Source organism: Ravibacter arvi (assembly GCF_039540405.1).
GTDB lineage: Bacteria > Bacteroidota > Bacteroidia > Cytophagales > Spirosomataceae > Ravibacter > Ravibacter arvi.
In genome coordinates this window covers 346,028-403,698 of record NZ_BAABEY010000001.1, presented here as the reverse complement: position 1 = coordinate 403,698, position 57,671 = coordinate 346,028, and the positions used below count along the sequence as shown (strand labels likewise).

The window sequence follows — 57,671 nt, the reverse complement described above, 5'->3', positions numbered from 1 at the left end:
TTTCCGGGGGTCTGACAAAAGAGGCGGAGCCAACGGCGCCCGCATCCGTTTTGAACCGCAAAGGAGCTGGGCGGTCAACCAGCCGGCACAGCTCGAGAAAGTTCTTGACAGGCTTGAGGGGATTCGCGAGACTTTCAACGCTTCGCAGTCGGGCGGCAAAAAAATATCACTTGCCGACTTCATTGTCCTGGCCGGATCTGCAGCCGTAGAAAAAGCAGTCAAAGACGCGGGCCAGGAAGTGACTGTGCCCTTCACCCCAGGTCGTACCGATGCCTCAATGGAGCAAACTGATATTGAATCCTTCCAAGTGCTCGAACCAATCGCCGACGGGTTCAGGAACTATCTGAAAACCAAATACACCGTTGCCACGGAAGCGCTTTTGATCGACAAAGCCCAGCTGCTTACCCTCACGGTCCCCGAAATGACCGTACTGGTAGGTGGCATGCGCGCTTTGAATACCAATTTTGACGGCACTTCGCACGGCGTATTCACGCAGCGCCCCGGCGTGCTTACCAACGATTTCTTCACCAACCTGTTGGATATGAGAACTGTTTGGAAAGCAATTGACGACACCCAGGAGTTATTCCAGGGAACAGACCGCACCACCGGTGAAAACAAGTGGACAGCAACCCGGGTTGATCTGATCTTCGGCTCTAACTCGGAGCTCCGCGCACTTGCCGAGGTTTACGGAAGCGCCGATGCCAAACAGAAGTTCGCGGCTGACTTTGCAAAAGCCTGGACAAAAGTGATGAACCTCGACAGGTTCGACCTGGCATAGCTAAGAAAGTATCCCGGAGGTTTCGCCTGCGAAAGAAGGCGGGCCTCCCTTCATCAAAGTCAACTGAAAACCAAGCTATGGTGCCTGAACGTCTGTGATTTTCAGGCATCGTTGTTTTTGGGTTATGCGACGCTAATGTGCCCTTTGGAATGAGAGCCGCTATACGACAGTTATACTGGCCGGCAGGCGTCCTGTAGTCTTGCAAACATAGTCAACTCACTTAAACATGTACAAAACCAATAGGATAATCGGAAAATTTCCGATTATCCTATTGGTTTTGTACTAAATCAACCCAACTCATACGCAGGAAAAAAATAACACGCCGGCGGGGTGTACCATTTCACACGAATGCCTCGCTGAAAAATTAAAAACCGGCTCACACCGGTAATTCGCTTTCCTATTTGAAGTACAAATCCGCGAAGCGGACAAACTGCTCCCAGTCATAGTAAGTCATATCATGCTTTCCTGTGCGGTTGTGATACCCAAGGGGCTTCGCGATATAGGGCTGGTCAGGTTCGGGTTGCCTGGCAGGTAGCCTCGATTGCTCCGGATAGAGGTTGAACACCGGCTGCGCCAGTTGAAGCGCGAGATAGGTACCCTTGGGGTCAGCCCACAGGTCCTTGGTTGCATTGGTGACATACAGCGGGCGCGGGGCAATGGCAGCCAGCAACAGGTGCTGGTCAACCGGCAAATCGCTTTCCCGACCGTTATAAGCCTGATAATTGTCGGCAAACCAATGCGGAAAACTTGTATTGATGCGCTGCACGGTTTCTCCGAAATTACGTCGCGACAGCTTCGCACCGGTATTGCCGGAATTGTTGCTGATACACATCGCGAACCGGGGGTCAAGTGCCGCAGCCCACAATGAAGTTTTTCCGCCACGGGAATGCCCGACTACAATTACCTGCTTCCCATTCACTTCGTTGTCTTTTTCGAGGTAGTCCAGCACCCTGCCGGCCGTCCAGGCCCATGCCCCGATGGCTTTCATGCCGTCGGGGGCGGAAGCTGTTTCCGGGAAAAGCCTCAGCACCCCTTCACGGTAGTGCTCCTTGTTATCCGGCGCCGCATCAGCCACCTGGAATGCCGCTATTCCGTAACCGGCCGCCAAGACCTGTTCAGCCGGCCAGAAACCGCTCAGCGTATCCCGTTCCGGCGCAGTATTCCGTGCAGAACGATTGTTAATGAGTAAAAACAGGGGTACCTTTTTCTTTGCAAAAGCCGGTGTAAACATCACTACGTTGATTTTCGCCTCTTCAACCCCGTTCCCTACCGAAATTTCCACTTCTTTCAAGTGGGCCTTTCCCGCCATCGCCTGTTTGTCTTCCCGCAGCAAACGAAAAGCAAAATGAGTCGGAGGACCCGGCATCCGGCCATAAACGTGCTTTTCAAAAAGTGCTACTACTTCCGGGCGTCGTTTCGCTTCCCAGTCTTTTGCTCCTTTTACTTTTTTGCCGTTTTCAAGAACAAGCGCCTCGGGTACAGTGTATACGCCTGCCTTTGATTCGTCGTAATTCTGGGCGTTTAAAAAAAGGCTTATCGCCAAAAGAAAGCAGGTAGAAATAATCCTTATGGGAATGCGCTTCATTTGTTTTTTGTTTCAGGGCTTTGGCTTTCGGATAAAGTCACCGGAAATGAAAAGCCCGTTTAGTCGGGCGCATACTCTTTCTTCTGGTTTAGTATTATTCTTATCCTCGTTCCCTGCCCAAAGAAACTATCAACCTATGTAAAACGGCCCCGGTCAAGGCACGACCGGGGCCGCAGTAAAAAAAGTGTATACCAGGCCGATTACCTTCGCCGCCTAAATCCCTTCGGTAATGGCGCTCATTTTCTCGTATTCATAGTCGCCTGTTACCTTTCTCAGCTCGGTCAGAAAAGCACTTTTAACAGCCGAAGGCATCAGGATTTTATTCGGGAAGTAGCCGCCAAACAACCAGACACCACCACCGGGCAAAAAGGTATCAAATATCACCGCCGATTCCTTCCTCAAAAATGTGACCGTTTTGAGCGATTTTGCACCGGCCATCGTGTACTTCCCGACATAGCGCAACGAAGGCGGGAAAGTAATCGTTTCAAGTGCCGGGGTAACAAAAACAGCTTCGTTGCTGTCATTTCCGGCGAGCCTTTCCAGTTGGCTGTCCTTGGCGAAGTAAACCTGTTGCAGGCGATCACAACCTTCAAAAGTAACCGGTACAAGCTGTCTTACTTTCGCGGGAATAACGATACGCGTAATAGCTGAATACTTAAATGAGCCGTATCCCAGTTTCTCCAGCGATCCGGGCAATATAAATTCCCGGATATCGGCCCCTCCGGGGAATCCCGGTTTCCCGGGTTCATTCAGCCCGTTGGCCAGCACAAACCAATCCGGGATTTCCCTGATGCCCTCCGGCAAAACCACCACCGAAGTCCCGGCGGCGGGTGTACACTTTTCAAGCACGCCACTGGCATTTACGGAGAACCAGGATGCCGGGGAATATTTCTCAAAACGCCCATACAGGGTCAGATCACTGCTAACTGCATCAGCTTCAGTAAACATGCTCCTGAAATCCTTGTCCTTGTACCAACCGGCGAAAGCATGTCCCTCCAATAGCGGTTCCGGCAACAGCGGCTCCTTCCCGACTCTTACCTCCAGGTCCGGTAAGGCGGGACCAGCGTTCATTTCAAAGGTGATTTTGAAACTTTCATAGTGCCATTTGGCATAAAGAACCAGGTCTGCATTGACGGGACCGGCAAAATCAAATTCCTGCGTCAGGCTTTCGTCTGTAAACCAGCCGAGGAAATCTCCCCCGTCACTTACGATCGGGTCCGGGTATATTTTCCTGGTATCCAGCGTTTCTCCATGCTTTACCCTTACCGGCGCCAGGTTCGTCCCGCCATTGGAAACGAAGCTGACCTCATGTGTTTCGGTCACCCGGTCTTCCGTACATGCGCCTACCGCCAGCAAGAGGCAAAAAGCCATCGCCAGCTGTTTCAATTGTTGAATTTTTGGTATGAAAATGATCATCTTCTGCGTCTTTTAAGGCTGTTCTCATTTTGCCGGTTTCTGCCGGTATAATAGACTTCAATTTTTTCCCAAATCCGATCGGCTATAGCCGCCATCCCCTTATCGGACGGGTGGTTGGCCACGCCGGTATGCTTGAAGAGTCCCTTGGCAGTCATAAGTGAATCCCGGCTCAGATCGTGCAATTGTACAAACGGGAATTTGCGCTCGTCGGCAATTGCCCTGACTACGTCATTAACAGGCGATGCCCAGAAGCCGTCCGCCAGCACAATTTTCCGGGGCTTCCCGGCTGTCAGATTATCCAATATCCGCAGATAGTGCTTTTTAAAGTCCTGCTTTTCAATAAGCCCGGCATCTACATTCTCCGAAAATTTGAGAATCAGTAAGTCCGCATCGCGAAACGGATCAAGCTCTGCCGTATTAAAATTCACGTAGTCGCGCTCGAACGTATAGAGGTTTCCCCCAATCACTTTCGAATGGGGTTTCGCGCTCCGTATCTTTCTTTCGAGAACATGAACAAAATCCAGCGATTCGGCGGATGCCGCCATTCCCCAGTCTCCATACCAACCCAGGGCCTCGCTCGGGCCGTGACGTACAATGCTGTTCCCCAGAATAACAACCGTTTCGGGCGCCTTGACTTTTGCTGCCCGGTGCATGCTGCACCCATCGAGCAGGAGCATTATCACTACTCCCGCCACAATTTTTACCAGATCCTGCATCATTTTTCTGCGTTTTCTTCCTTGATCACCTTTTTTATCGCCTTCAGGCGCGCATCTCCCGTCTCACTGTCCGGGGTCAGCCACGCTCCTTCCCCATTTTCGTTCCAGGCATAGAGAATTACGCTTCTGCCCAGCGCTTTTCCCGGGTTCGACTTTACCCATTGCATGCCCGCGCGAAGATGGCGCCCTATTTCAAGTGCAGAAGGGTTGGCATACCAGTAATCCGAAGCAGGGAGCGTTGGGTGATCTTTCGCCCAGGGGCGCATGTCATACCCCGCACCTACCACCGGGAGAAACGGTACATCGGAATGGGCACTGATTTCATTCCACGATTTCCTGTCGCCTTCCTGAAGGAAACCAAATGCGTTTTCGCCGGCTTTAACACGACCGTCGTCCGCATTGTTGTAAGTGGTTAAGAAATCAAATCCGCAAGCCAGGTACTTCTGTTGAAAGCCGGGATCATTGGCCCTGGGAAAAGTCCGGGCTCCGATCAGCACTTCTCCGAACCCCTTGCTTTTGGCGGTTTCCCTGTACCGGCTCAGCGCCTCCTTTACCCCGGCTTCACCTCCCAGCCCCCGGAGCATTTCGTCTGCATTGAAAAAGGCAATTACGGGTTTATTATCAACGCGATAATAATTTGGCTCTTTAAAATAGCGTATCGTCTCATCGCAGACTTTTTGCCAGTTTGCCGGGGAAACAGGGAAACAGGACAGCAGGAAAAAGTCAAGCCGGGTCCTGTTTTCCGCCTTCAGAAATAAATCCAGTGCAATGTTGAGCTGGTCCATCGTTTCCTTGCTGTCCGGGTTGAGCGAGTTTTCATACCAGCAAAATCCCCAGAAAGACAAGCCATTATCTGCAGCAGCATCTATTTGTCGCTCCATTACGCCGGGAGCGTCTTCCCGCCAGCCCCAGACCGGACGCCGGAAATCATAGTCTTTCACGAGCGTAGGGCTGATGTGAAAAGTATGTCCCTCCGGGTCGGGCTTGAAACTCCAGCCCCCAAAATACCAGGCTCCCACTTTAACCGGATTTTTGCTCACAGCTACCGGCTTTTCCTGGCTCATGGCACATCCGCCCGCGCCTAAAACGGCGAGCAGCAACATCAGGTAAGTTTTCATTCTCAGAACAATTTTAGCGCCGGTTTTTCAGTACCCGGGATTGTTGGGTAGTAGATTTGCGTTGATGATCTCATCCTCTTCCGGTATGGGCATCCAGATCTGGTGGGGCGTCAGGTTGTTTTTAAGCTGCCCTGCGGCCAGTCCGTTCCAAACGCCAACTGTTGTGGAAAGCGATTTGATCGTCGACAGGTACCGGTTAAAGCGTACCAGGTCGAATTTGCGTTGCTGCTCGTACCCCAGCTCCCTCGAACGCTCGTCCAGCAACTCTTCTATAAAATCCGTTTTCCGGTACCGGGCCTGAATTTTCGCCAGGTTCTCTGCGCTCCCGGTACGCAGCGCCCTGCTGCGAACGGTTTTCAGGATTTCGCGGCCGGCTTCGGCTCCCTGCGAGTTCGCTCTGGCTTCGGCCCATAACAGGTATATGTCAGCAAGCCTCAACAACGGATAATACCCCAGGTAGACATCCGTGCTGCGTACAGCCGACGAAATCATTCTGAATTTGGTGATGTTGTAGTCCCCGTCATAGGGAACGCCGTTAGCGAGTTTCAATTCCGTCGGACGGGTATAGTTCTTCCCCTCGATCGTTAATACGGTGGCTTCAGTACCCATTCCGCCGAGCACCCATTTTGCCCTGGCATCGAGTAAAGTGTCGTACCGGGCAAAAGCTTCATACGTAGGCCGGCATGTGCCCCAGCCATTCCCGTAATACCCTACCGGAAGCAGGTAATAATTCAATCCGAAACCGACGCGCATCTGATCCGACGGCAAAAAAGTAAAGAGCAACTCTTCTCTTTGCTGCTCTCTGGCTCCCTCCAGAAAAAGCGTCCGGTAATCCCTGGTCAATTTGAGCCCGCTTTTCGTCACGATTTCTTCGAGGAGGATCTCCGCCTTTTGGTAGAACTCCTGCTCCGGCACCCACTCATAGGAATTCAGTTCAAATTGCAGATCCCGGCCCGTTCCGGAAATTTTTGAGCTGGCCAGGTAGCAGTAAAGTTTGGCCAGATACCCGGCGGCCGCCCACTTGGTCGCCATACCGGGCGTAGATACCGTCTCATCGGGAAGCCGGTCATAGGCAAGCCGGAGATCGGCAATCGCCTGGTTCATGACCTCTTCCAGGGAACTCCGTGCCTGCTCCGGGTGATGAGGAACAGCGGTATAGAGCGGCACTCCGCCAAACATCATACCCATATAGAAGTAATGCCATCCGCGCAGGAACGACGCTTCGGCTTCAATACGTTTTCGCTGGCCTTCTTCCATGGTTATACCCGGTAGCTGGCCCAGAAGATTATTGATGGCGTAAATTGAATTATACATAGCCGACCAGGTATCGCGCATGTTGATATTACTCTTTACCACGCGGCCAAAAATAAACTGATCCATATTGCTGCCCGCGTCCGGGGTGGAATACGGGTTCCCGATCAGTTCGTCGGTACCGATGTCGGCAACATAAAAAATCCCACCGCGACCGCCTACTGAATAACTGTTCAGCACCCGGCTGTAGCAGCCACGGAGCGCGGTTTCTGCGTCGGATGCGCTTTTGTAAAAATTATCGACCGCAGTAAAAGAAAGCGGTTCCGTCTCCAGAAAACCCTGGCATGACATAGTAAGGCCGCAGGATACTGCCCAAAAGAATATTCGTATGAACCTGTTCATTTGCTTGAAAGTTAGGAGATTTGAGTGGCTGCAGACCCTGATTCAGCAATCAAGGCGCCAGCCCTGCCACCCGTTAGGTATGTCTTGAGAAGCGCCGCCTGTTGAAAAATCAGAAAGTCAGCGTCACCCCAACAGAATGCGACGAAGCCCTCGGATAGCCGATGGTATCGAAGCCTGACAAAAGGGCATTTCCCGAATCCACTTCAGGGGTAAAACCAGAGTAACCGGTAAGCGTGTACAGGTTGTTGCCCGAGTAATACAGCTTCCCTGTTTTCAGGCCCAGCCGGTTCAACAGCCCTGCAGGCAGACGATACCCCAACGATATGGTCTGAAGGCGGAGGTAAGAGGCATCCTCTACGTAATAACTGTTGGGCAACGCCGCCAGCGAATTGTAATAATTGGCGTCACTGTACGCAGGATACGTATTGGTGGGATTTTCCAAGGTCCATCGGTTCTCCCAGAAATCGCGGGTAATGTTAAAATACTCGCCGGGATATGCGCCCTCCAGCTCGAAGCGGGTGGAATTGAACACCTTGTTTCCCACGGAAAAGCTCAGGAAAACAGATGCTTCCAAAGGCCCGTAGGTAAAGTTATTACCCAAACCGCCAAAGAATTTCGGCTGGCTATTCCCCAGGATTACCTTATCCGATTCCGTAATCCGGTTGTCCGCCGAACCATCTGCATTTCTGAATTTGAAAGTACCGGGTCTGATTCTACCCAGAGAAGAGGCATCGGTAACCCCGTCTTTGATCACCCAGTTACGGTTTTGCCAGGCTATACCGGGATCGTTGTCCGGAAGGATCCCCGAAGCATCTTTCCAGCCTGCAAAATCATCCATTTGATAGATACCGGCAAGATCGTACCCGTACATGACGCCAATAGGCTGGCCCACCATAATCCGACCTACCACATTCTGCTTGATATAGGATGTGGTATAGGCGCCCGCTCCGATGGACACTTCGGAAAGCCCGTCGCCGATTACCAGTACCTTGTTCCGGTTGGCGGTAAAAGTGAGCGAGCTCGACCAGCTGAATTTTCCGCGTTCCATATTCCGCGTATTTAGCGCCAGCTCTGCACCTTTGTTACTTATTTTACCCAGATTCTGCCACTGCGTTTTGAAACCCGACTGTGCCGGGACAATAGCGTTGTACAGCATGTCCGACGTTTGTTTGGAGTAGAGGTCAAAGGTCAGCGCCAGCCGGTTCCCCAGCAATTGCAGATCAAAGCCGGCATTGTACTGAGTAGTGGTTTCCCACTTCAGCGACGGGTTCGGCAAGGAAGAAGGCGCCAGACCGAGCTGATCATCATAATACTGGTTGCTCATCCTGGCCATGTAGCGAAACTCCGGTATGTTGGAATTCCCGGTTGCGCCATAGCTCAACCTGATTTTCAGGTCATTTACGAGCGAATTCTCTTTCAGGAAATCTTCCTCCGTAACCTTCCAGGCCAAAGCTGCCGAAGGGAAAATACCAAAGCGGTTATCTGCGCCGAAACGATCCGAGCCGTCCGCACGCAAGCTTCCCGTCACCAGGTATTTGTTTTTGTAATCGTAATTGAAACGGGTCAAATACGACAGGCGGTGCGTAATACCCGCACTTGATTCTGCCGCCTGCAGAATTACGCCTTTGCTGATGTCGTAAATACCGGTTGTTTCATCGGCGAAGCTGCTTTTGATCAGGTAGCTGTTTTCATAGCGGCTCCCGCTCACTTCAAATACACCGAGCGCGCTTATACGCGACTGGTTTTCGAATGCCTTTTCATAACTCAGCGTGGAATAGTTGACCCAACCGAACCAGGAAGTATTGTTGATTGCCCCGCGCCCGCCAAGGTAGAACCCCCAGGGCGTGTTTTTACTGTAAAACTCGTTTACCTTCGAGGTGACGAGCGTGCCGCTGGCGGTATTGCCGATGTACAGACCTTCCAGCAACTTAAAATTCAGCACCATATTGGCCGACAGGTTAGGCGATTCAATTCCCCGGTCTACGTATTTCAGGTTGTCGGTCGGCATTTTCCAACCGCCCTGGGTACTTTCGGCGAGAGGATTGGAGAAGACCAGTGGTCTCGAAACCACCGCCGCCTGGGTCACCCCTACATTGGCATAACCGTCGCCGGATTGAACCGCTCCGTTGAACCTGGAAAAAGTTCCGTTCAGGCCGAGCGAAAGCGAAAGCCTGTTCTTGTGGTGATCTACACGCAGCCGGGTATTAAAACGCGAATAGTTGTTGTTGATAAAAAGCCCTTGCTCCCGGTTGTAGCCTACGCTGGCGAAAAATTTGGTAGCCTGCGCACCACCGCTGACCGACAGGTTGTGGGCGCTTCCGAATGCTGCGTCCCTATACATTTCTCGTTGCCAGTCGTAGTGCGGAAGGGCGTATACATCGCGCGGCTCCTTCAAAGAAGGCTCTGTCTCGGAGGGGTTCTTAAAGAATAGCCAGTCGGAAAAATAACCGTATACCAAATTGGAGCGATCGGGCAACAGGGCCCAATCCTTCCGGTAGTCGATCCAATCTTCCCCGTTGAGCATCGTCAGCCGCCTCGCGGTATGGGAAACGCTGACGCGCCCGTCGTAGGTCACAACCGCTTCGCCGGCCTTTCCCTGCCTGGTGGTTACCAGAATAACACCATTTGCTCCCCTGGAGCCATATATAGCGGTCGAGGAGGCGTCTTTCAACACCTCGATTGATACAATGTCTGCCGGGTTAATGGAACTGAGCGGATCCCGCGACGCATTGGCGCCGAAGCGGGAGTTTGCCACCGGCGCCTCGCTTTCATTGACCGGCACGCCGTCTATCACAAACAACGGCCGGCTGTCTCCATAAAGGCTGTTTGCGCCGCGAATCAAAATTTTTGAACCTGAACCCGGCTCGCCTGATCCCGAAGTGATCTGCAAACCCGCAACCCTTCCCTGGATGCTGTTGATAAAAGAACTCTGACGCGCCTCGTCGAAAACGTCCGCCTTCACCGTCGATACGGCCCCCGTCAGGTCGCCGCGTTTACTGGTCCCGTAGCCGATCACCACCACTTCGTCAAGCGTTTTGAGATTGGGCTGCAAACGGATTTCCAGCACTTCCTTGTTTCCAACGCTAACCTCCTGCGTGGTATAGCCTATAAAAGAGAAAATCAGCGTACCGGTAGCGGCAGGCATCGCTATTTCAAATGCGCCTTTACTGTCAGTTGAAGCGCCTTGCGAAGTTCCTTTCACCAGGATATTTACTCCCGGCAGCGGAAGTCCCGCTTCATCAACCACGGTACCGCGGACGAGTTTCTTACTAAGCACCTGGTACTGAAGGGGTAGCTGCCGGAGGAGCAGGTCTTCCTGTCCGGTCCCGTTGCCCGGACCGGCTACTGCAGCCGGCGGCATTGCCAGACCCTGGGCCGGGCTCCTCTCCGACGCCTTTACCACCACGATGGTTTTATCGATAAATGAATAACTGAGCCCCATGTCTTTAAAAAGAAGCGACAATGCCTCTTCCAGCGACCGGCCTTTCAGGTCAAGCGTAACCCGCTTGCTTTGCTTAAGCAAGTCGGTTTGAATCCAGAAGGAATAGCCGGTTTGCTGCTCGATCTTGTCGAGAACCTTGCTCAATGGCGCCTGCCGGACAGAAATTTGTAATTTCTGGGCGTTCCCATCCGCAAATACCTGCATACAGGTCATCAGCATGACCGCCGAAAACAGGTTAAGCCTCATAATGATTCTTCGGGTAACGTATTTTGGAACAAAGAAACCGATCGGCCTATTGCTCAACGGGTTAAACACACCACGTTTTCCCCGTCTCCGCAATAGGGAAATAATGGAAATATCCATACATTTGTTTGGTTTGGATGATTAATAAAAAGTCACGCAATGTCTTTTTAAGACTCCGGCTACGAACGGGAGTGGTACGAACACTTCCGTTTTTTTTGAGTCCTGACAGAGACCCCTGCCTCGGGGATGCCTGTCAACTGATGATTATCTTTCTTCCCTCTATTCTAAAGTTTATTCCGCTGGTTTTAAGTATTTCGAACAACTGAGACACCGGCACCTGCCGGGATATTTTCCCTCTGAAACGTACATCCGGTACTTCACCCTGGTAAACCACTTCCACGTCGTACCACCTGGCTACCTGGCGCATGATGGTTGCCAAATCCGTATCTTTAAACTGGAAATTTCCTTCTTTCCACGCGACAAACTCGTCGGTCTCCACGCGTTCCACGCGGACTGGCAGGGAACTGCCCGTCGAAACAGTCGCCTGCTGCCCGGGCGCAAGGACCACCCCCTGCTTTTTGCCGGAACTGGTTTGGGCCACCTGCACACTTCCTTCGATGAGCGTAGTGGTCACTTTCCCCTCATCGGCGTAACCGTTCACATTGAAATGTGTTCCCAAAACCCGCACCTGCTGTTCTCCGGTGCGGACAATAAACGGTTTCTTTCCCCTCGAAGAAAGCGCTGGATTTACTTCAAAAAAAGCTTCTCCGTCAAGCTCAACCACTCTTTCACTTTCATTGAAAGCCGCAGGGAAGCGAAGCGAAGAAGCTGCATTCAGCCAGACACGCGTTCCGTCCGGCAATTCAAGCCGGTATTGCCCGCCACGAGGCGTCTCTACCTTGTGAAAATAATCAGCGGTACCCTGAGCCCGCCGTACCGCAGCAACGGGAGATTGGTAAACGAGCCGCCCGTCGGCGGTTTTAAGAATCTGTTGCCGGCCTTCGGTAGCGACCACACCTGACTCCGCTGCGGAGAGATCAATCTTTCTCCCATCGGATAATGTTAGGATTGCGCTGTTTCCACCGGGCAACACGTCGGTTTCACGGGTATTGACCAGCGCTGTTGAAACCACTGTCTTTTCCGTTTCACCCGCCCACCAAAACGCTCCCAAGGCACCAAGCATCACCACTGATGCCGCCGCAGCCAGCCTTACAACGATCCGTTTTTTTGTGAAAGACGCCTGCTTATCAACACGGTCCAATATACGTCGGAGCGAAGCATCCCGATCCGGGACTTCAAATCCTTTCAAAGCCTCCAAAAGCGTTTCTTCCTCGGTCAGCTTTCTGAACAGCGCCTCGTGCCGGTCATCCAGTTTTCGCCAGGCGTCGAGTTCCCTCCTTTCTTCATTGGAAAGTGTTCCGCGCAGGTAGCGTATAATCAGCCCGGCTTTATCGAAATAACCCTCATCCATATTCATTATCCTCCTTTTTCTCTACCAAGACACCCCAGCTGAAAAACCGGATAACGAAAACAGGATTTATTTTAAAAAAAATGGGCAGACCCCTGAAATGGGGACGGACAGACCGGAATGCCACCCGGCAAAAGACCGGCTCTAAAACGCATCTTTACCGAAGCATCCATACCACAAAACCGGCAAAAAACTCCGGGGTAAGGCGTAGCCGGAGGAGCTCCACGGCTTTCTGCTTTTGTTTTTTGACGGTATTGACCGAAATCCCCAGTTCGTCGGCTACTTCCTGGTTTTTCAAACCCTCTACAAAACACTTGATGCCGATAGTCTGATAAGGTTCATGCAGCGCTTTCAGCGACTGATGAATATGCCCTACCACTTCCGCAGCGATGATTCCCTCCATTGCTGAAACTTCTTCCGCTCTTTCCGCAACAGCGCCAGCTTCATGCAATTGTACAATTTTTTGGTGCCGGATATAATTCAGGCTCGCGTTTTTTACCGAGGTGTACAAGAATCTTCTGACAACCGACGGGTGACCTTCAACTTTTTCCTTTTGCTGCCAATACCCGGCAAATGCATCTTGCACGATGTCACGCGCACTTTCGGCATCGCCGATCATCTGAAAGCTAAAGTACACCAATCGATCGAAGTACGCGTCAAATAAAGTAGTAATGAGCTTATCCCGCTCTGCCCCTTCCTTCTTCGCAAACAACACCTCCCGGAATATTCCCATTGATCGACAAACCCTCGTTTAAGTTAAAACACAAAAATTTGAAGAAAAAATAGCAATATCAATATTCTGCCGGTAATAAAGTTTCTGCCGGGCCTAAAGGTGCATCACCGGCGATACAGGCCTTTAATTCTGCGCAGAAGCTTTTGCCCGTTCTATTGAGCTCTTCAAAGCGGTGGATGAAACCCCACCCGAAGCATAGTACAGCCGGGTGCTGTCTTTCAAAGTAAGGAGCAGCATCGGCTTCTCCTCGGTATCAATCAGCAGCATAACGCGCTCGCCGGTCTTCGTCTTGAAATATCCTTTCCGCGTTTTTCCTACAGCAAAGCCGTTTGATTTCATTTTAATAGACGGGAGTTCGTCAGACAAACCGACACGCACCACATCCGACATCTTAATCGTTTCACCGTACATCCCCCCGATCTTGATTTCCGAGTTCCCAACAGTCATTTCATTCTTCCGGAATCCCAGAAAAAACAACCCTACTACCAAAGCCAGTGAGGCTGCCATGATGACTACCGCCCATTTGGATGAATTGTTTTTTATCCTTTCCGAATACTTCCTCGCTTTTACCACGAACCAGAGATAGGCTGCTATGGGATAAATTCCTATAAAAATCCCGGCTACGGTTTCGGAAGCCAGGAAATAGAGCAATAACCCGATACCAACCAGTGATATCGCAAGATTCTGATGAAACTTCCTGAAAAAGGGCAGATATCCCTGGAGATCAAACTTTTCCTGGTCCTCCCGTTTCATGGTATTATAGCCGGATAACAAATAACCGGCATTTTCGGCCGTAAGGAGAAAGCTGATCCCGTAAAAAATCAATCCTAAAAAAAGCAGTACGTATATCATAAAAATTTAGCGCTATTTCCTGGCTCTGCCCGCGTTAAAACACTTGCGGCACCTTGCTTCATAGGTAGACGTCTCGCCCAGCAGCACCTGGTCGTCAGTCGGTGTCAGACGGAAAGAATAGGACGCCACGTCGCCACATACCATACAAATGGCGTGGACCTTGGTTACATATTCGGCAATACTCAGCAATTCGGGGATGTAGCCGAAAGGCTCACCTTTGAAATCCATGTCGAGGCCCGCCACAATCACACGTTTACCCCGGTCGGCCAGGGTGTTGCAAACCTCCACGATGTCCTGCTCGAAAAATTGTGCTTCATCTATTCCCACCACGTCGCAGTCACCGGCTAGGGCAAGAATGTCGCCGGCAGCCGCAACCGCGACAGAAGCTATGGTATTGTCGTTATGCGAGACAATGTGCTGCTGGTGGTACCGGGTGTCGATGGACGGCTTGAAAATAGTGACCTTGAGCTTTGCGATCAGGGCGCGGTTCAGCCTGCGGATCAGCTCTTCGGTTTTTCCGGAAAACATTGATCCGCAAATTACTTCGATCCAGCCGGCCGGCGCCGACTTATCTCTCGTCTTCTGCAAAGGCTCAATAAACATAGGCAACAATATTGGAAGCTGTTCTTCCGTTCAATTTTCTAGTATATTTACGCGCTACTCCCGGACCGGCGCACGCCTGCCCGGCAAACCCAATACAATATTACGCGATGTCCGAAAAAGTAACCCCCGAAACTATAAAAAAATACGCGACGGAATTTTGTGCCATCACGCTTGCTACCGCATACAACGGGAAAGAGACGCTCAATGGCCATGAACTGCTGAAACTTACGCCGGTTAAGAAAATTAACCAGCATATCGTTGCCCGGCTTTCTACCTACTGGAACAACCAAATCCAGTCTTTCAACAGTCCTTATTTCGATTTTGAGGCCGATGAGGTCAAGGCCGCGCTTGAACATTTCTCCAACGTAGTGTCGCAGCATATTTCACTACGGCGCGAACATTTGCAGCCCTGGCTGCTCGACATCGTTGAAAAAACGCTTGCTCCCATCACCGCGGCTACCGTATTAACGGAAGCAGAAGAAACGCTGATTCAACAGTTTTCAACTGTGCACCCGCTGGTCGTGAGCCGGCCGCAGCCTGAGCCGCCGCGCGTTGCAAAATCAGTTTCTTTTTTTGACAGCATAGAAACCGCGCCGGATGAAAAACCCGCGCCGGATCAGGCGCCTGTAGTGCAGGCTGCGCCTATGGAAACCCCGCGCCCCGCGGCCGCGGTGGTAGCTGACGCAACTCCCGCTCAGCCCCTACTCCACAACCGCCCGGAATCCATCAATTCCAGGTACAAGGCGGATCTGCCCGCTCATTCGCACGACGTAAACTACGGAAGCGTAAAAATCAAGCTGGAGAATATAGGGCAAAACATCTCGCTGGCACAACGGTTTATGTTTGTCGGCCAGCTTTTCGGCGGCGACTTCGAAGCTTTCAGCCAGTCGATCAGAACACTGGATGAATCCGGCGACCTGGAAGCGGCTCAAAACTTTATTACCGGGACCCTGGCTGACCGGTACAACTGGGACCTTAAAAATGAAGCCGTAACCGAATTGATTGCGCTGACCAAGAGGAGATTCGGATAGGGCTTCGACTGAGCTCAGCCGCCGGCCGACAGGTTAATTCCCGCCGGTTACTGACTCCAGCATACTTATATATTGTCCAATCCCCTGCTCTATTTCCGAAAGGTAAATAAATTCGTCTGCTGTATGGGATCGTTGTGAATGGCCCGGACCCATTTTAAGTGACGGGCAGCTTAAGAGCGCCTGGTCCGACGTAGTGGGCGATCCATACGCCTCACGTCCCAAAGCCAGGCCGGCCAGTACGATGGGGTGGTCCATGGGAATACTGGACGGTTTCAAGCGGATCGACCTCGGTCTGATTTCCGACTTCAGGTTCAGCTCCAGCACCTCAATGATTTCTTCCAGCGCATACTGATCGGTCACCCGGATGTCAAGCGTGAAGGTGCAGGAGTCGGGCACTACATTGTGCTGTGTTCCTGCGTTGATGATCGTTGCCGAAATTTTCACGGGTCCCAGTGTAGGCGATACCTTTTCAAAGCGATGGCTGCGGACCCATTGGATGTCGTCAATGGCTTTGTACAATGCGTTTTCCCCCTCTTCCCGCGCGGCATGGCCTGCTTTTCCGTGGGCAATGCAATCGACTACCAACAGGCCTTTCTCGGCAACTGCCAGGTGCATCTCGGTAGGCTCGCCAACAATCGCAAAGCTGATCGGCGGCAGTTCCGGGACCACAATCTCTATGCCTTCCTTGCCCGATATTTCCTCCTCGGCTGAGGCGACAATCACGAAATTATAAGTCAGATCCTGCCGGTTATAAAAATGCAGGAAAGTTGCCAGCAGCGACACCAGGCAGCCGCCGGCATCGTTGCTCCCGAGCCCGAACAGCTTTCCTTCAGCCTCTGCCGGCCTGAAGGGGTCCAGAGTCCAGGAAGCATTGGGCTTAACCGTATCGTGATGGGAATTCAGAAGAATGGTAGGTTTTTCCGGGTCAAAGTACCGGTTATACGCCCACAGGTTATTTTTTTTCCTTTGAAACGGGATCCTGTGGCTTTCGAAAAACGAGCCGATCTCCAACGCGGTCCCTTCTTCCTGGCGGCTAAATGATTCAATGGCTATCAAGCGTTTCAGCAGCGCAACTGCCTCTTTCACCAACATCGGGCCGGTGGGAATCTCGTGATCAAAAATCATAAAAAGCGATCAATCTGAAAGGCGAAGTTAACCCCCAAAAAGTGATTATTCAGAAAAAAGCGCCACAAAGTTTGAGCCGTCATCTCTTGCCCTGCTTTTCGGCTACTCCGTTTCATGGCACTGCCACCCTACCGAAAAGTGCTCCACGTACGGAAGAAGAAGCGCCGGAAGATCTTAGTATCAGAAGATTGAAATCAAAAACGGACATTTAAGAATAAAATTTAATTGCATCGATAGTACTAATTCGCGCCGGACATGTATTAAACGTGCTTGACGACTGGTAGTTAACCCCCGATAATAATCTTACATTATAGACTATCAGCAGGTTAGAAAAAAACAAAAACGCTTCCATTCAGATTATTAATACTTGGACCATTCAACAGTTAACTTTTCCGTACAGGCCTATCGAAACAGCAACAATCGATCAACCACCACAGGTTTTACTGATATGACTCCCACGGGGGCTTACTTAGAGTAAATCAAAAACAATAAAGAGCAAAAAAGTTTACCCAATCCCAATTTTATCTAAATGAAAATCTCTACCACAAGTACCGGAAAGAAAGCGACCTTTCTTTTTTGCGTATGGCTTTCATGGGCCGGCGGATCGCACGACGCCCTTGGGAACGCGCACTGGGGAAGCCCCGGCAAAAACTTAACCGAAACAATCGGTTCGAAAGCAAAAGCCAGGAAGCAAGCGGCCGACCGCACCATTACGGGGCGGGTTACATCTGCCGCAGACGGCACCGGACTGCCCGGGGTTAATATTTTAGTGAAAGGATCCCACACGGGAAGCACCACCGATTCGAACGGTAACTATTCCATTGTGATTGGTGACGGAGGAAACGAAGTCCTGGTTTTCTCTTTCATCGGTTATGCAAGCAAGGAAGTTGCCGTGGGCAACAGTTCTGTTGTGAACGTAAGCCTGGACGAGAGCACTGAAACACTGAACGAAGTCGTTGTGACGTCGCTTGGTTTGAAAAAGGAAAAACGGGCGCTGGGGTATAACATTTCTTCGGTCAATGCCGAGCAACTCAATGCCGCCGGAACGTCCAACCCTTTGAAATCGATGGAAGGTAAAGTTACCGGGGTTCAGATCAACAGCCTGACCTCCTCGCCTACCTCTTCGGTAATGTTCAACATCCGCGGCGCATCGTCGCTCGCCGGTATCATGAAGGGAAAGAACGGAAACATCAACAACACAACCCAACCGTTGATTGTTCTTAACGGTGTTCCCCTGATGTCGAACAGTGCCGCTACCTCGAGCAGAGACGGTAACAACCCAACTGGGATTGACGTAGGTAACTTCATGTCCTCGCTTAACCCCGACGACATCGAAAGTATCTCCGTACTGAAGGGCGCCAGTGCCGCCGCTCTGTATGGTTCCCAGGCAGGTAACGGGGTTATTCTTGTTACAACCAAAACCGGAGCGAATGCAAAAAGAGGAATCGGTATTTCCGTCAGCAGCTCGCTTTCTTTTGACAAAGGATACAGTTCTCCTCCCGTACAGAGAAGCTTCTTCCAGGGTGGAGAGGAAGGAGAGCCGATGACAGACGACAAGAAAGGCCTTGGCTGGAACGTCAACGACCGGACCAACAACAATGAGCCGGTGTGGAGATGGAATCTTGGTTCACAAAAGTGGGAGGAATCTATCCTCGAAGCACGCGGCGACAAAGATCCGCTGCAGGCATTCCTGCGTACCGGGGTGATGACCGACAACAATATTGCGGTAACCGGCAATTACGACAAAGGGAACTATCGCATTAATTTCAACAATATGGTGCACAATGCGGTTGTGCCGAACAACAAAACCAACCGTACCAGTGTTTCATTTGACTCCCAGTACAAGATCACGAAGAACCTTTCGGTTTCTTCGATGGCGTCTTATTCGCGGACTTTCGTCCCCAACCAGTCAAATGTCTACGGTAAACGCGAAGACAACCCGTTGGCTCACGCTATGTCAATGCCGGTCAATATGCCCAAAATGTCCGAATGGCGCAGTGCATCCCGCTGGCTTGACGGCTGGGAAGGCCGCTACCAGAACACTCCTTACCTGAAAGGTGCCGGTGAAGACAGGCTGAGCAGAGTAGATGCCTTCGGCGCTGATAAAGCGGTTGGCAAAAACAACCCTTATTTCGTAACCGATAATATCATCAGGACGTATTCCAAAGACATCTTTTTTGGAAAAGCCCAACTGGACTGGAAACTGGCAGGCCCGCTGCTGTTGACCCTGCGCTCCGGGTTGAGCCACGAAAACTTCGCTTACGAGCGTAAAACGCCCTGGGGTGCAGAAAGGGTGGAAAGAGGAGCTTATGAGCAAATACACTCCAACAACCTGAATATCAGAACGGACGCTTTGCTTGCTTACAATGATTATTTCCTTGCAGACAAGCTCTCGGTTGACGCCGTGGGAGGTTTTTCCTACAATTTCAGCGAAGCCAATAACTCGAATTTCGGAGGCAACATCCTGGCCACTCCAAATGCTTTCAGCTATTCCGCTTTGCCTCCTACCGACCGGCAGGCGGCAGTTTTCAACCGGGGTTTTTCCTCGAGAGGCTACGGCGCTTATGCAACCGCGACTGTGGGCTGGCAGAATATGCTGTACCTGGAATTGACAGGACGTAATGACTGGGTTGGTATCCTCAGTCATGAAAAAGACAATCACTTCTACCCGGGAGCTTCTCTGAGCTGGATTGTTTCAGAAACTTTCAACATGGGAAATGCCTTTAATTTCCTGAAACTGAGAGGAGGTTATGCCGAAACCGGTTACGGTATCGGTAAGCCGGTGAACCTCAACGCCTACGGGATTCGGGGCAACACCTGGAATGGCATTTCTATGGGAGCTGTTGGCGGTGACCTGGTAGATGCCAACATTCTTCCGGAACTCAACATCACGAAAGAAATCGGTTTGGATTTCAGAACGCTCAACAACCGGGTTTCCGGTGAGTTCACAGCTTACTCCAAAAACCACATCAACCAGATCCAGAACCTGCCGGTAGTTACTTCATCCGGTTTCGCATCTGTTCTTACCAACATGGGCGCAGTGAAATCTACCGGTATAGAAGCTTCCCTTACCGTGACGCCAGTACGTACCAAAGACTGGGAAGTAAACCTGACCGGAAATGTGACTACATTCAAATCGGTTATCGACGATCTTGATTCGCGTTTCGCAGAGAAGCTTTATCCCTACCAGGGATCAGCCAGCTTGTCGCTGTTCAAAGGCTCCAGAGTGGGTGACCTGTATGCAGATTCTCCGATCGGGTACATCCAGACCGGGAAATATAAAGGCATGATGCTCACCGGCCCCGAGGGAATTATCGGCGAAGCCGTTGAGAACACCGACTATGTCCGGAGAAACGGGTACCTGGGTAACATGAACCCGAAGGCCATCTACGGATTCAGCCTGGATACCAAGTACAAGAATTTCCGCCTCAATGTCGTATCAAGCCTCAGAGTAGGTGGCGTATTTATCTCCGAGACTCAGAAAATCATGGTTGACGACGGTATGGCCGACATCAAAGCGATCTACGGCGATAAATACGATCAGTACTGGACAGGCGGACGTTTTGCAGGCGGTCTGGCGAGCATGCCGAACCCGGACGAGATGTTTAAAGGCGATGGTTATGAGAACTATCGTGAACTCATGCAGGGTAAAATGGCTCTGTATAACGGAGATCCGCGTTACTTCGGCTACTGGAATGCTGTCTTCATTGACCCGAACTATGATATGTCCGGCAAAACTCCTGAAGAAAAGCTAAGCCTGGAAGACAATGCCTACATCAGAAACGGCGACGATCCTACCAAGACCATGTATCTGAACCCGTACGCAATGGAAGGTAACGAACTTTGGTCCGGAGCCCAGTTCAGAACTCATGACGCAACTTCGTTCAAGATTAAGGAAATCAACCTTACCTACACTTTTGATCGGGCTATCGCGGAGAAAATCCACTGCCAGAGCATTTATGTTACCGCCTTTGCGAAAAACGTAATGTTCTGGGCCAAGAACAGGATGAATGAAGACCCGGAAACTGCGTTCTACGACGGTCTCACCGGTATGGGTGTTTCTCAGTTCGGTCTTCCACCGATCCGCACTATGGGTGTAAAACTTGGATTTACCTTCTAATCGAAAGTAACGGGACTTTTTTTAACGTTAAGATAATGATTACGAAATCAATAAAATATTTTGCTTTAGGGGCGCTGTTCGTGTCGGCTACGGCCTGTAACGACCAGTTGCGGATCGACGAAAGGCAAACTGCCTTTGACGTCAACTACTTTACCTATTCGCGCTACCAGCTGACGACGGGCATCGTAGATGTGGCCAAGAATTATGGCAAAGCGGTTGTGGATGCGCCGAAAGGACAGGCCGCACTTTACTTCATGGATTGCTACAGCGCCGACCAGATCACCGGTTTTTATACGAAAACCGATCCGGAATGGCGTTTCCAGGACGATAATGCTTATACCAAGCAGCTTCGGACATTGGCAGCCATCAACACCCTGGCCACCAACGAAGGAAACCTGGCCAATGTTGCGGCATCAGATATCCTGAAGTGCGTGGTGGGGGCATCTCTGACCGAAAAATACGGCGATATCCCCTTCACCGAGGCGGTCCAGGGCAGAACAGGTAACCTGTTCCCCAAATTCGACTCCCAGAAGGAAGTTTACGAAATCATGTTCTCCATGCTGGACAAAGCTATCGCCGTCCTGGCCGATCCTTCCAGCAAAGGGCTGCCGTCTGACCACGATGTGTTGTTCAAAGGTGACCGGACCAAATGGCTGAAGTTTGCCAACTCGCTGAAGTTCCGCCTGATGGTGCACTCGTATGAGGCCTTCAAAAAAGCGGGGAAAGACCTGAGCGGGGAAATGCAGGCCATTGCGAGCGGCACGAACTACATGTCGTCCGTAGCGGACAATGCTGCGTTGGATTTCTCCGGTATCGAGCAGGATCAGTCGTGGTACCTGCAGAGAACCTGGGGAACCGGAAACGAATTTACAGAGCAGAAGCCTACGAAATACCTGATTGATCAGATGGTGGCTCTGGATGATCCCCGGATGTATGTAATCTTCGCACCGGCTTTCGCTCCCATTTCCAACAAGGCAACCCAGGTAACCGAGAACGTAAAGATCAATGGGTATACGTATCCGATCACTTACTATCCGAAGTCGCTTTACGAACCATCTGCAATGGAGGCAGCCGGACGCGATCTGAGTGGTAAAGTTATCTCTGTCCCTTATCCTTTCGATGCGATGTGGGTAGGTACGCCTAACCCGTTGAACGTTCATCTCCAATATGCTGGCTCAGGCTTGCCTGGAAGCAACAGCTTCTATGACAACCGCCGTATCACCGGCTTCTCGCAGCTGATTTCCCAGACCAAAAGCCCGGCATTGAGAGCAGTAATGATGGAGTCGAGTGAGATGATGTTCCTCCTGGCGGAAGCGCGCCAGAAGGGATGGATATCTGCCGGAACTGTTAAAGATTACTACGAAAACGGTATCAGGCTTTCTTTTGAAAGGTGGCAGATCCAGAACGGAGAAAAACCTGCGACCCATATCGGCTCCGACAAGATTATAGACAACTTCGCAGCTTATTATAAGAAACCGGCCGTAGCGCTGGATGGTACCGCTGCCGATCTTGACAAAATAGGTTTGCAGAAATGGCTTTCGCTGCTGGTTACCAACCAGACAGAAGCTTACACCGATTTCAGAAGGACAGGGAAGCCTGCCTTTGTGGGCAATATTACCACGACTTTCTCGGTGTACGAGTTCCCGCAGCGTTACGTTTATCCGCAGGATGAGCGAAGCAATAACAGGGAAAATTACGACGCGGCGGTTTCAGCGCTTGGCGGCAAGGACCTCCCATCCGCTAAAATGTGGATACTGAAATAAGCTGCGTTTACGGGACCGGAGTTCCGTCCCGTAAGCTGTTATAGATTTAGTTAAGTAAGTTTGTATCGTAAATGAAGCCAGCCGGCGGGAGATTCCTGCCGGCTGCTTGTTTTCCGGGGTGGCACCCGTATTACCTCAGGCATTCTCAAAAAAGTGAGAAAATTTTTTATTAAAAAAATACTATTACAGCTTTCGCAACGCCGATGACCGGGCGCGGGTACCTCCTGCCTGTACCTGATCGCTTGCTATACGTTAGATAGCTCACCACTACCTGTTTGTCGTAAAAAAAGGACGTATATACACACAAAATTCCTGAAGTATAACTGTCCCGGCGACAATCCCGCTTTATTTCAAAAACCCGGCAACTTATCGTCCTGACCCGACGGCGATATGATTCAAACAAAATAGTACAATATCACCAGAAAAATGTACTTAACCCGACATACTTCATACGATAGCTCTTTGCATTTCCATAAGTACCTAAACATTTATAAACCAACTCAACTATGAAACAACTCTTATTGCAACCCTGTCGCCTGGCCCGGATCTGGACCGTCAGCGTGATGTGCCTGCTTCTACCGGCATTTTCCGCCATGACACAGGCGGCGAAAATCTCCCGGACCAACGCAGGTACTGACCGCGAAATCTCAGGTCGGGTGCTCTCGGGCGTAGACGGAACTCCGCTCCCCGGTGTGAGCATTCTCGTCAAAGGCTCCTCCACGGGCACCACTACCACAGTTGACGGCAACTTCAGGCTTACCGTTCCGGGTAATAATGCGATCCTGGTTTTCTCCTTTATCGGCTTTGAGTCCCGGGAAATTCCAGTCGGCAATCAAAGCCGTATTGAAATAAGACTTACTGAAAGTATTGAGGTACTGGATGAGGCCGTAGTTACTGCCCTGGGTATCAAGCGGGAAGTCAAGTCCCTGAGCTACTCCATTGGGAAGGTAAAGGGTGAAGACCTGGTCAATGTTGCCCAGGAAAACGTGGTAAATGCCCTCGCCGGGCGGGTTGCCGGATTAACACTTAACCAGACCAGCGGTATAGGTTCGTCAGTAAACGTTGTGATCCGCGGAGCCACTTCGCTGAGCGGCGATAACCAGCCGCTCTTCGTTGTCGACGGGGTGCCGATGATCAACAACCTGAACAACGTAAAAGAGCGGAACGGCGACCGCAACAACGTTGACTACGGCAACATCATCTCGGACCTTAATCCGGAAGACATCGCCAATGTGTCGGTACTGAAAGGCCCCAGCGCCGCTGCGCTGTACGGCTCCCGGGCCGGGAAGGGCGTGATACTGATCACCACCAAATCCGGGAAGAAAGGCCAGGGCCTGGGCGTCACGCTTTCGACGAGCAACGTCTTTGAAATGCCGTACCGCTTCCTGGACCTGCACTACAAATACGCCGGTGGCGACCGCAATAACCGTCTGGATGAAGGTTCCTCTTACTGGGGCGGCCCGGAGCTGGATAAGGGAATTCTCGCGCCCCAATGGAACAGTCCCCTGGACGAGAACGGTGAAAAAATTCCGACACCATTGAAGTCCTACAAGAACAACATGAAGAATTTCCTGCAAACAGGGATTACCTCTACAACCAATCTGTCGATTTCAGGGTCGAAAGACAAATTCACCTACCGGGTCTCCTATGATTACATGAAAAACCAGGGGCTTATCCCGAATTCGGATCTGAAACGTCATTCACTGGCTACCTCGGCACAATACGAAATGAACCGGAAAGTAAGGCTCAGCACTAACCTGTCGTTTGTCAACTCTTCGTCCGGCAACCTGCCCTCAACTACTAACCGCGGGTCCAACCCGCTGGAGGCTGCTTACAACTGGTCAAGTGTTGATATACGTGAGCTCAAACAATATTGGGTGTCCGGAGGTGAAAACATCCGCCAACGTACCGTACACAAAAACCAGGACAATCCCTATTTCCTGGCCTATGGGATCAATAACTCCTTTGACCGGGACCATGCCTACGGCAATGTGCGCATCGACTGGGACATTTTCCCCGCCCTGAAAGCCTACGGACGCATTACGCACGACATTTCCACAGAAAGCCGGGAAACCAAAATCCCCTGGAGTTATACCAGGGCAAGCCAGGGGGCTTATCACCTGGTCGGGCTTGGGCACCAGGAAACCAATATGGACTTCATGCTGACCTACCAGCGGAAACTCTCCGGGCTTGACGTCCTGGTTTCTGCCGGGGCCAACGATATGGTCCGTCGGTGGCATGACAGTTATATGGGGGGGAGCCCTATATCGGTGCCGGGCCTTTACCGGATCAGCAATGTACCCACAGGAGCGCGCTCTAACTCCAACAACACTTACATCAAGCGGATTCAAAGCGTGTTCGGGACCGCTAACATCGGCTATAAAGAACAGCTTTACCTCGACCTCACCGCACGCAACGACTGGTCCAGCACGCTCCATCCTGACAACCGTTCTTATTTTTATCCTTCGGCAGGGCTTAGCTGGCTGCCCAACCATACTTTCAGATTACCGGAGAGCATCAACCTGCTCAAGCTTCGTGCCACCTGGGCACAGGTTGGAAATGACACCAGCCCTTATCAACTCTACAATGCACTCGGTATTGGCGCCTGGGGCGATCTGGTTACCACCCAAATACCCGAGGTTCTGCTGAGCCCTCAGCTAAAACCCGAAATAGCCACGTCACGTGAGTTTGGGGTAGAAATGAACCTGTTCAAAAATGCACTTCGGTTCGAAGGCTCCTACTTTTACACGGAAAACAAAAACCAGATCCTGAACCTGGAGGCGGCCGGGTCTTCCGGGTATAGAGCTGCCAAAATCAATGCCGGACAACTTTCAAGCCGCGGCTGGGAACTGACACTCGGGGCTACGCCAGTGCGGGAAAAGAATGGGTGGACCGTAGACGTGAACGCCAATTTCACCCATACCCGCACCAGGATTGACAAGCTCTCGGGAGATATGCAATACTACTCGCTATGGGAAACCAACGGCGGTGGCGCCGCCACCTGGCTGGGGGAAGACATCGGGAACCTGTACAGCCGCGGTTATAAAAAAGTCACCGATCCGGCCAGCCCCTACTACTTGTGGCCGCTGCTGGATAAAAACGGCGAATGGCAGCGCGACGACAATTTTACAGCCCGTGAAAAGGTGGGGAACTTCAATCCCCGCTTCCTGTTTGGCGGACAGGTCAGCATCCGATACAAGCGGTTCAGCCTGGCGGCCAGCTTCGACTGGCGGCAGGGCGGCAACTTCTTTTCTCATACTTATCGTTACGGTGAATCCGACTGGAAATCCCAACGACAGCTGGACAACCTTATCCCGGGAGGACTCTATAGTCCCGACGAGCTGGAGCGGTTGCTGGAGTCGGATCCTGCCCGATACATCATCCCGCAAAACGGTAATTTCCCGCGTGTGGGCGGTCATACCAAAGAAGCGGGCGGGATGCCTTTTGACGGGGCATTTGACGGCGGGTTTATACCCGGCGTGATCGAGGACGGAGAGGGGGGCTACATCAAAAACCTCGGAGGCGAAGGAACCAAAATCGGGCCGATCACCGATATGTTCCCATGGCGGTTCGACAAGCAGATCACATTTGATGCGTCATTCGTAAAGCTCAGGGAAATTGCATTGGGGTATACCATCCCGAAAGCCGGCCGTTTCTCCAACCTCAATTTTTCGGTCTACTCCCGGAACATCATGTTGTGGACTGCTGCCAAAATCGGCATTGATCCCGAACGCGCTTTCCAGAACAATGACGGAAAATTTAACCAGGGGATCGAACAACAAAATGTCTATCCCTGGACCATGCCCGTGGGCTTTAAAATCGGTGTAAGTTTCTGAATAGCTGTGAGCCTTGAGGGGTGAGGGGTGAGGTTTTAGCCCTCATAACAAAAAAACACCCCTCACAGCTCACCGCTCACTGCTCATGTCTTTTACAAAAAACAGCTTGAGTTGTAAGGGTTTGCCTTAGAAAAGCCGCTCACAACTCACCGCTCAAACCTCATTACCTATGAAACACTTAAAAACTCTATATCAGCTCCTCTCTGCGCTTTTGCTGACGGGGCTGTCGTCGTGCACCAACCTGCTGAATGAAGCCAATATCAGTCCGAACGTAGTGGACCCTGCGGTATCCAATCCGAATATGATCATGCCCAATATCATGGTCCCGATGGCCAATAAGTACCTCGATTGGGGATGGGGCAATATCAGCGGTACTATGCAGCACATCCAGCATGATGGCTGGTACGGAGGAGTCAACCATTATGAATGGGCGCCGGAGGATTGGAATATCTACTACGACGCGCTCCGTAACAATGAATTCCTTCTCAAAAGCTCCGGCAAGTTCCACCAGGGAATAGCGCTTACGATGAAAGCCTTTATATTCGGCAACATCACCGACTTCTGGGGAGACGCGCCTTATACGGAAAGCCTGAAAGGCGACAAAGGGCTGTTCGAGCCGCAATACGACAGCCAGGAAGTGATTTATAAAGGGGTTATCGAAGACCTGAAACAGGCTGCGGCCATTTTTGCCACCGGGGACAATTCAGGGTACCTGAGCGGCTATGATACCTTCTATGGGGGTGACGTGGTAAAATGGCATAAATTCGCCAACAGCCTGCTGCTTCGCTATTACCTGCGGGTGTCAGAAAAGCTGCCGGATCTCGCCAAAGCGGGTGTTGAAGCGGTTTACAACTCCGGGGTGTATCTTACCTCATCCCCGGAAGATGCTACGATTAGTTTCGTAGGCTCTTCGGCGTCCAATATGTGGCCGTACATATTTAAGCTGGACCAGGTGGGACAGTCTAATTTCCGTCGTATAAAACCTGCCCAGACCTTGTTGTCTCAATTAATGAAAACACAGGATCCGCGCCTGCAGGTATGGTTTGCGCCGGTCCATGTACAGTGGGTTGCTGATAAAAGCCTGCCCAAACCCGTGGATGATTATATTCGCAAAGACGGTGTTCCCACCAACATGGCCTACGCAGACGATGTTACCCTGAAAGCGTTAATAACCGACGGCCATAAGCTGACCAAGCGGTTTAACCCCGATACCTACACGGGAGCTCCGCTGGACACCAACCTGTTTGTCGGGGTACCGGCCGGTATGAGATGGCCTGACACCTACAACGGCAATCCTACCCCCGGACAAACCGTTGAAAACCAGCACGTATCCCAGCTTTCGGATCTCTACCGGTATTCAAACGACAACCGTTTCCTGAAAGGCAAGCTGATTTCGGCGTCCGAAGTGGCCTTTATACTTGCCGAAGCTGCTCTCAAAGGTTACCAAACCGGCAATGCCAAAACACACTATGAAAACGGGATCCGGCTCTCGCTACAGGCATGGGGGGTAGAAGAACAATATGACCGGTTTATCGGCCGGCCGGAGGTTGCCTACCAGGGGAACCTCGAACAGTTGATCACGCAAAAATGGATCTCCAGCTGGACGATGAGCGCAGAAGCCTGGATGGATTTCAGAAGAACCGGATTGCCCCGTCTCGAAGCAGGCGCCGGCTCTGCTCAACCGGTGTTGCCCGTACGTTTTATATACGGCGACAAAGAGTTGTCCCTCAATCGGCACAACGCGAATGAGGCCATTAAAAAACTTGAAAAAACGCAGTACGCGATCCAGCCCAACAACCAGTGGTCCAAGCCCTGGGTGATCCAGGGAACCGGCAAGCCCTGGTAGACGCTTGTTTTCAAAAAACTTCCGGGTATTTCACCAATTAGCTGGTGGAATACCCGGGAATTTTAAAATTGTGGTGTTTAAAAGTAGCTTAAAACAATGTTTTCAAAATCACGCATTAACGTATATTTATTTGCATCTCTCGTTCTTCTGTCGGGTTGTTCCAAACCACAAGCGAGTCCTCCGCTTAAGCACTATCATTTTACAGCTTGCGCCGGTGCTTTTTCGTCACTTATATTCTCCATCCCCGGTGATCCCGAGAAAGTTGGAAGCTGGACAAGCGTTACAGTTCGGCGTGATTTTGGCAATCCTACCACCTTATTGCTCCGGAATAAAATGCTTCCGGACCGTACCATAGAAATAGGTAAGGGCAACATTGATACGACTTTCCGGATTGCCGACAATGGCAAAATGACCTCCTTTTTCTTTTTAACACCTAAATCCCGTCTATCCTCTGAACAAAGAAGATTACTGGTAAAAAAAATAAAAATCATCTCCTTACCGCATATTGACAAAGAACCTTTCGAGGCTCTCGGCGCCATTGAAATGATCGTCAGACGTTAAAGACTATACACGAATTCGTATGGGAACATTGGTGAAAATATTTAAGATTATTGGAAAAATAATCGGTGGTATCCTGGCAGCTGTCGTCATAATTACTATTGCCGTTTCGGTTTTTCTCTTCGGCTTGTTTAAGATACGGAACATTTCGTATACACATGTTCTGGAAGTAACCGAAGAAGATCGCTTTGTTCAGGGCATGTATATTCCTTTCGAAGATATGCAGAGTATCAGAGGATTTAAAATAAGTGCAAGTGGGGAAGCCTACCAGGACTGTATGCTGATCGTTACCTATTCAAACGGCAGGAGTTCACAATACAATTCTTCCAGTCCTACCTACCGCTTTTTTCTGCCAAAAGGCAGGATGCGGATTGATGAATACTCCATAAATTTTTACAATGAACAAAATGTCAGCGTAGTTGTCAGAGGCATTGATAACGACAAAGAAGCAATGGGAAACTTCCGTGTTAAGATCAGATAATCCTATATCGAAACAGCTACCTTTCTGGTTTTGACAAAATTTTCGGCTTAGCCGCAGAAACGAGAAAATCCATCACCGCAGCTCCCGGCCTTTCCATACATAGCGGCTTTTCTGCCCGGCCAGCCCGAAATACACCACGTAGAAAGGGTAGAGTACCTGGACAAGCGGTATGCAGGCAATAGACCGCTGCTTTCCCAGAAAACGGAGCACAGAACTAATGAAAAGCCATTCCGGCAATATCTTGAACCCGATAAGTGCCAGCCAGGTATAGCCGGAAAGCTGTCCGAACGCATACCAGAGCCCGGCAACCAGCAGCATCAGGTTGCTCAGAAAAATAAAAACCGCCAGTACCTTCGGCGCCGGGCTGCGGTAGAATTTCCATTTGCTGGCCCATCGCTGGCGCTGGTTTCTGAATCCCTTCCAGTCGGTATGCGGAGCAGTCCGGACGATGGCTTCGGGAGACTTCAGAAAGACAATCCCCTCCGGGTATCGCTGCGCAATTTTTTGCAGGAGCAGCTCATCATCCCCGGAAGCGATCTGGTCTACTCCTTCAAAACCACCCACTTCAAAGAAAACCGACTTTTCATAAGCAAAATTAGCCCCGTTGCACATATTGGGCCGCCCTGCCGCGATGGCACAGGCCCCGCTCCCAACCAGGCTCGAGAACTCAACAGTCTGAAGATGATCGGTCAGCTTTGATTCGGGTGTAAAGGTCACCGGGCCGCTCACGCATCTGGCTCCCGACTCCCGGAAGCAGGCAACCAGTGTTTCCAGCCAGGCCGGCCCCACCCGACAGTCTCCGTCGGTAGTCACGACGTACTTTCCAGTCGCTTTCTGAAGGGCCGAACTGATGGCCCGCTTTTTGGGTGAAGCAGACCGGTTGTCAGACAGTTCAAGCAAATGAAGGCGCATCGAAGTTTTTTCCGCAAACGCCCTTACCAAGGCCGCCGTGGCGTCCGTTGACGCATCGTCGGCTATCCAGATTTCATACAATTGCTTTCCCAACGACTGTCGCTCCAGGTCAGCAAGCAGGGCCCCGATACGGACCGCTTCATTCCGGACCGGGACAATCACCGAAATGAGCGTTTCCGTTCCGGCGCCATTCATTGTTCCGGCGGGTTGAAAAACACGGATACGCGACCAGGTCCGCCAGAGCCACAAGGTAAACACCGCGTAACCCGCTGCCAGCAGCCAGAAAAATATTTCCACAAAAATCAGGCTCGCTTCCATACCCAAAACCAACCAAACACTGCGGGGAACAGGATATTGGTTGCCCAAATTAAAAAAGTTACTGCCAGCACATCGTCGGGCGCTATCCCGAATATACCAAAGATAAGCACGGCGCTTACACCTCTCAAACCCAGATCCCCCAAAAGGTTCAGCGCCGGTAGAACGGTTTTTACCATCAGAACCAACGATACGCATGCCGCCATTTCCGGGACACTCATCGGGAACCCGAACAGCAGCAAGCCTGCGACGAACTGTCCTGCATAAGTCAGATACCTTAAAAGCCCTATAGCAAACGCAGTCAGTAGCTCGGCATTATCGTATAGCGCAATTACGGCCAGCGACGACTTTACCCGTCCCCAAATTCCATTTCCCGGCAATTTCAGGACCAGGTATTTCCGGAACGCGAACGCGAGAACCCCGGCTAAAACGATTACTCCCAGGGCAGCCGCCACCATTTTTTTGGCCGGTCCTGTTGCCGGTAAAACTTCCCATAACTCAAAAGCGCCCCAAATTCCTGTAAAAACTGCAGCATAAAACTGAATACCGCCGGAAATGAGCGCTGCACCGATTGCGCTCGACCGCGAGGCTACTTTTAACGCCGCGACCCGTCCTACCACATCCCCGATCTGTGCAGGCAAAGCCAGCCCCGAAAGCAGACCGGCAAGGGTGCTTCCCACCGCTTCGGAAAACGTAATCCGCTGTACCTTACCCACAAGAAGCTGCCATTTCCTGCTCTCGAGCGCCCAGTTAACCGGTACGAGAACCAGCAATACCAACAGCCAGACGCCCTCGCCTCGGGTAACGTGAAAGCCCACAGATTGCCATACATCACTCAAGTTTTTTCCATCCCTGCCCAGTGCCTTCCACAGAACAAAAAGCAGTCCTGCCGTAGCCACAATCCGCCAGACAAATGTCCAGCGAAGTGTCAGCCGCTGCCCGTTCTCTGCAAAGAGTTTTCTAAATTGCGCCATGAGTATTCAGGAAAAGCAGTCTGACAAGATTATCATGGGCGTAGACCCGGGCACACAGGTCATGGGATACGGGGTGATTGCAGTGAGTGGCCAGGAGATGCGTTTGCTTCAATATGGAGTGATAAAACTGAACAAATATAGTACCCATGAGCTGAAACTGAAGAAAATTTTCGAACGGATGATCCAGCTCATAGAAGAGTACCTTCCGGATGAAATGGCTATTGAGGACCCTTTTTTCGGCAAGAACCCGCAATCCATGCTCAAGCTGGGGCGAGCGCAGGGCGTAACCATGGCTGCGGCGCTTTCCCGGAACATACCCATCGTGGAATATTCCCCCAGGAAGGTAAAACAGTCGGTTACCGGCAACGGCAGCGCCACCAAAGAACAGGTCGCCTATATATTGGAAAAGATCCTTCAACAGCCGCTCAACAAGGAATTCCTGGACGCCACCGACGGCATCGCCATTGCAATCTGCCATCATTTTCACGCCAACTCCCCTGCTACTACGGTCTCAAAAGGAAAAGTAAAAAAAGGCGGCTGGGCTGCTTTTGTAGAGGAGAACCCGGGGCGGATGAAGTAGGGAGAGGGGATGTCAGAAATCGGAAATCGGATGTCGGATGTTGGAAATCGGAAATCGGAAATCAAAAATCAGAAACCAGAAATCAGATGGAAACAGCAACTTAACAAACTAAAAAGGGCTGATTTCCGACATCCGATTTCTGACAACCATAACCTTTATGACCTCCCCATTCCTTCGCTTAGGCCTTCGGGCTTTCTTTGTGCTCACAGGTTTGCTGCTCTTGTCCGGTTCTCCGAGAAAGGTGGTATGGACAGCCCTGGGCGATTCCATCACCTATCTCAATGACCACCCGGAGCAAACCGGTAACCGGATCACCAAAGGCTATCTTTCGCTGATCACCGAAAAACATCCGGAGATCAGCTATATCAACAAAGGCTTCAACGGCTGGAGCGCAGTTCGGATTGCCGAGAAAATTGAAACCCTCGGACTGGAACCTTCGGACGTGTACACGATATTCCTGGGCACCAACGACTGGTGGCAGGGGCAGCCGTTGGGAACCTTTTCCGATTACCTGGACAATACCGGGCCGGGCACGGTCAGCGGCGCTTTTCGAATTATCCTCGACAAATTTCGCCGGCTCAACCCCCAGGCCAAAATCATCCTGATCACACCTTTGCAACGAGGCGATTTCGTGCATATCTCGAATTTTAAAAACAATGCCTACGGCTCGTACAAAGCCAAAAACGGCCAGGAACTTGCCGACTTCGCCAAAATGATCGTCAGGATCGGCCGGCACGAAAAAATTCCTACCGTAGACCTGTTCCGGAAAAGCGGTATTACCTCCAACAATATGGTCAGATTCAAACGACTGCGTGAGCCCGGAAAAGCATCCTATAAAAATTTCGGGTACCCGGAATACTCAGAGATTCCTTTTGACCCGGAAAAAGACGAATACCCCTACCCCGCCGAGGCCATTTACATGACCTATGACGGCCTGCATCCGTCGGACGAAGGCTATCGGCTCATCGCCGGAAAAATTCTAAAAAAATGGAAGCCCGGAAAAGGCAACCGGTGAAAATTTCCGCCTGTAATTTTAGCAGGCTCCTGAAGCATCAAAACCGGCTTTCCAGTATACCTCCACAGGAATGTACAGGATAGTAAAAAGCGCATAAGAATGAATTTTTGAGTTAAAGAATAGGGATTTTTCAAGTTCAAAAACTTCGTATAGTGCAATTATTACCGAAATAAAATTAACGCGCTGATTGTATTTTTCGAATTCACGAATCCATAAACAAACACCTTTTCTGGTGTTTTTAACACAATATCAAACTGAATACAAAATTGACCTTTCCGATTTTGTACAATTAAAACCAAAAAACTACAGTCAATCTGATGAACAAAATAGGTTTCAATGTTCTGGCCTGGACAGCGGGTATTTCGGAAAGCCTTTATCCGATCATAGAGCGCCTGAAAACAATAGGTTATGACGGCGTAGAACTGTTTATCAGCAATCAGGACGTTGAAGTTTTCCGGCAGGCCGGCGATTTCATCAGGAGCACCGGCCTGGAGGCCACGTCGGTTTTTGTGCTTGGAAAAGACGAAAACCCGATTGATCCTTCGCCGGCTGTCCGGGCCCGCGCCCTGGATGCGATCAAGCGTAAGATCGACCGCGCCCAGGCATTGAATGCCTCGCTCATTGTCGGGCCTTTTCACTCAGCCCATACCGTGTTTGCCAACCATGCGCCGGAGGAGGACGAATACAAGCTTGCGGCCGAAGTGCTTCATGCCGCAGGAGCGTACGCCGCCCAGGCCGATATTACGCTTTGCCCCGAAGCACTCAACCGTTTTGAGTGCTACCTCTGCAACACCATGGAACAATTGCTGAAGCTCGTCAGGTTGGCTGACCATCCGAACGTGCAGGGTATGTTCGACTCGCATCACGCGAATGTCGAGGAAAAGAGCTTTGCCGGAGCGATCGAAACCATATCGCCGGTGCTGCGCCACGTGCACATCAGCGAGAACGACCGCGGTACCCCCGGCGAAGGACATGTCAATTTTGATGAAATATTTGCCTCGCTCGCGCAGCAGCAGTACAAAGGCTGGCTGACCATCGAGGCATTTTCCAGGAACGACCCGGATTTTGCAAATGCAATCGGCGTCTGGCGGGAGTTCTCAAAACCCTGGGACATTGCAGAGAAAGGCTATGCCTTCATCCAATCGAAAATTGCCCAATACCATTTATAACTATCTCATTTCAAATAAAAAGGATTTCCTAAGCTAAACATGAAAACTAACTTTCCATCCAAAGACAAAGCAATTAACTGGCTGCTGGCTGCTGCCGTTCTAGTCAACGTTTCGTGCACGCAACAGCAGACCAATGAAACTACAGCTGATACCACCCAGGTCGCGCAGGAAGTAAAAGCCGGTGACTTCGTATCCATTTTCGACGGCCAGTCTCTTAACGGATGGGAAGGCGATACCAGCTACTGGCGCGTGGAAAACGGGGTTATCACCGGCGAAATCACCCCGGCCAAACCCTTGGAAAAGAACAGTTTCCTGATTTGGAAGGACGGTCAGCCCGGCGACTTCGAATTCAAGGCCAGCTTCAGAATTTCTGAATCCGGGAATTCCGGCGTCAATTACAGAAGCGAAAAAGTAGCCGACGTCCCCTTTGCGCTCAAAGGCTACCAGGCCGATATTGACGGGAAAAACAACTACACCGGCCAGAATTACGAAGAAAGAAAACGTACCACCCTGGCTTATCGCGGCGAAAATGCAACGATCAATACCCAGCCCAACGCCAATGACCCTGCTTCGTTCAAAGCCAATCTTAAAAATAATGCCTGGCTAAGCAGAGAAGTAACCGGATCACTCGGAACAGCAGATGAGTTAAAAACCCACATCAAACCAGGCGACTGGAACGAAATCCATATCGTAGCAAAAGGCAATAAGCTCCAGCACTTCATAAACGGTGTCCTGATGAGCGAAGTACTCGATAATGACGCCGCCAATCGTTCCGACAAGGGTTTTCTCGGGCTTCAGATCCATACCGGACCGCCTATGAAGGTGGAATACAAAAACATTTCAATCAAACAATAACCCGCATTGCGACTATCCTAAATACCCCCTTCGTGCCGGCGATTCCGACGCCCTTAACCAGTTTGATTCTTACATTCATCAAATGCCAACTCCCGACCTGACCGGCCTTCACTGGCAAGACAAAATTTCACACCCGGCCCAAATGGGCGGTATAGAAACTTCTGTAATCGACAACGGTCCCGGGCGCGGCACCAGAATTGCCTGGATCAATACCGGGACGGGGTTTCGCTACAAAGTGGTGGTCGACCGCGGAATGGACATAGCCGACGCCTTCTATAACCAGTACGGCCTGGCCTGGATCAGTCATGTGGGCATCGTATCGCCCCAGCCCTTTTCCAATAAAGGGATCGACTGGCTCCGAACCTTCACCGGCGGGCTGCTCACCACTTGCGGGTTGTCGCACGTGGGCGGACCGGAAAATGATGAGCACGGAGAACGCGGGCTGCACGGACATATTGCAAACCAGCCCGCCGAAATAGTCGCCATTTCCCAGCCCGACCCGCTGCGTGGTATCATGACATTCAGCCTGACCGGCCTGGTGAAGGAAACCAAGCCATTCGGCCCCAGCCTTGAACTTCGCCGGACACTCTCCGGCACACTCGGGAAAGCGGAGCTTGTTATTCACGACGAGATCACCAACCGGGGCAACACACCGGCGCCGCACATGCTGCTCTACCATTTCAATTTTGGCTGGCCACTGGTCGATGCGGGTACTCAGATTAACTGGGACGGAAGCTGGACTACCCGGAAAGGGGACCAGAACGGTACGATCTTTCGCCCGGGAAATGATTTCAAAACCTGTCCGCCTCCGCTGGGTTCGCATCTCGGCAGCGGCGAAGAGGTCGCATTTATCAACCCCGGTGAAACAAACGGTATCAGCTCCTGCGGGCTGTACAATCCGGCACTCAAACTAGGGGTTACGCTAAAATTCAACAAATCGGAGCTTCCGTGGCTGACCAACTGGCAGCACTGGGGAAAAAACGAGTACGTGACCGGGCTGGAACCCGGTACTCACCCGCCGATCGGGCAGGCAGCAGCCAGGCAAAACGGCTCGCTCGCGTGGATTGAGCCCGGCGAAACGAAAAGCTACCAGCTCACCCTCGAGGTCAAAGAGAACGGATCGTAGCGATTTCTTCCAAAACAAACAGACTTTTATTATATTCAGGATCTATTCGTAATCTTTCAAGTTTAATATTCACAATGGCAGAAAATAGTATAGCCAAAAGGGCATTGGAGCAAGGTAAGGGTGTACTAAGGCTTACACCAACATGGGTACCCAGGTCTTTCTGTGTACCGGGAAGAAGGATCAAACTTCATCCGGACGACTATTACGTGCTGGGAGGTGAAAGAGGCGGTATAGATGAGCGTTGGTTGTCTTCCACCACACCTGCCAAAAACGGCCCGCTGACCGGAGAACACGAAGGGCTTTCCTTTATTATCCTCGAAGAAAACGGAACGGAGCACAAAGTACTCCTTAAAGATGCCATTGATGAGCTGAAAGGCCAGATCATCGGCGACCGCCTCTGGAATGAATACCAGAGCTGGCCGATGTATTCCAAATTCTTTGACAACATGGGGCCGCTCCCCCACCATATTCACCATAACGATGAGCACGCAGCGCTGATCGGGCAAAAAGGAAAACCTGAGGCCTATTATTTCCCGCCCCAGCTCAACAACCACGGCGGTGATTTCCCCTATACTTTCTTCGGTATCGCCCCGGGTACAACCAAAGAGCAGATCCGTGAATGCCTGGTGAACTTCACCAAAGGCGACAACAAAATAACCAACTACTCCCAGGCATTCAGACTTGAGCCGGGCACGGGTTGGGACGTACCGCCGGGAATGCTCCATGCACCGGGAAGTATGTGTACCTATGAGCCCCAGAAGGCTTCCGATGTTTTTGCAATGTACCAGTCCCTGGTGAACGAAGCCATCATCCCCGAAGAGCTGCTGTGGAACGGCACTCCTGAAGACCGGAAAGGCGACTACGACCAGTTGATGGAAGTAATTGACTGGGACCTGAACGTGGCTCCGAATATTCTTGAGACCCGGTTCATGGCGCCTAAACCCGTAAGACCGATTGAGGAAACCGAACCGGAAGGCTATATAGAAAAATGGGTTTGTTACCGTTCGGAGGCATTTAGCGCGAAGGAGCTTACCGTGCTTCCCGGAAAAACTGTAACCATTAAAGATGCGGCCGCTTACGGCCTGATCGTGATGCAGGGCCACGGAAAGCTGGGTGTCTGGGACATCGAAACCCCGGCGCTGATCCGTTACGGACAGAACACGAGCGACGAGTTTTTTGTCACCGAAAAAGCGGCGCAGGAAGGCATTACCATCAGCAACCCGTCGGCAAATGACCCTATCGTGATCCTGAAACATTTCGGGCCGAATAACCCCGACCTTGTGGTGGGTTAATACGGGCCCAAACCTTATCCGTCATTTTATTAACTTTTAAAACGTCAAGATAATGCCTGAGAATAATTTCCCTAAGCTGCATAATGCTACTTGGCCAGGAATAGTAGGAAAAGGCTCTGACTCTGAGCCCATCATTCCCTTTGAAACACTTTTGGAAAAAACGGCCGCTGCCGAAGTCGATGGTGTAAAGTTCGATGGTGTGGACATTGATTTGTTTGATGCCCATTTCAGCATCAACAGCTCTGACGACGATATCAAAAAATTAGCCGACCAGGTATCGGGCTACAACCTGAATATCGGGTCACTGGTTGCCCCCATCTGGCCTCCCGAAGGCGGCTCTGCAGCGGGTTCCGCGGCTGAAAGAAAGCAATTTGTGGAGCAGGTGAGAAAAGCGGCGAGAATTGGCCGGAAACTCCGCGAACTGGGTGTGAGGCCTTCGGGTGTCGTGCGCATCGACTCGGCAACCGGTGTCGGCGACTGGATGAAAAACCCGGCAGAAAACACAAAACTGATTGCCCAGACCTTTAGAGAAGCTGCGGATGCCGCCGCCGAATTCGGCGAAAGCCTGGCTGCCGAAGGTGAAATTTGCTGGGGCGGGATGCACAGCTGGAAAACCATGCTGGACCTGCTGGAGCAAACTGATCGCAAAAACGTAGGTTTCCAGGCCGATATGGCGCATTCGTCGCTCTATCTGCTTGGTTATAACCGCCCGGAAGACCGGATTCTGCCCGAAAATTTTGATTGGAGCGACCGCGCGACCCTCGATGAAGGATTTAAAAAGCTCACCGACGCGCTCCGCCCCTGGACCATTGATTTTCACGTGGCCCAGAATGACGGGACCGTTCATGGTACCGGTTCGCACGACAAAACCGGGAGGCATTGCCTGGCCACTGACCCGAACGGCAAGCTCGATATCACCCATCATGCAGGTTTCTGGCTGCGTGACGAAAACGGCGAGCTGACCAAACGGTTCCGCCACATCTGTTGGGACGGCTGTATGTTCCCGAACGAGGTGATGTACAAACAGGAAACCTGGAACAATATCCTGGCTGCCATGATCAAAGTGCGCAAAGCGCACGGCTGGTATGAAGCCTGATCATAAGAAATGTTTTTCCCCGACTTACGCGCAACAATTTTTGTGCTTAACGATAACCAAACATGTCCGATAAAAAACAAATGAGAATTGCCCTTATCGGTACGGGCTTTATGGGCCGTACGCATTCCAATGGCTACAGGAGGGTACCCAATTTTTTCCCGGAACTGGCCTACGAGCCTGTTTTACAGGTAGTTTGCTCGCGAAATGAAGCGAAGGTAAAGGCATTCGCCGAACAATGGGGATATGCTTCCTATGAAACGGATTGGCGGAAAGTGCTCCAGCGCGACGATGTCGACGCTGTAGATATCTGCACGCCCAATGACATGCATGCCGAAATCGCCATTGCCGCCGCCGAGGCGGGGAAAATGGTACTGTGCGAAAAACCACTTGCACGCACCGTCGCCGAAGGCCTGAAAATGGTGGAAGCGATTGAAAAGGCAGGTGTAAAAAACACCGTTTGGTACAACTACCGGCGAATCCCGGCGGTGATGCTTGCCAAACAGATTATTGATTCCGGTAAGCTTGGTAAAATTTACCACTACAGGGCCAATTTCCTGCAGGACTGGACCATCAACGAAAATCTGACCCAGGGAGGCGGTAACTGGCGTATGGACGTTGACTCGGCAGGGTCAGGGGTTACCGGTGACCTGCTTGCGCACTGTATCGACACAGCCATGTGGCTGAATGGCTCCATCAAGGATGTATCGGCCGTTACCGAAACCTTTGTAAAGGAACGTATTCACGAAAAAACAGGCAAAATGGAAAAAGTCGGGATCGATGATGCCTGTATTTTTCACTGCCATTTCGAAAACGGGTCACTGGGATTGTTTGAGTCCTCGCGTTACGCACGCGGGCACAAAGCGCTCTATACACTTGAAATTAACGGGCGGAATGCCTCCATCCGGTGGGATCTGCACGACCTCAACCGACTCGAATATTTCGACCATTCCGACGAATCGATTGTAAGGGGATGGCGGTCTATCCACGTCACGGACGGTGACCAACCCTACATGAACAAATGGTGGGTTCCCGGGCTTTCGGTCGGCTATGAGCACAGCTTCGTTCACCAGGTAGCCGATTTTCTGAAAGCAGTTGAAACCGGCTCCGAATGCCATCCCAATTTCCGTGACTCGCTGGAAACGCAGCGCGTATGCGAGGCGGTTATCGAGTCGGCTAACACCCGCGCCTGGAAAGATACAGGAGTGGAAACAGAATTGAAGTAGTATTCCGCAGTATCGGAATATGGCTTGACAACTGTCATTGAAAATGGGTATTCCATGGGATGTATATCTTGGGAGTACCCATTTTCTTTGACACAAAGCGATCTCAATCGAAACATGGGAGAAATTGATTCAGGCGATTCCCTGCTTGAGGTCAGGGGGCTTTCCAAATCGTTCAGCGGTATAAAGGCGCTTGACGGGGTATCCTTCGAACTGAAAAAAGGGGAAGTTCACGCCCTGATGGGCGAAAATGGCGCCGGGAAATCTACCTTTATGAAGATCCTGGCGGGCCTCCAGCCGCCGGATGCAGGGGAAATATGGCTGGAAGGCATTCCTTTTACGCCAAAAAATGCACGCTCTGCTTTAAAGAACGGGATTTCCCTGATCCAGCAGGAACTCCTGTTTGTACCGGAACTTACAGTCGCTGAAAACCTTTTCCTCGGGAAAGAGGTCACCGGTTTGGGGGGCAAGTGGATTAATGCGGATGAAACCAACCGGCAAGCCACCCTTTGGCTAAAAAAAGTAGGGCTGGCAGTTTCTCCAAAGGCCAGAATGAAGACATTGAGCATCGCCGAATTGCAGTTGGTTGAAATTGCCAAAGCGATTTCCAACAACGCAAGCGTACTCATGATGGACGAGCCTACCTCCGCCCTCTCCGAAAATGAAGTAGCACGCCTTTTCGAGATTATCAGGGAGCTGAAAAGCAAGGGTGTAGGTATTATCTACATCTCTCACAAAATGGACGAAATACTGCAAATCGCCGATACGGTAACGGTATTCCGCGACGGCCGGTACATAGATTCCAGACCGGCCGGCACCCTTGACCGCGATACGCTGATCTCGCTGATGGTGGGCCGGAAGCTCTCGGATCTTTTTCCATCCGGCTCAACCGAAAAAGGCGCCGCCATTTACGAAGTGAGCGGATTGACGCGCCGGGGAAGTTTCGAAAATGTTTCGTTCGACCTTCACGCCGGTGAGATTCTCGGGATTGCAGGCCTGGTCGGCGCCGGGCGTACGGAGCTCGCGCGGGTATTGTTTGGATTAGACCAGGCAGACCGCGGTACGGTGAAGCTGCACGGAGCCCCCCTATTGCCCGATTCACCGGCAACCGCCATCCGGAAAGGGATCGGCTACGTGAGCGAGGACCGAAAATTACTCGGCCTGGTCACCGGCATGTCGGTTCTTCAAAACATCACGCTTTCCAGCCTGAAAAAGCACGCGTCGTACGGCTGGATCAGGTCCGGTTCCGAGCAAAATGCCGCCGAATCGTTTGTCAGACGGCTCCGGATAAAATGCAGCAGCCTTTCCCAAAAGACCGAGACATTGAGCGGTGGTAATCAACAGAAAGTGGCCATTGCCAAAGTACTTCTCGCCAAACCCAAAATAATAATCCTGGACGAGCCTACCCGCGGAATAGACATCGGGGCAAAAGCGGAAATCTACCAGCTGATCCGGCAACTCGCAAGCGAAGGGCTTGGCATATTGCTGATTTCGTCCGAGTTACCGGAAATCACAGGCTTGTGCGACCGGGTACTCGTTCTCTCCGAAGGTAAACAAACCGCGCTGCTCACCAACGGCGAAGCCAGCCAGGAAAAAATTATGTATTACGCGGTGCCGGGGGTGAGGGATGAGGGGTGAGGGGAATAAAATTGGAAATCGGAAATCAGAAATCGGAAATCAGAAATCGGAAACCGGAAATCGGAAGTTTCACCGCGAATCTCAGGCTAACACCTCAAACCTCACGACTCATACCTCAAGGCTCAAACCTAATTTATGAAACCAAAAAGCGCCAACTACATCGGACAATATGGGATTGCCATCGCCTTCGCGGGAATCTGCGTGGTACTCGCCTTTTTACATCCGGCTTTCCTGACTCTCTCCAATATCAGGGTGATACTGACCCAGGTTTCGATCAACGCGCTGCTTGCATTTGGCGTCACGTTTGTGATCATTACCGGTGGGATCGATCTCTCGCTTGGTTCGGTATTGGCAGCGGCAGGCATTGTGGCGGCTCTGCTGGCCCATCCGGGGGAATATCCGCTGGTTGTGCCGATAGCGGCAGGTATCGGTTCCGGGCTGCTGATGGGGGCCTTCAACGGCCTTATTGTCACCCGCTGCAAAGTCCCCCCCTTTATTGTCACCCTGGGCACGATGACCATTGCACGCGGGCTCGCGCTGATTCTTAGCAAGGGAAGACCCGTTTCCAATCTCTCCGATTCATTTAACTTCATCGGCGGCGGGACATTTGCAGGAATTCCCTTCCCTATCCTGGTGCTGCTGGTCACATTTCTGGGCTGCGCGCTTTTGCTGAGCAAAACCACCTGGGGTCGTTATATGTATGCCGTTGGCGGAAACGAACTCGCCGCGCGGGCTTCCGGTATTGACGTAGGGAAGGTAAAAATGATGGTATACACCATTTGCGGCGGCCTGGCAGGCATGGCAGGCATACTCCTTACCTCCAGAATCACTACCGGTCAGCCCAATGCCGGCATGGGCTTCGAGCTGGATGCCATAGCAGCGGCTATCATAGGCGGCACCAGTACGGCCGGCGGTACCGGCAATATGGTAGGAACCTTGCTGGGCGCACTTTTAATAGGGGTGATCAGCAACGGGCTCGATCTTATGAACGTTTCATCTTACTACCAATTGGTGGTAAAGGGTTTCATAATTGTTGCAGCAGTAGTGCTCGACAGCTTTAATAAAAACAGGCATTAAAATTAAAACATTCCGCAAATGTACAAGCGCATTCTTCCTATTGCCCTTTTGAGCGCAGCCATATGGAGCTGCTCGGGTTCCGAAAAAGCCGGCGGGCCCGTCATTGGTGTATCCATGTTAAGCCTTCAGAATGAGTTTGTCGTCAATGTCGCCGACGAGATCGAAAAGAAGGCCGGCGAAGCGGGCGCCAGGGTAATCATTGTGGATGCCGAACGTTCTGCGCTCAAACAGGTGGAGCAGGTGGAAAGTTTTATTGCGCAGAAAGTTGACGCCATTATTCTGAACCCCTGTGAAGTGGAAGCCAGCTCTCCCGCTGTTGAAAAGGCGAAGGCCGCCGGTATTCCGGTCGTGAATGTGAACTCAGAAACAAACGCGGTTCCCTCGGCTTTCGTAGGCTCCGATGATGTGGAAGCCGGCAGGATCGCGATGCGCTACATCAACGAGCAATTGAAAGGCAAAGGCAACGTGCTCATGATGCATGGCTATATGGGGCAGGCAGCGCAAATCCAGCGCGACAAGGGTGCAAAAGAAATTCTGGCCCAAAACCCCGGACTGAAACTACTGGCCGAGCAGAGCGGCCAGTGGGACCGTTCCAAAGCTATGTCGCTGACCGAAAACTGGATCCAGTCTTACGGACCGCAAATCAACGCCATATTTGCTCAGAACGACGAAATGGGTATGGGCGCAGTAAAAGCATTGACCGAAGCCGGCTTGAAAGACAAGGTAATTGTAGTCAGCATCGACGCCATTCCCGATGCCCTTGCGGCAGTCAAAAAAGGTACGCTCAATGCTACCGTGTTTCAAAACGCTGCCGAACAAGGCTCGAAAGCAGTGGAAACCGCATTAAAGCTGATCAAAAAGGAAGAAGTTGAGGAAAAGGTGATTATTCCTTTTAAGCTGGTGACCGAGTGAAATCGGAAATCAGAAATCGGAAATCAGAATTCGGAAATCAGAATTCGGAAATCGGAGGATAGAGAATAGAAATCGGCCGCGCTGCACAAGTATGTTTGCTTTGTCATCTGAGCAAGCAGGCCTATGCAGCGCGGCCGATTTCTGATTTCTGATTTCCGAAATCCATTCATGCTACACGACCCGGTAGGGAGACGGGACCCAGTGTACGACTTCTCTCAAAAAAAAGTATATTTTTTTCAGGACTTTCTACAAAAAGACACCTCTAATATAGAAAAGGCAAGGTGTTTCCCGATCTCCAGCTCAAACATGTAGCAACCTGATGCAAAGCCCGAAAACGTTAAAAACTTTAAATCACCTCGCGCAAAAGCACTTGTTGGAAGAAAATGCGCCCCAAATCTGGCAGTCCTTTAAACAAGGAAACGAAGACGCATTCAACGAGCTCATAGAACTCTATTACCCGTCACTGCTTAACTACGGCCTGCGGTTCCAGAAAGACAGGGAACTTGTAAAAGACGGTATCCAGGACCTGTTCCTCGAACTCTGGAAAAACCGGAACTCTATCGGCGACGTCCGCGTGCCTAAAAGCTATCTCCTGGTGTCCCTGCGGCGAAAACTCCTCAGGGAATCTGGCAGGATCCGATGGATGAAGGAAGCTCCGGAAATTTCGGATGACTACGATTTTGAGGTCCAGTTTGCGATCGAAACGTACCTGATCAATACCGAAATTCAGCATGAAGACCTTAAAAAACTAAAAAAATGCCTGGCCCAACTGACCAGGCGCCAGCGCGAGGCAGTGTATCTGCGATTTTATCAGGAACTCAGCTACGAGGATATCGCCGACGCGATGAGAATTAACAGGCACTCTGCCGTCAACCTGGTCTATGAGGCCATCAGATTCATTAAAAATAACTGGATCTACCCATGAAAAGCTATGAACAATATGCCCTGGAAGACTTTGTCCAGGACTTTTACTTCCGTCGATGGGCGTTGGGTATGCTGGATCCTAAAGATAATTTCTGGGAGACCTGGAGCGAATCCAACCCTGATAAAAAACTGTTAATGGAAGAAGCAGCCAGCATGGTCGTCGGGCTGGCCTTCCGGCCGGAAGAAGTAGACGAAGCGGAAATTACCCAGGTGATAGCCCGCATCGGCCAGCAGATTCATAAACCACCGTTTTTCAGAAGAAAATGGTTTTCCTACGCAGCAGCGATACTTATGCCTGCCTTTATCTTCGTGACGCTGTGGGGCTACCTTAAAGATCATTATCGTACTGAGAAGGGCGATCTCCGGACCACGGAATCCGGTACCGCCTGGAGCGTCAATCGGAGCGGCAAGGTAATAACGATCCCCCTCCCTGACGGCAGCCTCGTAAAACTGTCTCCTGCCAGTCGCCTGATGGTCGACAAACAGTTCGGCAAGGTATATCGCAAGATATGGCTGGAAGGGGAAGCTTCTTTCGATGTGGTCAGGAACCCGGAACATCCCTTTGAAGTGTATGCTCACAACGTCGTAACCAAAGTATTGGGTACGGTTTTTCATGTGAAAGCTTACGAGGATGACGAGAACGTATCTGTTTCCGTCTCGTCCGGCAAAGTCACGGTTCAAAAAGCCCGGGAAAAACAGGAGACGGACGAAGCCATCGCCGAAATGGTGCTGACACCGAATCAGCAGGCAGTTATTTCGAGAAAGAACGATAAGATCATCAAGACGCTCATAGATGCTCCGGCTATACTGAAACAACCCGACCGGTATGGCCACTTCACATTCAATGATACCCCGATCACGGAAGTATTTGCCGCCCTCGAACAAGCCTACGGTATCCCGATTGCATACGACAAAGAAAAACTCGCCAAATGCAACCTTACCGCCAGGATGACAGAAGAAGATCTCTTCAACAAGCTGGATCTTATCTGCGAAACGATACCGGTAAGCTACCGGGTAACCGATGGCCAGATCCTCGTCGACGGCCCCGGGTGTGATTGAATACACAAAAAATCCGGCAGCACTGCGAATGCCGCCGGACAATTGCCGGGGAAACCGCTGCGAACGGTCTCCCCGCGAAGTTCTTGCCCAAACATTCTGAACTATGTTAAACAAAAACCGCCTTTACGGCAATTCAAATCTATGAAATACCATTTACAAAAGCATGATCTGCTGTTTAGAATCATGAGGATCGGCATCCAACAAATTAGCATGCTGCTGCTGGCCGTGAGTATTTCACAGGCCACGATGCTTCCGGGGCAGAATATATTGGAACAGCAGATTTCGCTCAGAGCCGAGAACAAGACATTGAAATCCGTGCTCTCCCAGGTCGAAAAGGCGGCCAATGTCACCTTTATGTACAGCTCGAAAGTAGTCGGGGCAGAGCGTAGGATCAATGTTTCTGCCGCAGGTCAACCCCTTGCGCGGGTACTCCAGACCTTGTTCGAACCGCTGGGACTGACTTACAGGTTAAGCGGAGCGCATATCATCGTAAGCCGTTCAAAGACCCTGGAAAACACGGCCGATCACCTGGTTCCCCTCCTGTCACGCATCCGGTCCCCCGCGGAAAAGACCATTACCGGAACCGTCACGGAAGCAGGAAAGGAGCCGCTTCCGGGCGTAAGCGTGCTGCTGAAAGGCACGCACAAGGGAACGGTGACCGATCCCACCGGAAAATTTATACTGACACTCAACGACAGCGAACTCAGGTCTGACGCCATACTGGTCTTTTCATTCGTCGGATTTATCTCCAAAGAGGTCGTTATCGGCAACAGGACGCAAATTGACACAGAGCTGGAAGTAGACACCAAGTCCCTGGAAGAAGTGGTGGTGGTGGGGTATGGCACCCAGAAAAAGGTAAATCTCACCGGTGCAGTAGACGCCATTAAGGCGGAGGACATTGTTTCCCGTCCTGTCGGCCAGGCCTCCTCTGCTCTTCAGGGGCTCGCACCCGGTGTAACGGTCATGCAGCGTTCGGGAAAACCTGGCGCTGACGGCAGTACGATCAGGATACGGGGAATCGGCACCCTGGGGAATTCAGACCCGCTGGTGCTGGTCGATGGCGTTCCGATGAACCTTAACAATGTAGATGTCAATGAAATAGAATCTATTTCTGTACTCAAGGATGCCGCCTCTGCCTCTATTTATGGCTCACGGGCTGCCAACGGGGTTATCCTTGTCACGACCAAAAGAGGGAAAAGCGGGCAATTTTCCGTCAACTACCGCAATAATTTCGGGTGGCAGGAACCCACTGCAACGATGAAGAAAGTGAGCGGTTACGACCACATGGTGATGATCAACGAAGCAAACCGGAATGTAGGTCGAAACGCCCCTTTTGCAGATGACTACGTGGAGGCCTACCGGCTCAACGCACCGTCGGATGAGTACCCCGAAACTAACTGGCACAAGGAAATGGTAAAATCACGGGCCTTCCAGCAAAACCACTATGTCGGCATCAACGGTGGGGGCGAAAAAATGAACATACTGGGTTCGGTTTCCTATATGGACCAGGACGGCCTCATGGATTCCAATTTCAAACGTCTCAACCTTCGTCTCAATACCGATATCAAGGTAAAGGACAACCTCCAGATCGGGCTGGATATAATCGGCCGGAACGACAACCGGCAGGAACAGCCTCAGCAATTGGGCTGGCTGCTACGCTACCCACACAACATACCCGGGAAGAATGAAGACGGCAGCTGGGGTGTCGGCTGGGATGGCCAGAACGGCTGGGCTTCTATGAAAGAAGGTGGCTATAACAGTGACAAACGACATGAACTCATGGCCAACCTGAAAATGAACTGGCAGCCTTTCGAGGGGTTCAACCTGCTCCTGCAGGCGGCACCCAACATCAACTACCGGCATAACAAATCCTTCCGCAAGCATGTCAACCTGTACTTTCCTGACGGCCTTATCATCAACCCGAGCGAATTCAGGGCCACGCTGAACGAGCAATATACCAAGTCGGTTACAAACAACTACCGGGCAATAGCCGACTATTCAAAAAATATAAACGCTCATTCGTTTAAGGTGCTGGCAGGTGTGGAAGCCATCGATTACCGGGAGGAATGGATTTCCGGCTTCAGAGATCAGTACCCGCTGGAGAATTATGACGTGCTGAATGTAGGTTCCGTAGCCAACCAGAGGAACGAGGGATCCGCAGCAGAATGGTCGCTCCTGTCCTACTTCGGGCGCTTTAATTACAGCTTCGGCGACCGGTACATGCTTGAAATGAACCTCAGGGCCGACGGCTCGTCCCGTTTCATAGGGGACAACAAGTTTGGCTTCTTCCCCTCTTTATCCGCCGGGTGGCGAATTTCCGAAGAATCGTTCCTGGCGGACGTAAAATGGATCAATGAATTGAAAATCCGGGGATCCTGGGGAACGCTCGGCAACCAGGAGATAGGCAACTATCCGTTCGCCTCCGCAATCACAATGGGGCAGAACTACATTTTTGGCCCTGGAATTCCGGGCCTGGGCGCCGCATTGATCAACGCAGGCAACCCCGGCATCACCTGGGAAAGCACCAGGATGTCGAATATCGGTATTGACGCCAGTATCGGGGATTTCGAAGTAACGGCAGATTATTACATCAAGAACACGCACGATATTCTGCTGCGGCTGCCGGCACCCCGTATTGCCGGTGTAATTGAACCTGTACAAAACGCCGGGAAAGTCCGCAATACCGGCTGGGACATCAGCCTGGGCTACAGGAAGAATTTCAACGGGCTGCAGGTTGGTTTTTCAGGCAACCTGTCGGACGTGAACAACCGGGTCATGGACCTGGTGGGTACGGGCCCCTACATCTACGAACGGGAAATCAACCGCCAGGGCAGCCCCTTCCGTTCGCTGTATGGTCTCCGCGCAATCGGCTACTTTCAGAACCAGCAGGAAGTTGACAGCCATGCTACCCAGTTCGGGCCGATGAAACCGGGTGATATCAAGTACGAGGACATTAACAACGACGGAGCCATCAATGCCGAAGACAGGGTCATCATCGGTAATACAATCCCGAAATACACCTATGGACTCAACCTTTCTCTTGGCTATAAAGGCTTTGATCTTAATGTATTCGGTCAGGGCATCGGAAAGGTGGACGGCTACCTCGACAATTTCGCAACGATGGCCTTCTACCTCGGAGGTACCGCCCAGGAGTGGCACAAAGACCATTGGACGCCCGAAAACCCAAATGCACCCTATCCGCGGTTAACTTTCAACTATCCCAACAACGAACAGATATCGTCGCAGTGGGTACGTAGCGCTGCCTATTTCAGGTTAAAAAACCTGCAGTTGGGATATTCCGTACCGCAAGCGGTTGTCAGGAAGCTGAATATAAACAAGCTAAGAGTATTCGGCAGCGCGCAAAACCTGCTTACCCTGCATAAATTCTATGACAGCTTCGACCCTGAAGCGCCCGTAGGCCAGGGAGACTATTACCCGCAGGTTAGGGTATTCGTGTTTGGACTCGAACTATCATTTTAGGGGTGAGGTGTGAGGTTTGAGCTGCAAGGTGTTAGCCGTAAGGCTTGAGCTGCAAGGTGTGAGCTTCAAGAACCTCAAACCTCACCGCTCACCCCTCAAACCTCACACCTCAAACCTCACCGCTCACCGCTCAAACCTTTTACACAGATGAAACTTAAAAGCATTATACTGATTATCGGTACCTTTTTCGGTTCTGCGCTCTTTACGGCGTGCGACGATTACCTGGACCGTCTCCCGCTTGATCAGCCCTCGGACGCAACTTTCTGGAGTACCGAATCTGAACTAAAAATGGCAATCAATGCCGTTTACAGAAGCCTATACTGGACGGACAGGACTACGGCGACGGCGCTCAATACCCATCTCCCTCTGCCGCTTCTTTTTGACTTCGCTACCGACATCAGTTGGGACCGGAACCTTAACGTATGGCAATTGATAGGACAAGGACAGGTTACGGCAGTCGAAGGCACACTGATCTTCCCGCTCTGGAGCCATGCTTATGCCCAGATCGGGCATTGCAACCGGCTGCTGGCTTACATGCACCGTGCAGAAGCAGTCACCAATCCGCAGGTATATGCCCGTATTGCGGCCGAAGCCCGGTTTTTCAGGGCATACTGGTACCATTGGATGATCAACCTGTACGGAGACGTACCTTTTATTACCGAACCCGTAGCAACCAGGGATGCTGCCCTTCCCAGAACAGGCAAGGATGAAATTTACCGGTTTCTCATCAGCGAGCTGGACGCAGCAGCTGAAGTGCTGCCTGTGGAATATCCCGCTGCCGAAAAGGGACACGCCACGAAGGGGGCGGCACTCGCGCTGAAAGCGCGGACTGCACTTTATGCGAGCGACTGGGCAGCGGCCGGCACAGCCGCAAAAGAACTGATGGACCTCAATAAATATTCCCTGTATCCCAGCTATGACAAATTGTTTACCTATGAGGGCCAAAATAATTCGGAAGCGATCTTTACGATACAATTCAGCCGTACCAACCAAATGGTCCACCAGACCCCATCGCACACGCGCGGGCGGCTTGCCGGAGGGTTTGTCACCAAAATTCCCACCCAGGCCCTGGTCGATTCCTATGAGTGCATCGACGGCCTGCGGATCGATAAATCTCCCCTCTATGACCCCACAAATCCTTTCAAAAACAGGGACCCTCGGCTCTATGCAACCATTGTTTATCCAGGCTCTGTTTTTCTCGGCTACCAGTTCGAAACACACCCCGACAGCCTGACGGTATGGGACTATAACCAGACCCCGGCCAGGAGGGTCGGCAACCAGGAGGTCACCAACCCTTACGCCACTTTTTCGGGCTATATGTACCGCAAGCACGTGTCATCGGATGCCAGGGAGTTCAACAGCCAGTCTGAATTGCCCATCATGTTATACCGCTATGCTGAAATATTGCTGACCTACGCTGAAGCCCGGATAGAGCAAGGCCAGATCGACGAATCGGTTTACTCCGCTATTAACGCGGTACGCACCAGGGCCGGCCTGCCTGTTATCACCACCGGCAAATCCGCGGATCAGCTGAGGCAGATCGTAAGGCAGGAAAGAAAAGTCGAGTTTGTATTCGAAGGTCAGCGCTACTTCGACATCCGCCGCTGGAAAATTGCCGAGCACATAATGCCCGGCCGCCTTTATGGAAGGCCGCTGAGAGAATATAAAGCAAAGTATATTCCCCGGTTTGACGAATACGGACATCCCCACTACGACGCCTATGCCAGCGAGCTGCGTATGTTCGATACCCGCATTTTCAACCCGGCTAAAGACTACCTTTTGCCTGTCCCCCAGCGGGAAAGGGATATCAATCCAAACCTGACGCAGAACCCACTTTACTAGGCGCTGAAAATGAAAATAGCAGATCCGATTTACAAAACTGAACTGCGCACCGGTCTTCTTTTCTTAAAGAGATGCTGCGTTATGCTGCTCCTATGTTGCCTGTTTACCGGAGTTAAAGGGCAGGGTCTTCTGACTCCCGGAGTTTCGGCCGATCCCCGCATTTCAATAAAAAAGGTAGCTACGGGCCGTATCATACATCGCTTCCACGACACCTCACCCATCAGCCCGTCGGGAAGGTATATCGCGCTTTTCCGGATCCCGTTTGAAGATCATTACCCGGTAGAAGGCGATTTCGGGGAAGTCGTGCTGGTCGATCTTGTTTCCGGGAAGGAAGAAGTAATAGCAAAATCATTCGGCTGGGAAATGCAGGTAGGCGCTAACGTGCAATGGGGCGGATCCGATAACGAGCTATTTTACAACCAGGTTGACACCACGAACTGGGAAGCTTTTACCATTCTCTATAATCCGCAGACCCGCAAAAAAAGGAGAATCAACGGGTGGACCTTCATGGTTTCGTCTGACGGCAAAAAGCTGGTGAGCCATAACCTGGTCAATTCCATCTATGCACAGTCCGGCTACGGGGTAATTGTGCCTGAAAAATTCAGGGCAAGACATCACGGTCTCACGGGCAAAGACGGCATTTTCGTTACCGATGTAAAGAGCGGAAAAAGCAGGATGGTTATCAGTCTGGAAGACATGTACAAACAAGCAAAGCCTGCAGTGGGAATCCCCGATCCGGAAAACTACCAGGTGTACGGGTTTAAAGCGATGTGGAACCCCCAGGCAACGCGCATTATGACCTGCATGCTTTTTTATCCCAAAGACGGGGGCAGACGCAAAGTAGCCGTTCTCACCTTCAGGCCTGATGGCTCCGACGTCCGGACTGCCATTACCACCTCGCAGTATGCCAAAGGAGGCCATCACATGGCCTGGATGCCTGACGGCGATCACCTTTCTATCAACCTGAATGTGAACGACAATAAGCAGGGCCTGGAAATCGTAACCGTAAAATATGACGGCAGCGACCTGAAAGAGGTTTTCCATCCCGGTTCGGGCCATCCAAGCTTTCATCCGAAAAACCTGCCCCTTGTAGTAACCGATTCGTACCGGGACGAAACGAGTGTTACACTGAACGACGGATTTATACCGGTAAGACTGCTCAATACGGAAACCGGGAAAGAAACACTGATTGCTAAAGTCAGGATTCCCGATGTTACGAATAGTTCTTTCCGCCTGGATGCCCATCCGACCTGGGACCGTACCGGAAGATTTGTCATCTTTAACGGGTACGGCGACGGAAGCAGGGGAGTTTATATTGCAGATCTACAACACCTTACCCAAACCAAATAAAAAGTACTGGATATGAAAAGACGGGATTTTTTGAATCTGAGCCTTCCGGCTACGGGAGCAATCATGCTGGCGCCGGGGCTGTTGGCAGCAAGCGCGAGGACGGAAATCAACCGCCAGTTCAGCGGGCAGCTTCAGCGCGGTCCATATGACTTGCTGGTGAACGGCGGTGGGTTTGCCGGTTACTTTGCGGCCATGCATGCGGCAAAATCAGGCAAGCGGGTCCTCCTCGTGGAACGCAGGAGTGCACTGGGATACGAGTTGACAGCCAAAAGCCGCTTTTTCCTTGAGAGCACAGGCTTTAATCAGTTTACTCCGGATTTAAAGCAGCTTTTTACGCCCGACGGCGAAAAGCCTGAAGTACATAATACCAGGGCTTCGGCCGAAGGCATGCTGGACAAAGAACTGACATTGATGGCCGGAAGCTTGAAAAAGGGCCTCCTCCGCAATGTACTGGCAGAAAAGATCGATGTCCTGTTAATGACCGACGTATGCGGACTTTTTGCCGACAAAGGAAAAGTATCGGGAGCCCTGCTCGCTACCAAGCAGGGTACCTATGCCGTGAAATGTACCAATTTCCTCGATGCAAGCGATTCCAGGCTGTTCAGCCGTAAGCTGTCGGGCGCGGCAACATCTCCCGATACCGCCACTTATACACTTGAACTATGGAATTCACAGGAGCCCGTCCTGAAAAGCATCGACGCCCCTGCAGCACTGGGAACAATCGGAAATAAAATTCGGCTCCATCCGGGCAAACATGCTTCTCACCAGGTATTTCTGGAGTTTTCATTTGATGCTAAAGGGTTGACAATAGACGAAACCGAGCACAAAGCCAGGAGGATAACCGAAAAAATAGGCCGGCAATTGCGTCAGCTTGATCCGACGCTGGGTAAATCGATAATCCAGCAGCTAGCCTGGGAGTGCACCTACGATATGGCTGATAAAAAACTGCCTGTCCCGGCGCTGAAATCCCACTACCTCCTCGAGGATATTCCCCTACGCTCCTGCTCGGACATCCTCAAAGTCAGTGCGCTTGCCAAAAAAACCGTAAAATCAATTGGAGGCGCCTCAAAAGATACTGTTCTTGCTCAACTTCACCTGCCGGGTGCGTTGGTTGCCGGCAAGGACATCACCTTTAGCGAGATCAATGAGCCGGGCCTGATAATCCCACTTCAGAAGTGCGTGTTCGACTGGCGGGTACTACCCGGGCAGAACGCCTTTCAGGTGGTAGTGGCAGGCGGGGGCACGTCCGGCAGCATGGTAGCGTTGGGAGCTCTTGAAAAAGGAGCAAAAACAGCTGTATTTGATTACTTCAACGAACTTGGCGGGACAAAAACGGTAGCCGGCGTCATGGGGTACTATCATGGGTACAAGCAGCAGAAATTTTTCAAGCAGCAGGAGGCCGAATCCGACCAGCTTTCTACGGCTGCCCACATGAACAAGAAAATGGGGCGCATGCAATACCTGCGTACACGTACCCTGGACAGGAACGGGGAATTCATGGGGCGTGCCATTCTTTGCGGCGCCTTGAAAGAAGCCCATACCCTGAAAGGAGCCGTGATCTGTCAGGACTCCGAGCTGAAAGTCGTAAAAGGAGATGTTATGGTCGACGCTACCGGCGATGGCGACCTTGCCGATTTCGCCGGAGCGGCCTTCGAAATCGGTGATTCCCGCGCGGGCAAAACCCAGAATTACAGCCAATGGGATATTAAGGGAGCAGGTAAATTGCCGACAGAACCCAACCGGGATTACGACCTTCTCAATACTACCAAAATCAGCGAATTACAAAGAGGACTTTTTCTCTCCCACTACGAAGCCCATTTCTACGACTTCCACCCGATGCTGGCCCTGCGTGAGCTCAGACGCGTAAAAGGTGTATACGAGCTCGATGCACTCGACGCAGTGGAAGGCACTCATTTTGAAGATGCGCTTGTGCTCGCCAGCTCCGACTACGACCCTCATTATGTGAGTGTAACCGAATTTACCCGCTGCGGTTTCATCCTTCCTCACTCCAACGACGTAGTCCTTGAGATCCCATACCGGAGTATCGTTCCCGAAAAAACGGACGGGCTGCTCATTTCGGGAAGAGGGTTCAGCCAGACGCATACGGCGCTCCAGTTTACCCGCATGACGGCCGACCTCATCGTGCTCGGGTACCTTACCGGCCAGATCGCCGCCGACCTCGCATGGAAAGGCGTACGCCCAAGGGACTATAACGTGTCGGCCCTGCAGAAAGAATGGAACGCGCTCGGTTATTACCCGGAAGGCTTTTTCAACAGACCTGCAGGCAACAAGCTTCAAAACGCTGAAGAGATCCGGCGCCGGATCACAGAACTGAGCGCGGGAAAAAGGGAATACCTGTATGAAGTAATCAAGCTGCCGCGACCACAGGCAGTATCTGCATTGAAGGCCGCGCTTGGCTCTGCCTCCTCCGAGGGACGGGTTTTGATCGCCAAGTCCCTCGCCTGGTTCGGTGAATCCCAGGGAAATGAGCTGATCGCGGAGGAGCTCGAAAACCTGTTCAGGGAAGAAACTGCGAAAGGGTACCCGGCAGATTTTGTAGACAACTACGACCTCATACGAGGCCGTGAGAAAAACCAGCTGGAAGGCCTGTACTGGCGCATCAACCAGGACATAGGACTCCTGGCCATGTCGGGAAACCCTGCTTACAACAGCCTTGTCGCCTCAATTATGAGTAAGACTACTTCCGGGGGCCCGATGATGACCCGCGAAAATGCTTACTTTGATGGCCGGATTGATCTTAAGCTGGTACCTTTCCACAACCGCATATTAAATCTGTGCTTCTATGCCGAGCGGCTTCCCGATCAACAGTTTATCGATCCGCTAAGCAAGATACTCGACGACCGGCACGTAGGGGGCTACGTCACCAAAGAGGCCGAAAAGACCCGCTGGCGGGTATACGGAGGCGATCTCGAACTATTCATTGCGGCGGCACTGGCCAGGTGCGGAGGACGCAAAGGCTACAATTTACTGGTGGACTATCTGGGTGATATTCACTACGATTTCAAAGCCTTTTCCCGCGCCGAGCTTACCGCACTCCTCGGCACGGACCTCCGGTACGATGAGAAAAAATGGAAAACCCTGATAGAGGGACTTTCATTCCCGCTCAAAACAGTCAAATTCGGTAAAACTCTGGAAGTATAAAATGTGGTTGCTTGTCGTTCTGCTGTTTTGGGGTAACCGGATCGCTTCCGGCGATCCCGTTTTTTACCGGAGTAAAGTCATTCCATTGGAAAGCCTCGAAAAACAGCCGGGCGAATTCGAAATAACGGACGACAAGGGCAAAAATATCCGCGTTGATCTTTTGCTCCACAAGGACAATGGCGGCATCTACTGGTATCGCAGGCTTCTTACGGAAGTATGCCTTACCGGTGAATGCCGCCCTATCGACATAGGAATATATTGGACGGGCAACGGAAAATACTTGGGAATTGAAGTTTTCGGCGAAAATCTCACCAAAACGGACCATTCCGACTTTTCAGAGTTTGACTACAGGAAACTGGAAGCGATGCTGAAAGATGAATGGTCACCTCTAAGGGAATTCCTGTTTGATGAACTTGTCGATCCTAAAAAAGACGGGGTAGACGCCACCACAGGCGCAACTAAAAAAGTTATAGCCGACGCTTCGGTAAAGGATGCCGTCTATACAACCTATACGATGTGGCATCTCATCCACGTAGGTGAAGACGAGCAGCTTGCCTTGCTCACTTACCGGTACCTCAAGGAAAACGCACCGGCGCTTTCTGCTTTTCTGCGGCATGACGAACCTGAATACGTCACTTTTCTCCTGGAAGGTGTCACTTCCGGTAACCTGCCCGTCAGTCCGGGTGCCGTTTCGGTTGTCCTTAAGGCGCTAAAACATCCCGACCCCTCTTTAAGGAATTTTGCCTTTAGAGCGATCAACCTGCTGCCGCTCGCCAGCCGGGATGTCCAGGATGAACTTGCGCCGATCTACAAAGAGTGGGCAATCCAGGACAAAAACCGTTTCCTGCAATCTGCGGCCGGATTGGAAACCTTACACGAAAGCCTTTATAGCGTACTCGCTTCCGATCTCGGAGAAAAAAATGCCTGGTTCTTAAGCGCACTCATTCCGGTTCTTGCCGCTTCGAAAATACAGTCCGCGGAAGTCGTCAAAAAAATAAAGGAGCTGGAAAAATCAGGCGACCCTCAATTGAAAAACCCGGCACGGAAATTTCTGCAGCACATTGGTCGGAAGTCGGAAGTCGGAAGTCGGAAGTCGGAAATCGGAGATCGGAAGTCAGAGAATAAAGAATGAAAATCGGCCGCGCTGCATGGGCCCGTTTGCCTTGCCATCCAAGCAAACGGGCCCATGCAGCGCGGCCGATTTCTGATTTCCGACTTCCGACCTCCCCTCTACCACCCCGAGTTTTGCACCAGTTGCGGGTTGGCCAGCAGTTCCGATTGCGGTATCGGCATACGGTTCATCCGTTCGTGATGGTAGCGGTTGTCTATGGTTTTGATCTGGTATTCCATTGTACCGTCTTTTTTGTAGATCGGTATCTGTGCTTTGATTTCCGTTTCAGGCGTATCCTTCCAGCGTCTGACATCCCAGAAACGGTGTTCCTCAAAAGACAGTTCGACACGGCGTTCGTGTTTGATCTTCTCGCGCATCTGGTCTTTTGAAAGTCCGCTTGCTACCGGCGGCATGCCGCCTTTCAGCCCCAGGTACTCCGGCCGCCCTTCGGGGTATGTGGCACGTTCCCGTACCTCGTTCAGGGCTTGAAGCGCCGACTTACCAGCGCCCAAAGCGTCTGATTCCGGGCCATATGCTTCGTTCATGGCTTCCGCGTAGTTGAGCAGCACTTCCGCATAGCGCAGGTACGGGAAGTTCTGGTTGACGCGGGTGCCACCGGCGGCATTACGGGCGTCCCAGGTAACGTTCAGGGTAGGGTCCGCAAATTTGATGGTATACATGAAGGTATTATACGCCTGGCCGTCAATCAGGTATCCCATATTGTGCGCGCCCGATTTATTATGACCGGGTTCCGGGTTGCCGAATTCGGCGGTTTTTCCCAGTATTTTTGCACCGTTGAAGATGAAATCACGGTAGAAACGGGGATCACGGTTTTTGAAGGGATCCTGGGGGTTGTGCCCGGAAGCCGGGTCCTCGATTGAATAAGCAACGCCGTTTTTCAGCACCTCGTATTCCTTCACCAGGTTATAGCTGGCCTGGTTGACCCCGCCCACGCCATAAGCGCCGGTACCGTTGTACAGCGTATAGGGTATATGCGTTGCGCTGTGATAGCTCATTGGATCCTGCATACGTGCAAAAATCACTTCGGTATTTTCCCGCGTCAGGAAAACGGTTGCAAGATCAGGATGCAGCGAATAGTTGCCCAGTGCAATTACAGCCTTCGCAGCTTTGGCAGCTTCCTGCCATTTGTTGGCATCATATTTCCCTGAGAACGGACTTTCCGTCGGATTCGCCG

The 57,671-nt window shown here is 51.5% G+C and carries 40 protein-coding genes (2 of these 40 running past the window's edge); 26 read left to right on the top strand and 14 right to left on the bottom strand.

What is annotated here, in order from left to right:
• Positions 1-778 carry the final stretch of a catalase/peroxidase HPI gene (gene katG, locus ABD852_RS01565; protein ID WP_345026232.1) on the top strand. 1,436 nt of this gene lie to the left of the window's left edge, so the window shows 778 of its 2,214 coding nt (coding positions 1,437-2,214); its start codon lies beyond the left edge, outside the window; its stop codon occupies positions 776-778.
• Positions 779-1,175: 397 nt separating this feature from the next.
• On the opposite strand, the gene ABD852_RS01560 is transcribed toward katG, so the two are convergent.
• The 10 genes from ABD852_RS01560 to ABD852_RS01515 all read right to left on the bottom strand — a co-directional run bounded on the left by ABD852_RS01560 (position 1,176) and on the right by ABD852_RS01515 (position 14,607).
• Positions 1,176-2,363: a glucuronyl esterase domain-containing protein gene (locus ABD852_RS01560; protein WP_345026231.1), complete on the bottom strand. Its 1,188-nt coding sequence runs from the start codon at positions 2,361-2,363 to the stop codon at positions 1,176-1,178.
• A 213-nt stretch (positions 2,364-2,576) separates the two neighbouring features.
• Positions 2,577-3,779 (bottom strand): InlB B-repeat-containing protein, encoded by a 1,203-nt coding sequence (locus ABD852_RS01555; RefSeq protein ID WP_345026230.1) that lies wholly within the window; start codon positions 3,777-3,779, stop codon positions 2,577-2,579.
• Positions 3,776-4,498, bottom strand: a complete 723-nt coding sequence (locus ABD852_RS01550; RefSeq protein ID WP_345026229.1) for an SGNH/GDSL hydrolase family protein — start codon at positions 4,496-4,498, stop codon at positions 3,776-3,778. Before ABD852_RS01550 ends, ABD852_RS01555 begins: the two co-directional genes overlap by 4 nt.
• Positions 4,495-5,613, bottom strand: coding sequence for a glycoside hydrolase family 99-like domain-containing protein (locus tag ABD852_RS01545; protein ID WP_345026228.1), 1,119 nt, complete (start codon positions 5,611-5,613; stop codon positions 4,495-4,497). The genes ABD852_RS01550 and ABD852_RS01545 overlap by 4 nt, the downstream gene beginning before the upstream one ends.
• A gap of 27 nt (positions 5,614-5,640) precedes the next feature.
• On the bottom strand, positions 5,641-7,266 hold the full coding sequence (locus ABD852_RS01540) for a RagB/SusD family nutrient uptake outer membrane protein (RefSeq protein ID WP_345026227.1): 1,626 nt from the start codon (positions 7,264-7,266) through the stop codon (positions 5,641-5,643).
• Positions 7,267-7,375: 109 nt separating this feature from the next.
• Positions 7,376-11,071 (bottom strand): TonB-dependent receptor, encoded by a 3,696-nt coding sequence (locus ABD852_RS01535; protein ID WP_345026226.1) that lies wholly within the window; start codon positions 11,069-11,071, stop codon positions 7,376-7,378.
• Positions 11,072-11,204: 133 nt separating this feature from the next.
• The gene (locus tag ABD852_RS01530) at positions 11,205-12,428 is read right to left on the bottom strand and encodes a FecR domain-containing protein (RefSeq protein WP_345026225.1); all 1,224 of its coding nucleotides are present in this window, start codon (positions 12,426-12,428) and stop codon (positions 11,205-11,207) included.
• A 148-nt stretch (positions 12,429-12,576) separates the two neighbouring features.
• Positions 12,577-13,152 carry an RNA polymerase sigma-70 factor gene (locus ABD852_RS01525; RefSeq protein ID WP_345026224.1) on the bottom strand — a complete coding sequence of 192 codons (576 nt, stop codon included), beginning with the start codon at positions 13,150-13,152 and terminating at the stop codon, positions 12,577-12,579.
• Between the two features lie 123 nt (positions 13,153-13,275).
• On the bottom strand, positions 13,276-14,004 hold the full coding sequence (locus ABD852_RS01520) for a DUF3784 domain-containing protein (protein ID WP_345026223.1): 729 nt from the start codon (positions 14,002-14,004) through the stop codon (positions 13,276-13,278).
• 12 nt (positions 14,005-14,016) lie between these two features.
• Positions 14,017-14,607 (bottom strand): thymidine kinase, encoded by a 591-nt coding sequence (locus tag ABD852_RS01515; RefSeq protein ID WP_345026222.1) that lies wholly within the window; start codon positions 14,605-14,607, stop codon positions 14,017-14,019.
• Between the two features lie 107 nt (positions 14,608-14,714).
• On the opposite strand from ABD852_RS01515, the gene ABD852_RS01510 reads away from it, so the two are divergent.
• Positions 14,715-15,638: a hypothetical protein gene (locus tag ABD852_RS01510; RefSeq protein ID WP_345026220.1), complete on the top strand. Its 924-nt coding sequence runs from the start codon at positions 14,715-14,717 to the stop codon at positions 15,636-15,638.
• A gap of 33 nt (positions 15,639-15,671) precedes the next feature.
• On the opposite strand, the gene ABD852_RS01505 is transcribed toward ABD852_RS01510, so the two are convergent.
• Complete coding sequence (locus ABD852_RS01505; RefSeq protein ID WP_345026219.1) at positions 15,672-16,763, bottom strand: M20 family metallo-hydrolase; 1,092 nt, start codon at positions 16,761-16,763, stop codon at positions 15,672-15,674.
• Between the two features lie 529 nt (positions 16,764-17,292).
• Here ABD852_RS01505 and ABD852_RS01500 point away from each other — a divergent pair.
• From ABD852_RS01500 to ABD852_RS01475, 6 genes are all read left to right on the top strand, one after another.
• Positions 17,293-20,883 (top strand): SusC/RagA family TonB-linked outer membrane protein, encoded by a 3,591-nt coding sequence (locus ABD852_RS01500; protein WP_345026218.1) that lies wholly within the window; start codon positions 17,293-17,295, stop codon positions 20,881-20,883.
• Between the two features lie 35 nt (positions 20,884-20,918).
• Positions 20,919-22,646 carry a SusD/RagB family nutrient-binding outer membrane lipoprotein gene (locus tag ABD852_RS01495; protein WP_345026217.1) on the top strand — a complete coding sequence of 576 codons (1,728 nt, stop codon included), beginning with the start codon at positions 20,919-20,921 and terminating at the stop codon, positions 22,644-22,646.
• A 506-nt stretch (positions 22,647-23,152) separates the two neighbouring features.
• Entirely contained in the window at positions 23,153-26,482 is a 3,330-nt protein-coding gene (locus tag ABD852_RS01490; RefSeq protein WP_345026216.1) for a SusC/RagA family TonB-linked outer membrane protein, read from the top strand.
• 169 nt (positions 26,483-26,651) lie between these two features.
• The gene (locus tag ABD852_RS01485) at positions 26,652-28,328 is read left to right on the top strand and encodes a SusD/RagB family nutrient-binding outer membrane lipoprotein (RefSeq protein WP_345026215.1); all 1,677 of its coding nucleotides are present in this window, start codon (positions 26,652-26,654) and stop codon (positions 28,326-28,328) included.
• Between the two features lie 96 nt (positions 28,329-28,424).
• Positions 28,425-28,889 carry a hypothetical protein gene (locus ABD852_RS01480; RefSeq protein ID WP_345026214.1) on the top strand — a complete coding sequence of 155 codons (465 nt, stop codon included), beginning with the start codon at positions 28,425-28,427 and terminating at the stop codon, positions 28,887-28,889.
• A 19-nt stretch (positions 28,890-28,908) separates the two neighbouring features.
• A complete protein-coding gene (locus ABD852_RS01475; protein ID WP_345026213.1) occupies positions 28,909-29,367 on the top strand; it encodes a hypothetical protein in 459 nt (152 codons plus the stop codon).
• A 72-nt stretch (positions 29,368-29,439) separates the two neighbouring features.
• Here ABD852_RS01475 and ABD852_RS01470 read toward each other — a convergent pair whose 3' ends face one another.
• Together ABD852_RS01470 and ABD852_RS01465 are read right to left on the bottom strand one after the other, a co-directional pair.
• Positions 29,440-30,597, bottom strand: a complete 1,158-nt coding sequence (locus ABD852_RS01470) for a glycosyltransferase (protein WP_345026212.1) — start codon at positions 30,595-30,597, stop codon at positions 29,440-29,442.
• A complete protein-coding gene (locus ABD852_RS01465) occupies positions 30,582-31,568 on the bottom strand; it encodes a lysylphosphatidylglycerol synthase domain-containing protein (protein WP_345026211.1) in 987 nt (328 codons plus the stop codon). The genes ABD852_RS01470 and ABD852_RS01465 overlap by 16 nt, the downstream gene beginning before the upstream one ends.
• Between ABD852_RS01465 and ruvC the strand changes: the two genes are divergently transcribed.
• From ruvC to ABD852_RS01375, 18 genes are all read left to right on the top strand, one after another.
• Positions 31,567-32,148 carry a crossover junction endodeoxyribonuclease RuvC gene (gene ruvC, locus ABD852_RS01460; RefSeq protein WP_345026210.1) on the top strand — a complete coding sequence of 194 codons (582 nt, stop codon included), beginning with the start codon at positions 31,567-31,569 and terminating at the stop codon, positions 32,146-32,148. The two genes, ABD852_RS01465 and ruvC, sit on opposite strands and share 2 nt — an antisense overlap.
• Positions 32,149-32,305: 157 nt before the next feature.
• A complete protein-coding gene (locus ABD852_RS01455; protein WP_345026209.1) occupies positions 32,306-33,163 on the top strand; it encodes an SGNH/GDSL hydrolase family protein in 858 nt (285 codons plus the stop codon).
• Between the two features lie 317 nt (positions 33,164-33,480).
• Entirely contained in the window at positions 33,481-34,332 is an 852-nt protein-coding gene (locus tag ABD852_RS01450) for a sugar phosphate isomerase/epimerase family protein (protein ID WP_345026208.1), read from the top strand.
• 39 nt (positions 34,333-34,371) lie between these two features.
• Positions 34,372-35,187 (top strand): 3-keto-disaccharide hydrolase, encoded by an 816-nt coding sequence (locus ABD852_RS01445; RefSeq protein ID WP_345026207.1) that lies wholly within the window; start codon positions 34,372-34,374, stop codon positions 35,185-35,187.
• Positions 35,188-35,269: 82 nt separating this feature from the next.
• Positions 35,270-36,313: an aldose 1-epimerase family protein gene (locus ABD852_RS01440; RefSeq protein ID WP_345026206.1), complete on the top strand. Its 1,044-nt coding sequence runs from the start codon at positions 35,270-35,272 to the stop codon at positions 36,311-36,313.
• 74 nt (positions 36,314-36,387) lie between these two features.
• Complete coding sequence (locus ABD852_RS01435) at positions 36,388-37,605, top strand: class I mannose-6-phosphate isomerase (protein WP_345026205.1); 1,218 nt, start codon at positions 36,388-36,390, stop codon at positions 37,603-37,605.
• Positions 37,606-37,657: 52 nt separating this feature from the next.
• Positions 37,658-38,701: a sugar phosphate isomerase/epimerase family protein gene (locus ABD852_RS01430; RefSeq protein ID WP_345026204.1), complete on the top strand. Its 1,044-nt coding sequence runs from the start codon at positions 37,658-37,660 to the stop codon at positions 38,699-38,701.
• A gap of 62 nt (positions 38,702-38,763) precedes the next feature.
• Complete coding sequence (locus ABD852_RS01425; RefSeq protein WP_345026203.1) at positions 38,764-39,924, top strand: Gfo/Idh/MocA family protein; 1,161 nt, start codon at positions 38,764-38,766, stop codon at positions 39,922-39,924.
• A 114-nt stretch (positions 39,925-40,038) separates the two neighbouring features.
• The gene (locus ABD852_RS01420) at positions 40,039-41,559 is read left to right on the top strand and encodes a sugar ABC transporter ATP-binding protein (protein WP_345026202.1); all 1,521 of its coding nucleotides are present in this window, start codon (positions 40,039-40,041) and stop codon (positions 41,557-41,559) included.
• A gap of 135 nt (positions 41,560-41,694) precedes the next feature.
• Positions 41,695-42,636: an ABC transporter permease gene (locus ABD852_RS01415; RefSeq protein ID WP_345026201.1), complete on the top strand. Its 942-nt coding sequence runs from the start codon at positions 41,695-41,697 to the stop codon at positions 42,634-42,636.
• Positions 42,637-42,654: 18 nt separating this feature from the next.
• Positions 42,655-43,548, top strand: coding sequence for a sugar ABC transporter substrate-binding protein (locus ABD852_RS01410; protein ID WP_345026200.1), 894 nt, complete (start codon positions 42,655-42,657; stop codon positions 43,546-43,548).
• A gap of 319 nt (positions 43,549-43,867) precedes the next feature.
• On the top strand, positions 43,868-44,473 hold the full coding sequence (locus tag ABD852_RS01405) for an RNA polymerase sigma factor (RefSeq protein ID WP_345026199.1): 606 nt from the start codon (positions 43,868-43,870) through the stop codon (positions 44,471-44,473).
• A complete protein-coding gene (locus ABD852_RS01400; RefSeq protein ID WP_345026198.1) occupies positions 44,470-45,531 on the top strand; it encodes a FecR family protein in 1,062 nt (353 codons plus the stop codon). The genes ABD852_RS01405 and ABD852_RS01400 overlap by 4 nt, the downstream gene beginning before the upstream one ends.
• 141 nt (positions 45,532-45,672) lie before the next feature.
• A complete protein-coding gene (locus ABD852_RS01395) occupies positions 45,673-49,011 on the top strand; it encodes a TonB-dependent receptor (RefSeq protein ID WP_345026197.1) in 3,339 nt (1,112 codons plus the stop codon).
• 147 nt (positions 49,012-49,158) lie between these two features.
• A complete protein-coding gene (locus tag ABD852_RS01390; protein WP_345026196.1) occupies positions 49,159-50,853 on the top strand; it encodes a RagB/SusD family nutrient uptake outer membrane protein in 1,695 nt (564 codons plus the stop codon).
• 81 nt (positions 50,854-50,934) lie between these two features.
• Complete coding sequence (locus tag ABD852_RS01385; protein ID WP_345026195.1) at positions 50,935-52,203, top strand: TolB-like translocation protein; 1,269 nt, start codon at positions 50,935-50,937, stop codon at positions 52,201-52,203.
• 12 nt (positions 52,204-52,215) lie between these two features.
• The gene (locus ABD852_RS01380) at positions 52,216-55,365 is read left to right on the top strand and encodes an FAD-dependent oxidoreductase (RefSeq protein ID WP_345026194.1); all 3,150 of its coding nucleotides are present in this window, start codon (positions 52,216-52,218) and stop codon (positions 55,363-55,365) included.
• Between the two features lies 1 nt (position 55,366).
• Entirely contained in the window at positions 55,367-56,497 is a 1,131-nt protein-coding gene (locus ABD852_RS01375) for a HEAT repeat domain-containing protein (protein WP_345026193.1), read from the top strand.
• A 98-nt stretch (positions 56,498-56,595) separates the two neighbouring features.
• On the opposite strand, the gene ABD852_RS01370 is transcribed toward ABD852_RS01375, so the two are convergent.
• Positions 56,596-57,671, bottom strand: the 3' portion of a protein-coding gene (locus tag ABD852_RS01370) for a RagB/SusD family nutrient uptake outer membrane protein (RefSeq protein WP_345026192.1). The gene runs 745 nt beyond the window's last position; only the last 1,076 of its 1,821 coding nucleotides appear in the window; its start codon lies off the right edge, out of view; the stop codon is at positions 56,596-56,598.

Coding starts and splice junctions, on each gene's coding strand:
- ABD852_RS01560 (WP_345026231.1), bottom strand. CDS start 2,363: ATGAAGCGCATTCCCATAAGGATTATTTCTACCTGCTTTCTTTTGGCG.
- ABD852_RS01555 (WP_345026230.1), bottom strand. CDS start 3,779: ATGATCATTTTCATACCAAAAATTCAACAATTGAAACAGCTGGCGATG.
- ABD852_RS01550 (WP_345026229.1), bottom strand. CDS start 4,498: ATGATGCAGGATCTGGTAAAAATTGTGGCGGGAGTAGTGATAATGCTC.
- ABD852_RS01545 (WP_345026228.1), bottom strand. CDS start 5,613: ATGAAAACTTACCTGATGTTGCTGCTCGCCGTTTTAGGCGCGGGCGGA.
- ABD852_RS01540 (WP_345026227.1), bottom strand. CDS start 7,266: ATGAACAGGTTCATACGAATATTCTTTTGGGCAGTATCCTGCGGCCTT.
- ABD852_RS01535 (WP_345026226.1), bottom strand. CDS start 11,071: ATGGATATTTCCATTATTTCCCTATTGCGGAGACGGGGAAAACGTGGT.
- ABD852_RS01530 (WP_345026225.1), bottom strand. CDS start 12,428: ATGAATATGGATGAGGGTTATTTCGATAAAGCCGGGCTGATTATACGC.
- ABD852_RS01525 (WP_345026224.1), bottom strand. CDS start 13,152: ATGGGAATATTCCGGGAGGTGTTGTTTGCGAAGAAGGAAGGGGCAGAG.
- ABD852_RS01520 (WP_345026223.1), bottom strand. CDS start 14,004: ATGATATACGTACTGCTTTTTTTAGGATTGATTTTTTACGGGATCAGC.
- ABD852_RS01515 (WP_345026222.1), bottom strand. CDS start 14,607: ATGTTTATTGAGCCTTTGCAGAAGACGAGAGATAAGTCGGCGCCGGCC.
- ABD852_RS01510 (WP_345026220.1), top strand. CDS start 14,715: ATGTCCGAAAAAGTAACCCCCGAAACTATAAAAAAATACGCGACGGAA.
- ABD852_RS01505 (WP_345026219.1), bottom strand. CDS start 16,763: ATGATTTTTGATCACGAGATTCCCACCGGCCCGATGTTGGTGAAAGAG.
- ABD852_RS01500 (WP_345026218.1), top strand. CDS start 17,293: ATGAAAATCTCTACCACAAGTACCGGAAAGAAAGCGACCTTTCTTTTT.
- ABD852_RS01495 (WP_345026217.1), top strand. CDS start 20,919: ATGATTACGAAATCAATAAAATATTTTGCTTTAGGGGCGCTGTTCGTG.
- ABD852_RS01490 (WP_345026216.1), top strand. CDS start 23,153: ATGAAACAACTCTTATTGCAACCCTGTCGCCTGGCCCGGATCTGGACC.
- ABD852_RS01485 (WP_345026215.1), top strand. CDS start 26,652: ATGAAACACTTAAAAACTCTATATCAGCTCCTCTCTGCGCTTTTGCTG.
- ABD852_RS01480 (WP_345026214.1), top strand. CDS start 28,425: ATGTTTTCAAAATCACGCATTAACGTATATTTATTTGCATCTCTCGTT.
- ABD852_RS01475 (WP_345026213.1), top strand. CDS start 28,909: ATGGGAACATTGGTGAAAATATTTAAGATTATTGGAAAAATAATCGGT.
- ABD852_RS01470 (WP_345026212.1), bottom strand. CDS start 30,597: ATGGAAGCGAGCCTGATTTTTGTGGAAATATTTTTCTGGCTGCTGGCA.
- ruvC (WP_345026210.1), top strand. CDS start 31,567: ATGAGTATTCAGGAAAAGCAGTCTGACAAGATTATCATGGGCGTAGAC.
- ABD852_RS01465 (WP_345026211.1), bottom strand. CDS start 31,568: ATGGCGCAATTTAGAAAACTCTTTGCAGAGAACGGGCAGCGGCTGACA.
- ABD852_RS01455 (WP_345026209.1), top strand. CDS start 32,306: ATGACCTCCCCATTCCTTCGCTTAGGCCTTCGGGCTTTCTTTGTGCTC.
- ABD852_RS01450 (WP_345026208.1), top strand. CDS start 33,481: ATGAACAAAATAGGTTTCAATGTTCTGGCCTGGACAGCGGGTATTTCG.
- ABD852_RS01445 (WP_345026207.1), top strand. CDS start 34,372: ATGAAAACTAACTTTCCATCCAAAGACAAAGCAATTAACTGGCTGCTG.
- ABD852_RS01440 (WP_345026206.1), top strand. CDS start 35,270: ATGCCAACTCCCGACCTGACCGGCCTTCACTGGCAAGACAAAATTTCA.
- ABD852_RS01435 (WP_345026205.1), top strand. CDS start 36,388: ATGGCAGAAAATAGTATAGCCAAAAGGGCATTGGAGCAAGGTAAGGGT.
- ABD852_RS01430 (WP_345026204.1), top strand. CDS start 37,658: ATGCCTGAGAATAATTTCCCTAAGCTGCATAATGCTACTTGGCCAGGA.
- ABD852_RS01425 (WP_345026203.1), top strand. CDS start 38,764: ATGTCCGATAAAAAACAAATGAGAATTGCCCTTATCGGTACGGGCTTT.
- ABD852_RS01420 (WP_345026202.1), top strand. CDS start 40,039: ATGGGAGAAATTGATTCAGGCGATTCCCTGCTTGAGGTCAGGGGGCTT.
- ABD852_RS01415 (WP_345026201.1), top strand. CDS start 41,695: ATGAAACCAAAAAGCGCCAACTACATCGGACAATATGGGATTGCCATC.
- ABD852_RS01410 (WP_345026200.1), top strand. CDS start 42,655: ATGTACAAGCGCATTCTTCCTATTGCCCTTTTGAGCGCAGCCATATGG.
- ABD852_RS01405 (WP_345026199.1), top strand. CDS start 43,868: ATGCAAAGCCCGAAAACGTTAAAAACTTTAAATCACCTCGCGCAAAAG.
- ABD852_RS01400 (WP_345026198.1), top strand. CDS start 44,470: ATGAAAAGCTATGAACAATATGCCCTGGAAGACTTTGTCCAGGACTTT.
- ABD852_RS01395 (WP_345026197.1), top strand. CDS start 45,673: ATGAAATACCATTTACAAAAGCATGATCTGCTGTTTAGAATCATGAGG.
- ABD852_RS01390 (WP_345026196.1), top strand. CDS start 49,159: ATGAAACTTAAAAGCATTATACTGATTATCGGTACCTTTTTCGGTTCT.
- ABD852_RS01385 (WP_345026195.1), top strand. CDS start 50,935: ATGCTGCTCCTATGTTGCCTGTTTACCGGAGTTAAAGGGCAGGGTCTT.
- ABD852_RS01380 (WP_345026194.1), top strand. CDS start 52,216: ATGAAAAGACGGGATTTTTTGAATCTGAGCCTTCCGGCTACGGGAGCA.
- ABD852_RS01375 (WP_345026193.1), top strand. CDS start 55,367: ATGTGGTTGCTTGTCGTTCTGCTGTTTTGGGGTAACCGGATCGCTTCC.